Annotated in this window: 48 protein-coding genes and 5 pseudogenes (2 of these 53 only partly in view); 35 read left to right on the plus strand and 18 right to left on the minus strand. The window is 71.7% G+C overall.

Annotated features, from left to right (window positions below):
• Together KRR39_RS04530 and rlmN are read left to right on the plus strand one after the other, a co-directional pair.
• Nucleotides 1–595, plus strand: the 3' portion of a protein-coding gene (locus tag KRR39_RS04530) for a phosphatidate cytidylyltransferase (RefSeq protein WP_254185509.1). Its footprint begins 260 nt before the window's first position; 595 of the gene's 855 nt are visible here — the last part of the coding sequence; the start codon falls outside the window, past its left edge; it ends in the stop codon at nucleotides 593–595.
• 79 nt (nucleotides 596–674) lie between these two features.
• Nucleotides 675–1,802 carry a dual-specificity RNA methyltransferase RlmN gene (gene rlmN, locus KRR39_RS04535; RefSeq protein WP_216940935.1) on the plus strand — a complete coding sequence of 376 codons (1,128 nt, stop codon included), beginning with the start codon at nucleotides 675–677 and terminating at the stop codon, nucleotides 1,800–1,802.
• 13 nt (nucleotides 1,803–1,815) lie between these two features.
• Here the strand turns inward: rlmN and KRR39_RS04540 are convergent, their stop codons facing one another.
• From KRR39_RS04540 to KRR39_RS04550, 3 genes are read right to left on the minus strand one after another with little or no spacing between them, the layout of a single operon-like run.
• Nucleotides 1,816–2,292, minus strand: coding sequence for an SRPBCC family protein (locus tag KRR39_RS04540; protein ID WP_216940936.1), 477 nt, complete (start codon nucleotides 2,290–2,292; stop codon nucleotides 1,816–1,818).
• A gap of 31 nt (nucleotides 2,293–2,323) precedes the next feature.
• On the minus strand, nucleotides 2,324–3,421 hold the full coding sequence (locus KRR39_RS04545) for an LOG family protein (protein ID WP_216940937.1): 1,098 nt from the start codon (nucleotides 3,419–3,421) through the stop codon (nucleotides 2,324–2,326).
• 42 nt (nucleotides 3,422–3,463) lie between these two features.
• Nucleotides 3,464–4,324 carry a serine protein kinase RIO gene (locus KRR39_RS04550; RefSeq protein ID WP_216940938.1) on the minus strand — a complete coding sequence of 287 codons (861 nt, stop codon included), beginning with the start codon at nucleotides 4,322–4,324 and terminating at the stop codon, nucleotides 3,464–3,466.
• A gap of 625 nt (nucleotides 4,325–4,949) precedes the next feature.
• On the opposite strand from KRR39_RS04550, the gene KRR39_RS04555 reads away from it, so the two are divergent.
• Nucleotides 4,950–5,981, plus strand: coding sequence for a M1 family metallopeptidase (locus tag KRR39_RS04555; RefSeq protein WP_216940939.1), 1,032 nt, complete (start codon nucleotides 4,950–4,952; stop codon nucleotides 5,979–5,981).
• A gap of 43 nt (nucleotides 5,982–6,024) precedes the next feature.
• Complete coding sequence (locus KRR39_RS04560) at nucleotides 6,025–7,920, plus strand: propionyl-CoA synthetase (RefSeq protein ID WP_216940940.1); 1,896 nt, start codon at nucleotides 6,025–6,027, stop codon at nucleotides 7,918–7,920.
• Nucleotides 7,921–7,933: 13 nt separating this feature from the next.
• Here the strand turns inward: KRR39_RS04560 and KRR39_RS04565 are convergent, their stop codons facing one another.
• The gene (locus tag KRR39_RS04565) at nucleotides 7,934–9,448 is read right to left on the minus strand and encodes a putative bifunctional diguanylate cyclase/phosphodiesterase (protein WP_216940941.1); all 1,515 of its coding nucleotides are present in this window, start codon (nucleotides 9,446–9,448) and stop codon (nucleotides 7,934–7,936) included.
• 1 nt (nucleotide 9,449) lies between these two features.
• Nucleotides 9,450–9,755 (minus strand): annotated as a pseudogene (locus KRR39_RS25895) (PAS domain-containing protein); the annotation flags it as partial.
• Between KRR39_RS25895 and KRR39_RS24330 the strand changes: the two are divergent.
• On the plus strand, nucleotides 9,648–10,112 hold the full coding sequence (locus tag KRR39_RS24330; RefSeq protein ID WP_254185510.1) for a hypothetical protein: 465 nt from the start codon (nucleotides 9,648–9,650) through the stop codon (nucleotides 10,110–10,112). The pseudogene KRR39_RS25895 and the gene KRR39_RS24330 overlap by 108 nt on opposite strands.
• Nucleotides 10,113–10,253: 141 nt before the next feature.
• Here KRR39_RS24330 and KRR39_RS04575 read toward each other — a convergent pair whose 3' ends face one another.
• Together KRR39_RS04575 and KRR39_RS04580 are read right to left on the minus strand one after the other, a co-directional pair.
• Nucleotides 10,254–11,663, minus strand: a complete 1,410-nt coding sequence (locus KRR39_RS04575) for an NAD(P)/FAD-dependent oxidoreductase (protein WP_216942382.1) — start codon at nucleotides 11,661–11,663, stop codon at nucleotides 10,254–10,256.
• Nucleotides 11,648–12,094 carry an Lrp/AsnC family transcriptional regulator gene (locus KRR39_RS04580; RefSeq protein WP_216942379.1) on the minus strand — a complete coding sequence of 149 codons (447 nt, stop codon included), beginning with the start codon at nucleotides 12,092–12,094 and terminating at the stop codon, nucleotides 11,648–11,650. Before KRR39_RS04580 ends, KRR39_RS04575 begins: the two co-directional genes overlap by 16 nt.
• Before the next feature lie 288 nt (nucleotides 12,095–12,382).
• On the opposite strand from KRR39_RS04580, the gene KRR39_RS04585 reads away from it, so the two are divergent.
• Genes KRR39_RS04585 through KRR39_RS04605 form a run of 5 tightly spaced genes read left to right on the plus strand, consistent with a single transcriptional unit; the run spans nucleotide 12,383 to nucleotide 17,861 of the window.
• Nucleotides 12,383–13,561, plus strand: coding sequence for a polyamine ABC transporter substrate-binding protein (locus KRR39_RS04585; RefSeq protein ID WP_254185511.1), 1,179 nt, complete (start codon nucleotides 12,383–12,385; stop codon nucleotides 13,559–13,561).
• Nucleotides 13,562–13,566: 5 nt separating this feature from the next.
• Nucleotides 13,567–14,754 carry an ABC transporter ATP-binding protein gene (locus KRR39_RS04590; protein WP_216940942.1) on the plus strand — a complete coding sequence of 396 codons (1,188 nt, stop codon included), beginning with the start codon at nucleotides 13,567–13,569 and terminating at the stop codon, nucleotides 14,752–14,754.
• Nucleotides 14,751–15,662, plus strand: a complete 912-nt coding sequence (locus tag KRR39_RS04595) for an ABC transporter permease (RefSeq protein ID WP_254185512.1) — start codon at nucleotides 14,751–14,753, stop codon at nucleotides 15,660–15,662. The genes KRR39_RS04590 and KRR39_RS04595 overlap by 4 nt, the downstream gene beginning before the upstream one ends.
• Entirely contained in the window at nucleotides 15,659–16,462 is an 804-nt protein-coding gene (locus KRR39_RS04600) for an ABC transporter permease (protein WP_254185513.1), read from the plus strand. Before KRR39_RS04595 ends, KRR39_RS04600 begins: the two co-directional genes overlap by 4 nt.
• A 1-nt stretch (nucleotide 16,463) precedes the next feature.
• Nucleotides 16,464–17,861 carry an NAD(P)/FAD-dependent oxidoreductase gene (locus KRR39_RS04605; protein WP_216940943.1) on the plus strand — a complete coding sequence of 466 codons (1,398 nt, stop codon included), beginning with the start codon at nucleotides 16,464–16,466 and terminating at the stop codon, nucleotides 17,859–17,861.
• Here the strand turns inward: KRR39_RS04605 and KRR39_RS04610 are convergent.
• Nucleotides 17,747–18,232, minus strand: a complete 486-nt coding sequence (locus tag KRR39_RS04610; protein WP_216940944.1) for a hypothetical protein — start codon at nucleotides 18,230–18,232, stop codon at nucleotides 17,747–17,749. The genes KRR39_RS04605 and KRR39_RS04610 overlap by 115 nt on opposite strands.
• Nucleotides 18,233–18,329: 97 nt before the next feature.
• Entirely contained in the window at nucleotides 18,330–19,742 is a 1,413-nt protein-coding gene (locus KRR39_RS04615) for an aspartate aminotransferase family protein (RefSeq protein WP_216940945.1), read from the minus strand.
• 147 nt (nucleotides 19,743–19,889) lie between these two features.
• On the opposite strand from KRR39_RS04615, the gene KRR39_RS04620 reads away from it, so the two are divergent.
• The 7 genes from KRR39_RS04620 to KRR39_RS26495 all read left to right on the plus strand — a co-directional run bounded on the left by KRR39_RS04620 (nucleotide 19,890) and on the right by KRR39_RS26495 (nucleotide 29,021).
• Nucleotides 19,890–21,521 (plus strand): amidohydrolase, encoded by a 1,632-nt coding sequence (locus KRR39_RS04620; protein ID WP_254185514.1) that lies wholly within the window; start codon nucleotides 19,890–19,892, stop codon nucleotides 21,519–21,521.
• Nucleotides 21,522–21,653: 132 nt separating this feature from the next.
• Nucleotides 21,654–23,084, plus strand: a complete 1,431-nt coding sequence (locus KRR39_RS04625) for a gamma-aminobutyraldehyde dehydrogenase (RefSeq protein WP_216940946.1) — start codon at nucleotides 21,654–21,656, stop codon at nucleotides 23,082–23,084.
• A 3-nt stretch (nucleotides 23,085–23,087) separates the two neighbouring features.
• Nucleotides 23,088–24,284: a saccharopine dehydrogenase family protein gene (locus tag KRR39_RS04630; RefSeq protein ID WP_216940947.1), complete on the plus strand. Its 1,197-nt coding sequence runs from the start codon at nucleotides 23,088–23,090 to the stop codon at nucleotides 24,282–24,284.
• Nucleotides 24,285–24,466: 182 nt separating this feature from the next.
• A complete protein-coding gene (locus KRR39_RS04635) occupies nucleotides 24,467–25,636 on the plus strand; it encodes a DUF222 domain-containing protein (protein WP_216940948.1) in 1,170 nt (389 codons plus the stop codon).
• A 313-nt stretch (nucleotides 25,637–25,949) separates the two neighbouring features.
• Entirely contained in the window at nucleotides 25,950–27,227 is a 1,278-nt protein-coding gene (locus KRR39_RS26630) for an AAA family ATPase (protein WP_216940949.1), read from the plus strand.
• Nucleotides 27,224–27,886: an HNH endonuclease gene (locus KRR39_RS04645; protein WP_216940950.1), complete on the plus strand. Its 663-nt coding sequence runs from the start codon at nucleotides 27,224–27,226 to the stop codon at nucleotides 27,884–27,886. Before KRR39_RS26630 ends, KRR39_RS04645 begins: the two co-directional genes overlap by 4 nt.
• A gap of 382 nt (nucleotides 27,887–28,268) precedes the next feature.
• Nucleotides 28,269–29,021, plus strand: coding sequence for a rolling circle replication-associated protein (locus KRR39_RS26495; protein WP_436972028.1), 753 nt, complete (start codon nucleotides 28,269–28,271; stop codon nucleotides 29,019–29,021).
• Between the two features lie 224 nt (nucleotides 29,022–29,245).
• Here KRR39_RS26495 and KRR39_RS04655 read toward each other — a convergent pair whose 3' ends face one another.
• Nucleotides 29,246–30,646, minus strand: a complete 1,401-nt coding sequence (locus tag KRR39_RS04655; RefSeq protein ID WP_216940952.1) for a recombinase family protein — start codon at nucleotides 30,644–30,646, stop codon at nucleotides 29,246–29,248.
• A 59-nt stretch (nucleotides 30,647–30,705) separates the two neighbouring features.
• On the opposite strand from KRR39_RS04655, the gene KRR39_RS04660 reads away from it, so the two are divergent.
• Complete coding sequence (locus tag KRR39_RS04660; RefSeq protein WP_216940953.1) at nucleotides 30,706–30,882, plus strand: hypothetical protein; 177 nt, start codon at nucleotides 30,706–30,708, stop codon at nucleotides 30,880–30,882.
• A 25-nt stretch (nucleotides 30,883–30,907) separates the two neighbouring features.
• Nucleotides 30,908–33,148: a glycoside hydrolase family 3 C-terminal domain-containing protein gene (locus KRR39_RS04665; RefSeq protein ID WP_216940954.1), complete on the plus strand. Its 2,241-nt coding sequence runs from the start codon at nucleotides 30,908–30,910 to the stop codon at nucleotides 33,146–33,148.
• 389 nt (nucleotides 33,149–33,537) lie between these two features.
• Here the strand turns inward: KRR39_RS04665 and gabT are convergent, their stop codons facing one another.
• Nucleotides 33,538–34,905, minus strand: coding sequence for a 4-aminobutyrate--2-oxoglutarate transaminase (gene gabT, locus KRR39_RS04670; protein WP_216940955.1), 1,368 nt, complete (start codon nucleotides 34,903–34,905; stop codon nucleotides 33,538–33,540).
• Between the two features lie 141 nt (nucleotides 34,906–35,046).
• On the opposite strand from gabT, the gene dxr reads away from it, so the two are divergent.
• From dxr to KRR39_RS04690, 4 genes and pseudogenes are all read left to right on the plus strand, one after another.
• Nucleotides 35,047–36,153 (plus strand): 1-deoxy-D-xylulose-5-phosphate reductoisomerase, encoded by a 1,107-nt coding sequence (gene dxr, locus KRR39_RS04675; protein ID WP_216940956.1) that lies wholly within the window; start codon nucleotides 35,047–35,049, stop codon nucleotides 36,151–36,153.
• Nucleotides 36,150–37,466, plus strand: coding sequence for a M50 family metallopeptidase (locus KRR39_RS04680; protein WP_216940957.1), 1,317 nt, complete (start codon nucleotides 36,150–36,152; stop codon nucleotides 37,464–37,466). The genes dxr and KRR39_RS04680 overlap by 4 nt, the downstream gene beginning before the upstream one ends.
• Before the next feature lie 50 nt (nucleotides 37,467–37,516).
• A pseudogene (ispG, locus tag KRR39_RS04685) lies at nucleotides 37,517–38,675 on the plus strand (flavodoxin-dependent (E)-4-hydroxy-3-methylbut-2-enyl-diphosphate synthase).
• Nucleotides 38,676–38,679: 4 nt separating this feature from the next.
• Entirely contained in the window at nucleotides 38,680–39,393 is a 714-nt protein-coding gene (locus tag KRR39_RS04690; RefSeq protein WP_216940958.1) for an exonuclease/endonuclease/phosphatase family protein, read from the plus strand.
• Nucleotides 39,394–39,402: 9 nt separating this feature from the next.
• Here KRR39_RS04690 and KRR39_RS04695 read toward each other — a convergent pair whose 3' ends face one another.
• The 4 genes and pseudogenes from KRR39_RS04695 to KRR39_RS04705 form a co-directional block, all read right to left on the minus strand.
• Nucleotides 39,403–39,600, minus strand: coding sequence for a hypothetical protein (locus KRR39_RS04695; protein ID WP_216940959.1), 198 nt, complete (start codon nucleotides 39,598–39,600; stop codon nucleotides 39,403–39,405).
• 155 nt (nucleotides 39,601–39,755) lie between these two features.
• Nucleotides 39,756–40,124 (minus strand): annotated as a pseudogene (locus KRR39_RS25905) (GyrI-like domain-containing protein); the annotation flags it as partial.
• A 55-nt stretch (nucleotides 40,125–40,179) separates the two neighbouring features.
• A complete protein-coding gene (locus KRR39_RS04700; protein WP_216940960.1) occupies nucleotides 40,180–40,860 on the minus strand; it encodes a response regulator in 681 nt (226 codons plus the stop codon).
• A complete protein-coding gene (locus KRR39_RS04705) occupies nucleotides 40,857–42,452 on the minus strand; it encodes an ATP-binding protein (protein WP_254185516.1) in 1,596 nt (531 codons plus the stop codon). The genes KRR39_RS04700 and KRR39_RS04705 overlap by 4 nt, the downstream gene beginning before the upstream one ends.
• A gap of 117 nt (nucleotides 42,453–42,569) precedes the next feature.
• On the opposite strand from KRR39_RS04705, the gene KRR39_RS04710 reads away from it, so the two are divergent.
• From KRR39_RS04710 to KRR39_RS04735, 8 genes and pseudogenes are all read left to right on the plus strand, one after another.
• Nucleotides 42,570–43,946, plus strand: coding sequence for a cation:dicarboxylate symporter family transporter (locus KRR39_RS04710; protein WP_216940961.1), 1,377 nt, complete (start codon nucleotides 42,570–42,572; stop codon nucleotides 43,944–43,946).
• A gap of 63 nt (nucleotides 43,947–44,009) precedes the next feature.
• A pseudogene (locus KRR39_RS24340) lies at nucleotides 44,010–44,351 on the plus strand (DUF4081 domain-containing protein); the annotation flags it as partial.
• A gap of 202 nt (nucleotides 44,352–44,553) precedes the next feature.
• Nucleotides 44,554–44,802: a GNAT family N-acetyltransferase gene (locus KRR39_RS24345; protein WP_254185517.1), complete on the plus strand. Its 249-nt coding sequence runs from the start codon at nucleotides 44,554–44,556 to the stop codon at nucleotides 44,800–44,802.
• Between the two features lie 88 nt (nucleotides 44,803–44,890).
• On the plus strand, nucleotides 44,891–45,913 hold the full coding sequence (locus tag KRR39_RS04720; RefSeq protein ID WP_216940962.1) for an alkaline phosphatase family protein: 1,023 nt from the start codon (nucleotides 44,891–44,893) through the stop codon (nucleotides 45,911–45,913).
• Nucleotides 45,914–45,917: 4 nt separating this feature from the next.
• The gene (locus KRR39_RS24350) at nucleotides 45,918–46,529 is read left to right on the plus strand and encodes an alkaline phosphatase family protein (RefSeq protein ID WP_254185687.1); all 612 of its coding nucleotides are present in this window, start codon (nucleotides 45,918–45,920) and stop codon (nucleotides 46,527–46,529) included.
• A gap of 51 nt (nucleotides 46,530–46,580) precedes the next feature.
• Nucleotides 46,581–48,377 carry a proline--tRNA ligase gene (locus KRR39_RS04725; RefSeq protein ID WP_216940963.1) on the plus strand — a complete coding sequence of 599 codons (1,797 nt, stop codon included), beginning with the start codon at nucleotides 46,581–46,583 and terminating at the stop codon, nucleotides 48,375–48,377.
• A gap of 10 nt (nucleotides 48,378–48,387) precedes the next feature.
• Nucleotides 48,388–49,095, plus strand: a complete 708-nt coding sequence (locus tag KRR39_RS04730) for an HAD family hydrolase (RefSeq protein WP_216940964.1) — start codon at nucleotides 48,388–48,390, stop codon at nucleotides 49,093–49,095.
• Between the two features lie 145 nt (nucleotides 49,096–49,240).
• A complete protein-coding gene (locus KRR39_RS04735) occupies nucleotides 49,241–50,212 on the plus strand; it encodes a zinc metalloprotease (RefSeq protein WP_216940965.1) in 972 nt (323 codons plus the stop codon).
• Nucleotides 50,213–50,337: 125 nt separating this feature from the next.
• On the opposite strand, the gene KRR39_RS04740 is transcribed toward KRR39_RS04735, so the two are convergent.
• From KRR39_RS04740 to KRR39_RS04750, 3 genes are all read right to left on the minus strand, one after another.
• Nucleotides 50,338–50,763 carry a ferritin-like domain-containing protein gene (locus tag KRR39_RS04740; protein ID WP_216940966.1) on the minus strand — a complete coding sequence of 142 codons (426 nt, stop codon included), beginning with the start codon at nucleotides 50,761–50,763 and terminating at the stop codon, nucleotides 50,338–50,340.
• On the minus strand, nucleotides 50,760–51,278 hold the full coding sequence (locus KRR39_RS04745; RefSeq protein WP_216940967.1) for a hypothetical protein: 519 nt from the start codon (nucleotides 51,276–51,278) through the stop codon (nucleotides 50,760–50,762). Before KRR39_RS04745 ends, KRR39_RS04740 begins: the two co-directional genes overlap by 4 nt.
• 76 nt (nucleotides 51,279–51,354) lie before the next feature.
• Nucleotides 51,355–51,927 carry a hypothetical protein gene (locus KRR39_RS04750; protein WP_216940968.1) on the minus strand — a complete coding sequence of 191 codons (573 nt, stop codon included), beginning with the start codon at nucleotides 51,925–51,927 and terminating at the stop codon, nucleotides 51,355–51,357.
• Nucleotides 51,928–52,046: 119 nt separating this feature from the next.
• Here KRR39_RS04750 and rimP point away from each other — a divergent pair, with 119 nt between their 5' ends.
• The 4 genes and pseudogenes from rimP to infB all read left to right on the plus strand — a co-directional run.
• Nucleotides 52,047–52,520 carry a ribosome maturation factor RimP gene (gene rimP / locus KRR39_RS04755; RefSeq protein ID WP_216940969.1) on the plus strand — a complete coding sequence of 158 codons (474 nt, stop codon included), beginning with the start codon at nucleotides 52,047–52,049 and terminating at the stop codon, nucleotides 52,518–52,520.
• Between the two features lie 4 nt (nucleotides 52,521–52,524).
• Nucleotides 52,525–53,550: a transcription termination factor NusA gene (gene nusA, locus KRR39_RS04760; RefSeq protein ID WP_216940970.1), complete on the plus strand. Its 1,026-nt coding sequence runs from the start codon at nucleotides 52,525–52,527 to the stop codon at nucleotides 53,548–53,550.
• Between the two features lie 79 nt (nucleotides 53,551–53,629).
• A complete protein-coding gene (locus tag KRR39_RS04765) occupies nucleotides 53,630–53,911 on the plus strand; it encodes a YlxR family protein (protein WP_216940971.1) in 282 nt (93 codons plus the stop codon).
• Between the two features lie 142 nt (nucleotides 53,912–54,053).
• Nucleotides 54,054–56,718 (plus strand): annotated as a pseudogene (gene infB / locus KRR39_RS04770) (translation initiation factor IF-2) (it continues 270 nt past the right edge of the window).

The following is a 56,718-nucleotide window of genomic DNA, read 5'->3' on the forward strand; positions in this document are numbered from 1 at the left end:
GCTGGCGGCGTACTTCTTCGGCGCACCGGCGCTGGTCACGGCCACCGCGGTCACCGCACTGGTCAGCATGCTGTGGCGGCTGCGCGGCGGCGTGGCCGGCTACGTCATGGACGCCACCGCCTCGGTGTTCACGCTGGTCTACGTGCCGTTCCTCGGCGGGTTCGTCGCGCTGCTGCTGGCCGAGGACCGCGGCCAGCTCGCGATCGTCACGTTCATCCTGGTCACCATCGCCTCCGACATCGGGGGGTACGTCGTCGGGGTGATGATCGGCAAGCACCCGATGGCACCGGTCATCTCCCCGAAGAAGTCGTGGGAGGGGTTCGCCGGGTCGGCGTTCTCCTGCGTGGTCGTGGGCTGGCTGACCGTCGACTACCTGCTCGACGGCGACTGGTGGGTCGGGGTCCTGCTCGGCCTGACCGCCGTGGTGATGGCGACGCTGGGCGACCTGTGCGAGTCGGTGATGAAGCGGGACCTCGGCATCAAGGACATGTCCCAGATCATCCCGGGCCACGGCGGCCTGATGGACCGGCTCGACTCGCTGCTCGCCACGGCCGCGCCGACCTGGCTGCTGCTGCACTACCTCGTCTTCTCCTAGCGGGCCCCACCTGCGTGTGACCCGTCTCGCCCGCCGAGGATTCGGCCCGGGCGGGGCGGGGTGGGAGACTGGGACGATCATGCCCGACCAGCCGAAGAACCTGCCGCTCGTGTTCGACGAGCCGCGTGGCCGCAAGAAGCCGCCGCGCCACCTCGCCGACCTGTCCGCCGACGAGCGCAAGGCGCTCGTCACCGGGCTCGGGCTGCCCGGCTTCCGGGCCAAGCAGCTCTCCACGCACTACTTCTCCCGGCTGGTCGACGACCCCGCCGAGATGACCGACCTGCCGGCCGCCGACCGCGAGCAGGTCGTCGCCGCGCTGCTGCCCGAGCTGATGACGCCGCTGCGCACGCTCGAGGCCGACAAGGGCACCACCCGCAAGACGCTGTGGAAGCTGTTCGACGGCGCGCTCGTCGAGTCGGTGCTGATGCGCTACCCCGACCGCGCCACGATGTGCGTCTCCTCGCAGGCCGGCTGCGGGATGGCCTGCCCGTTCTGCGCCACCGGCCAGGGCGGCCTGCAGCGCAACATGTCCGCCGCCGAGATCGTCGAGCAGGTCGTCGCCGGCGCGCGGTCGATGGCCCGCGGCGAGGTGCCGGGCGGCCCCGGCCGGGTCTCCAACGTGGTGTTCATGGGCATGGGCGAGCCGATGGCGAACTACAAGGCGGTGATCGGTGCGATCCGGCGGCTCACCGACAAGACGCCCGACGGGCTCGGGCTGTCCGCCCGCGGCGTCACGCTGTCGACCGTCGGCCTGGTGCCGCGGATGTACCAGCTCGCCGACGAGGGCATCCCGGTGACGCTGGCGCTGTCCCTGCACGCGCCGGACGACGAGCTGCGCAACGAGCTGGTCCCGATCAACACCCGCTGGTCGGTGCACGAGGCCGTCGAGGCGGCCTGGAACTACGCGAGCCGCACCAAGCGCCGGGTGTCCATCGAGTACGCCATGATGTGCGACATCAACGACCAGGGCTGGCGCGCCGACCTGCTCGGCGACGTGCTCACGTCGTACGGCGACTGGGGCTGGGTGCACGTGAACCTGATCCCGCTCAACCCGACGCCGGGCTCCAAGTGGACCGCCTCGCGTCCCGAGGACGAGCGTGAGTTCGTCCGCCGGCTCGAGGCCAAGGGCGTGCCCACGACCGTCCGCGACACCCGCGGCAGCGAGATCGACGGCGCCTGCGGCCAGCTCGCCGCCGTCGACGTCTAGGTCCCGGCCGACCTCAGCGGGTCGCCGGCACCTGGAGGTGCGCGAGCAGGTTCGTCGCGAACCGCTCCCCGGTGCGCATCATCACGGCCTTCATCACCCGGGTGACCGCGGGCCGGGCTGCCCGGGCCAGCGGCAGGTCGACGTGCAGGGTCAGGCTGATCCGCAGCCGGGTGCCCCCGGTGACCTCGGTGAGCTCGTACCACCCGTCGGCGCCGGTGCGCTCGGTGCGCCCCGCGGGCGGGGCGTGGGTGTACTCGATGCGGTGCGGGGCGTCGAAGGTCATCTGCTCGGTGAAGCAGGGGCTCAGCGTCACGCCGAGGACCGAGACCCGGGACATCTCCCAGCGCCACCGGTCGCCGTCCGCCTCGATGCTGCGGAGCAGCGGGGTCAGCTTCGGCAGCAGGACGGGGTCGGTGAGCGCGGCCCAGATCGCCTCGCGGTCCGCCGGGACGACGGCCTCCGAGTCGGTGGTCGCCGAGAAGGTGGACATGACTCGCAGTCTTGCAGCCCGGGGCAAGGCCTCAGCCCGCCAGCAGGCCGGCGACCTCCTCGAGGTCGTCGACGAGGTGCAGCGCGCCGGCCATCTCCCGGCCGGCGGCGAGGCGCTCCAGCAGCGGCCAGACCGGGAGCTCCTCGGTCCAGTAGGCGCGTCCGACCAGCACCATCGGCGCCACCTCGCCGGGGAGGGCGTAGTAGTTCTCGCAGGCGTCCTGGAAGACCTCCTGCACGGTGCCGCCGCGTCCCGGCAGGAACACGATCCCGGCCGTGCAGAGGTGCAGCAGGACGTCCTCCCGGACCGCGTTCTTGACGTACTTCGCGACCCCGTCGGCGAACGCGTTGGGCGGCTCGTGCCCGTAGAACCAGGTCGGCACCCCCAGCGACGCGGTGCCGTCCGGGAACCGCGACCGTACGTCGATCGCCGACCGCGCCCAGTCGCCCACCGACGGCTCGAAGCCCGGCACCGCGGCGAGCAGCTCGAGCGCGTCGGGCAGCGCGGCGTCGTCGTGCCCCGACAGGTAGGCGCCGAGGTTCGCGGCCTCCATCGCGCCGGGGCCGCCGCCGGTCGCGACGGTCAGCCCGGCCCGGGCCAGCGCGCGGCCGAGCCGGGCCGCGTCGGCGTAGCCGTCGGTGCCGCGGGCCAGCGCGTGCCCGCCCATCACGCCGACCAGGCGCCGGCCGGAGACCCACTCGGCGAGCGCGTCGTCGATCGCGAGGTCGTGCAGCGCCTGGGCGAGCATCGCGTGCAGGTCGTGACCGGTCCGCCGGGTCCAGGCGTAGACCCGGGCGTCGAGGGTGTCGGCGTAGTCCCCGCTCGCGAGCCCGTCGTACAGCTCGTCGGGGGAGTAGAGGTGCGCCCGGTAGGGGTCCAGCGGCACGCCCGGCACCTCGGGGAACACCACCGCCCCGCCGGCGCGCAGCTGCTCCTCGAGTCCCGGGTCCAGCGTGCAGCCGAGCAGCAGCGCGCCCCGCGGGTCCAGCCCGCGCAGCACGTCCGCGTGCCCCCGCAGGTCGAGGTCCTGCAGCTGCCAGCCGGCCATCGACGTGGCGCCGGCGGCGACCAGCGCGTCGAGCTGGGCGAGCGTCTCCACCTCGACCGTGCGGCGGTGTCGCGGGCTCATGCGGAGGACCTCATGGGAGGACATCCTGCCGTGCCGCCGGACTCAGAGCGCGCAGGCCAGCAGCTCCGCGAACAGGTCGTGCTCGTCGACCTCGAGGCCGCGGGCGACGAACCACCGGCAGACGTTGTGGCAGTCCCGCATCAAGAAGTCCATGCCCGTCGGGTTGGCCACGAGGTCCACCGCCTGCGGCAGGTCGATGACCACCAGCCGGTCGCCCGCGGCCAGCACGTTGTACGGCGAGAGGTCGCCGTGCGCGACGCCGTGCCGGGCCAGCGCCGCCATCGCCTCGCGGAGCTGCTCGAAGTACGACGCCAGCAGGTCGCCCCGCGGACGGGTCTGCGCCAGCCGGGGAGCCGCCTCGCCGTCGTGGGTGACGAACTCCATGAGGATCTCGGTGCCGTCGATCTGCACCGGGTACGGGACCGGGACGCCGGCCAGCCAGAAGCGCTTGAGGGCCTCCCACTCCGCCCCCGCCCACTGGCCGGCGGCGACCGCGCGGCCGTGCGCGGACTTCTTGGCCAGCGCCCGGGCGTCGCGGGTGTTCCGGGTGCGGCGGCCCTCGGTGTAGGCGGTGCTGCGGTGGAAGGAGCGGTGCTCCTCGCCGCGGTAGCGCTTGGCGGCCATCACGACCCGCTGGGCGGGGTCGCCGGGGACCGCCCGCTCGACGAGGAAGACGTCGGCCTCCTTGCCGGTCTTCAGCACGCCGAGGTCGGTGTCCACGGCGGCCTGGCTGGTGACCACCCAGTCCGGGCGCGGCTCCGGGCCGCGGGACAAGGGCTCGACGTCGAGCCAGGTGGAGAAGCGCTGTCCGTCGCCGGGGTCGTCGGCGGGACGGAAATCGAAGACGAAACGGGGGTCGAGCTCAGCTGAGGTCGGCCCGGTGGGGCGGGTGTCGGATGACATCGGTGTCGGTGCTCCAGAGGTGAGGGGACGTGCTGGCACGGGACGTGCCGGGGACCGTGACGGACATCTCACGTCTCCTCTCTGACACCGACCGCGCGGACCGCAGTCGTCTGCGGACGAGGGTGGCGGGTCCGGCCCCGCGCCGCAACCGGTTATTTGCGTCCGGGGGTGCCTCGCCGTCTACGCTCGACGTCCGTGCACCCGTTGTCTGGAGACCCCCTTCCCGTGAAGTCCCTCGTCCGTCGTGCCGCCGCGGCCGTGTCCGCCGTCCTCGTCACCGGCCTGGTCGCCGTGCCTCCCGCGGGTGCCAGGGAGGCTCCCGCGGCCGTCGGGTCCGCCGGCATCGGCGACCCCTACTTCCCGCGGGACGGCAACGGCGGCTACGACGTCGCGCACTACGACATCCACGACTCCTACGTGCTGAGGAGCGGCGCGCTGCGCGGGCACACGGCGGTCTCGGCCGTCGCGACCGAGCACCTGAGGTCCTTCGACCTCGACCTGATGCTCACGCCGGACAGCGTGACCGTCGACGGCAAGCGGGCGAGGTTCGCGAAGTCCGGCCCGCACGAGCTGGTCGTGACCCCCCGCCTCGGCGATCCCCTCCGGCCGGCGGTTCGTGACCGAGGTGAGCTACCACGGGGTCCCGAAGCGGCTGTCCTACGGCGGCGAGAAGCCGTTCTTCGCGGAGAAGGACGAGGCGCTGGCGGTCAACCAGCCGCACATCGCGCCGTGGTGGTTCCCGGTCAACGACCACCCGCGCGACAAGGCGACCTACGACGTGACCGTGGCCGTCCCCCGCGGCAACCAGGTGATCGGCAACGGCACGCTGGTCTCCCGCCGTACGACGGGCGCCCGGACGTCGTACCACTGGCGGATGAGGCAGCCGATGTCCAGCTACCTCGCGTTCTTCGCCGCGGGGCGCTACCGCGTCGAGTCGGGGGTCAGCCACGGGCTGCCGTGGACCGTCGCGGTCTCCAAGTGGTTCGGCCCCACGGCGCAGGCCCAGCAGCTCAGGCTGATGAAGGCCTCGCCGGGCATCGTGCGCTGGCTCTCGACCCAGTTCGGCCGCTACCCGTTCGACTCCACCGGCGGTGTCGTCACGTCGCTGGACACCGGCTTCGCGCTGGAGAACCAGAGCCGCCCGACGTACCCGTTCCTCGGCAACGGCCACGAGGCGCACACCACCGTCGTGCACGAGCTCGCGCACCAGTGGTTCGGCGACGACGTGTCCGTCCGGCGGTGGAGCGACATCTGGCTCAACGAGGGCTTCGCGACCTGGGCCGAGTGGCGCTACGACGAGACCCACGGCCGCACCGGCGCGGCCGCCCGGCTCCGGCAGCAGTACTCCTCGCACCCGGCCTCCGACCCCTTCTGGCGGCTGCGGATCGCGGAGCCGGGACACAAGCGGCTCTTCGACGTGCCGGTCTACGACCGCGGCGCGATGACCCTGCAGGCGCTCCGCAACCGCATCGGTACGACGGACCTGCTGCGCGTGCTGCGCGCCTGGGCCGCCCAGCACTCCTACTCCACGGGCACCGTCGAGGAGTTCGAGGCGCTCGCCGCCCGGGTCAGCGGGCAGGACCTGGACGGGTTCTTCGACGCGTGGGTGCGCACCGGCCGGCGTCCCGCGCCGACCGCCGCCAACGGGCTGGCCTGACCAGGTCCTGGCCTGGAGCCGCCCCGGTCTGCAAGATGGGGCCATGGCCGACTACCGCACCGAGCACGCCAGGAGCATCGAGGACCCGGAGGGGTACTGGGCCGAGCAGGCCCGGCTCGTCGACTGGATCAAGAAGCCGCAGAAGGTCCTCGACGACGAGCACCCGCCGTTCTACCGGTGGTTCCCCGACGCGACCCTGAACACCTGCTACAACGCGCTGGACCGGCACGTCGTGCACGGCCACGGGGACCGCACGGCGCTGATCTACGACAGCGCGGTGACGGGCACGAAGAAGAGCTACAGCTACGCGCAGCTGCTGGAGCAGGTCGCCGCCTTCGCGGGCGCGCTGCGCGGGTTCGGCGTGGTCGCCGGCGACCGGGTGGTGATCTACATGCCGATGATCCCGGAGGCGGTCGTCGCGATGCTCGCCTGCGCGCGGCTCGGCGCCGTGCACTCGGTGGTCTTCGGCGGCTTCGCGCCACGCGAGCTGGCGGTGCGCATCGACGACGCGCAGCCCAAGGTGATCCTGGCGGCGTCCTGCGGCATCGAGCCGAGCCGGGTCGTGGAGTACAAGCCGATCATCGACCGCGCCCTCGAGCTCGCCGAGCACCAGCCCGACGCCGTGGTGGTCAAGCAGCGCCCGCAGGCCGAGGCGGTGCTGCGCGAGCCGCTGGACGTCGACTGGGACATGGCCCTGAAGGCGGGCCGCACCGACCCCGCCGAGTGCGTCGAGGTCGCTGCCACCGACCCGCTCTACGTGCTCTACACCTCCGGCACGACGGGCAAGCCGAAGGGCATCGTCCGCGACAACGGCGGGCACGCCGTGGCGATGGCGTGGTCCCTGCCGAACATCTACGACGTGCACGCCGGCCAGGTCTGGTGGACCGCCTCGGACGTCGGCTGGGTGGTGGGCCACTCCTACATCGTCTACGCGCCGCTGATCAACGGCGCGACGACGGTGCTCTACGAGGGCAAGCCGGTCGGCACCCCGGACGCCGGCGCGTTCTGGCGGGTGATCGAGGAGCACGGGGTCGAGGCGCTGTTCACCGCCCCCACCGCGATCCGCGCGATCAAGAAGGAGGACCCCGACGGCAGGCTGCTGGCCGGCCGCGACCTGAGCCGGTTCCGCACGCTGTTCCTGGCGGGGGAGCGGCTCGACCCGGAGACCTACCACTGGGCCACCGAGCGCCTCGGCGTCCCGGTCGTCGACCACTGGTGGCAGACCGAGACCGGCTGGCCGATCGCGGCGAACCTGCGCGGGCTCGCCCCGATGCCGATCAAGGCCGGCTCGCCCTCGGTGCCGGTGCCGGGCTTCCAGGTCGAGGTCCTCGCCGAGCTGGGCGTCGCGGTGCCGCCCGGGTCCGAGGGGGCGATCTGCCTCAAGCTGCCGCTGCCCCCGGGCACCCTGACGACGCTGTGGCGCGACGACGAGCGGTTCGTGTCGTCTTACCTCTCCGCCTTCGAGGGCTACTACCTCTCCGGCGACGGCGGGTACGTCGACGAGGACGGCTACCTGTTCGTGATGGGCCGCACCGACGACGTCATCAACGTGGCCGGGCACCGGCTCTCCACCGGGTCGATGGAGGCGGTCCTGGCCTCGCACGAGGCGGTCGCGGAGTGCGCCGTGATCGGCGTGGCCGACCCGTTGAAGGGCCAGGTCCCGCGCGGCTTCGTGGTGCTCAAGGCCGGCGTGGCCAGCGAGCCCGACGACCTCGACCGCGTGGCCCGCGAGCTCGTCGCCCTGGTCCGCTCGGAGATCGGCGCCGTCGCCGCGTTCAAGGACGTCGCGGTCGTCCCCGGGCTGCCGAAGACCCGCAGCGGCAAGATCCTGCGCAAGACGATGCGCGAGATCGCCGACGGCAAGGACGCGGTCGTGCCCTCCACCATCGAGGACGCCGGCGTCCTGGACACCCTGCGCCCGTCCCTGCGCCGCGACTGAGCGGCGGGCGTCGTCAGGGGGTGACGAGCAGGCCGTCGCCCTCACCGACGACGGCTGCGGGCCGGTGCGTGCCCCGGACGAGCAGCGCGCGGGCGGAGGGCAGGTCGACCGGCCGGGACCAGAGGTAGCCCTGGCCCAGCGAGCAGCGGGCGTCCTGCAGCCAGGCGGCCTGCTCGGAGTGCTCGACGCCCTCGGCGACGGTGGTGAGCCGCATGCTGTGGCTCATCGCGATGATCGCCTCGACGAGCGACGCGTCGGCGTACCCGTCGCCCACCTTGTCCACGAAGGACTTGTCGATCTTGAGCACGTCGACGGGCAGCTGCGCGAGGTAGGACAGCGAGCTGTAGCCGGTGCCGAAGTCGTCGATCGCCACCCGGACGCCCCGGTCCCGGAGCCGCGCCAGCGTGGTGATCGTGTTGGTCATGTCGTCGAGCAGCACGCTCTCGGTGATCTCCAGGACCAGCCGCTCGGCCGGCATGCCGGCGCAGCGCAGGGCCTCCACGACCTCGTCGACGAAGTCGGTCTTGGCGAGCTGCTGGGCGGAGATGTTGACCGCCATCGACGGCTGGTGCCGCTCGCTCTGCATGCCGGCGCCGGCCCGGCACGCCTCGAGGAGCACCCAGCTGCCGAGCGGCACGATGAGGCCGCTCTGCTCGGCGACCGGGATGAACTCGAGCGGGGGGAGCAGGCCGCGGGTGGGGTGGTTCCACCGGACCAGCGCCTCGAAGCCGGTGATCCGCTGCGTGGTCAGGTCGACGGTGGGCTGGTAGTGCAGCACCAGCTCGTTCTCGCGGATCGCCCGCTGGAGCTCGGAGCGCAGCGCCAGCTTGCCGAGGGCCTCGGCGTGCAGCCCGGCCTCGTAGACCGCGATGGTGCCCTTGCCGCGGTCCTTGGCCCAGTACATCGCGACGTCGGCGTTGCGGAGCGTGTCGTCGCCGGTGGCCTCGCCTGGCATCGCCTGCGCGAGACCGATGCTGGCCCGCACCGAGTGCTGGTGGTCGTCGACCTGGACTGGGACGGCGAGGGCCTGGAGCAGGCGCTCGGCGACCTCGCGGGCGGCCTCTGCGTCGGCGTTCTCCATCAGGACGGCGAACTCGTCGCCGCCGAGCCGTGCGGCCGTGTCGCCCTGGCGGATCGCGGCGCTGATCCGCTCGGCGACGGTGACCAGGAGCCGGTCGCCGATGCCGTGGCCGAGGCTGTCGTTGACGTGCTTGAAGTCGTCGAGGTCGAGGAACAGCACGCTGAGCGGCTCGGTGGCGCGGTCGCGGCTGCGCAGTGCGTGGGTGAGCCGGTCGCCGAAGAGCTGCCGGTTCGCGAGCCCGGTGAGCGCGTCGTGGAACGCCTGGTAGCTCAGCTCCTGCTGGAGCGCCTGGCGGTCGGTGACGTCGCGGACCGTGAGCACCCAGCCCTGCACGGCCGGGTCGGTCATCAGGTTGGTGAGCGTGCCCTCGAGGGCCAGGTCGCGGCCGTCGGCGTGCCGGGTGCGCAGCATCACCGGCTGGTCGCCCTCGCGGGACGCGGCGAGCATCCGCACGAACATGGGTACGTCGCGGGGGGAGCAGCTGGTCGACGAAGCGCGAGCCGATGAGCTGCTCGGGGGCGAGCCCGAGCACGGCCGCGGACGCGGGGCTGACGAAGGAGGTGGTGGAGTCCGCCTCGAGCACCGCGACCAGGTCGGTGCTGTTCTGGACGAGGGCGAGGAGCCGCCGCTCGCCGGCGTCGAGGACGTGCTTCTCGGTGAGCGCCCGCTGCACCTCGCGGTGCCGGCGGACCAGCTTGCGGAACCAGACCGCCCAGCCGAGGGAGACCAGCACGAGCAGGCTGCCGAGGATCATCCCGGCGCGCCGGTCGACGACGCCGTGCTGCACGTCGATGGCCCGGCCGATCGCGGCGTCGTCCGCGCGGAGGTCCTCGAGGTCGTCCGACGCGAGGCTCTCGGCCCAGGTCCGGGTGAGGGACTGGAGCCGGGCGGCACCGGGCACGTCGGTGGTCGCGAGGGAGCGGACGGCCTCCTCGACGGGCGAGGTGTCGGCACCGGGCTGCCAGGTGGAGAGGGCGCCGGTCAACCGCGCCTGGGCCGACGCCTGCACGTCGACGTGGTCGTCCATGTGGTAGACGGCCTGCAGGAACCCGAACTCCCCCAGCACGATCAAGAGCGTGAACAAGATCGTGAACGGCACCCGGGCACGTGACGACGTGCCTGGCCTCATTGGCTTCCTCCCTGAAACCGTAGAAACACACTTTCCCCCGGAACAGACGGTACAAGTGGAACGTGCCGGTCCGGGGCGTAATGACCGAATACCTGCTCGGCCCGTGACGGGCAGGCCGACCGGTCAGTGGCCGCCGACGAGGGGCGCGACGGCGCGCGCCACGACGCTCGGCCGCCCGGTCAGCCCCTCCTCGGTGTCCGCGAACGACATCGCCCGCAGGCCGGCGTTCACGCCGAGCCAGCGCAGCGGCTCCGGCTCCCAGCGGCGCGAGCGGTGCCCCACCCACGGCAGCCGGACCAGGTCGGTGTCCCGCCGCAGGATCAGGTCCCGCAGCGTCCGGCCGGCCAGGTTCGTCGTACCGACACCGTCGCCGACGTAGCCACCCGCCCACGCCGTGCCCGAGGCCCGGTCCAGGCCGACCGAGGCGACCCAGTCGCGGGGGATGCCCAGCGCGCCGCCCCAGGCGTGCGTGAACCGGGCGCCGGCGACCTGGGGGAGCATCTCGACGAGCGTCTCGCGCAGCATGTCGAAGACCTTCGGCTCCCGGTCGAAGCCCGGCCGGATCCTCGACCCGAAGTGGTACGGCGCCCCGCGACCGCCGAACACGATGCGGCCGTCGGCGGTGCGCTGGCCGTAGACGATCAGGTTGCGGTGGTCGGTGAACGTCTCGCGCTCGCGCAGCCCGATCCGCGCCCAGGTCTCGTCGGGCAGCGGCTCGGTGGCGACGATCAGCGAGTAGACCGGCACCACGTCGCGCGGGTGGCCGTCCAGGCTCACGGTGTAGCCCTCGGTGGCCCGGACCACGACGTCGGCGCGCACCACGCCGTGCTCGGTGACCGCCCGGCCCGGCTCGATCGCCCGGACCCGGGTGCGCTCGTGGATCCGGCCACCGCGCCGCTCGACCGCCCGGGCCAGGCCGCGGACCAGCCGCGCGGGGTGCACGGCGGCGCAGTCCGGGGTGAACGTCCCGCCCAGCGTGCCGGCGGCGTCCAGGTGCGCCCGGGCCTCCGCGGCGTCCAGCAGGCGTACGTCGTCCGGGCCGCGGCCCCACGTGCGGGCCTGCGCGACCTCGTCACGGGCCCGGCCGAGCTGGGCGCCGGTGCGGGCCAGCGAGACGGTGCCACCCTTGTGGGCCAGGGCGTCGATGTCCTCGGCGGCGACCACCGCGAGCACCTCGTCGACGGTCTCGCGCATCGCCCGGTGCAGCGCGAGGGCGGCGCCGCGGCTCGAGCCGGGCAGCGCGGCCATCGTGCCCAGGGACGCGGGGAACAGCGCCGAGCACCAGCCCCCGTTGCGCCCGGAGGCGCCGAAGCCGGCGGTCTCCGCCTCCAGCACCGCCACCCGCAGGGACGGGTCGGCGCTCAGGAGGTAGTAGGCGGTCCACAGGCCGGTGAACCCGGCCCCGACGATCGCGACGTCGACGTCGGTGTCGCCGGGCAGGGCGGGCCGGGGGGACCACGCGTCGTCGGCGGTCTCGTGCCACAGCGAGAGCCCGGCCCACGCCGGGGACGTAGGGCTCAGCGGACACCCCAGGAGTAGGTCTGCTTGCGCAGCTTGAGGTACATGAAGGTCTCGGTGGACTCGACCGCCTCGATCGTGCGGATCTTCGTCGACAGCACGGAGAGCAGCTCCTCGTCGCTCTCGCAGACCACCTCGACGAGCAGGTCGTAGGAGCCGGCGGTGATCACCACGTAGTCGACCTCGTCGAGCGCCGCGATCGCGTCCGCGACGGGCTCGAGCTCGCCGCGCACCCGGATCGCGATCATCGCCTGCCGGGCGAACCCGAGCTCGAGGGGATCGGTGACCGCGACGACCTGCATCACCCCGCTGTCGACCAGCCGCTGGACCCGTTGCCGGACCGCCGCCTCGGAGAGGCCCACGACCTTCCCGATCGCGGCGTACGAGCGCCGGCCGTCCTGCTGCAGCTCCTCGATGATCGACTTCGAGACGTCGTCGAGCACCACGCCTGAGCGCGAGCCGGAGGGGGGAGGGGGACCCGTTGCGGGTGGTGCGGCTGGTCACCCGGCTGATCGTGGCACGCCGCCGGGGGGCGCGTCAAAGAGCAAAGTCCGTTTTGGCAAGCGATTTCGTTGCGGGAATGTTTCCGTTCCACGGATTCCCTTGTTGATCGATTGATCCTCTGACAGGATCCACTGACCCTCCTGGAACCCCGCCGACGAGAGGACATGGTCGCGATGCCGCACCCTGCACCCGGACCCGATGCCATCCGGCGCCTGAGGGCGTCCACACCGATGGGGCGTCGTGCGTTCCTGCGGGGAGCCGGTCTTGCCGGCCTCGGCCTGGGCGCCCCCGCGCTGCTGTCGGCGTGCGGCACGCCCGCCGCCAAGCAGACCGCGGCCTCCTGCGTCAGCAAGGACCTGTCCTCCACGCAGAAGACGCTGCACTTCTCGAACTGGCCGCTCTACCTCGACGAGAAGAAGATCAAGCAAGCCGGCAAGAAGGTGACCGTCTATCCCTCGCTGGCGAAGTTCGAGCGGGAGAGCGGGATCAAGGTCGACTACGTCACCGACGTCAACGACAACGCCGAGTTCTTCGGCGTGGTCCGCAACCAGCTCGCCGACTGCCAGCCCACCGGCCGCGACATCATGACGCTGACCGACTGGATGGCCGCCCGGATGGTCAACCTGGGCTGGCTGCAGAAGCTCGACAAGACCAAGCTGCCGAACGTCGAGGCCAACCTCGTCTCCACGCTGAAGTCGCCGAGCTGGGACAAGGGCCGTGACTACTCGGTGCCGTGGCAGAGCGGTCTGACCGGCATCGCCTACAACGCCAAGCTGACCAAGGAGGTGCGCAGCTTCGACGAGCTGCTCACCCGTCCGGACCTGAAGGGGAAGGTCAGCCTGCTCTCGGAGATGCACGACACGATGCTGTTCATGCTGCTCCTCGAGGGCGCCGACCCCGAGGACTTCACCGACGCGGAGTTCGGCCAGGCCATCGACCGCCTGCAGAAGGCCACCGACGCCGGCCAGATCCGCGCGTTCACCGGCAACGAGTACGCCCAGGACCTCGTCAAGGGCAACGTCGTGGCCTGCGAGGCGTGGTCCGGCGACATCATCCAGCTGCAGTTCGACAACCCCGACATCAAGTTCGTCGCGCCGGAGGAGGGCCTGGCCCTCTGGAGCGACAACATGCTCGTCCCGAACAAGTCCGAGCACCGGGCCAACGCGGAAAAGCTGATGGACTTCTACTACGACCCGGTGAACGCCGCGACGCTGGCCGCCTGGGTCAACTACATCTGTCCGGTCGAGGGCGCGCAGCAGGCAATGGAGAAGATCGACTCCAGCCTCGTGGACAACCAGCTGATCTTCCCGAGCTCGGACACCCTGGCCAAGGCCAAGGACTTCATGGGCCTGGACGAGAAGACCGAGCAGAGCTACCAGAAGCAGTTCGCTGCGGTGATCGGAGCCTGATCCCGATGGTCGACACCACGCCCCAGGCCCGGTCGGGCGCCGACCGCCGCGACGACGCGGGAGCGGACCTGACGCTCAGCTCGGTCACCAAGAAGTTCGGGGCCTTCGTCGCGGTCGACGACCTCGACCTGGTCGTCGAGCAGGGCAAGTTCTTCGCGCTGCTCGGCCCGTCCGGGTGCGGCAAGACCACGACGCTGCGGATGGTCGCCGGCCTCGAGGAGCCCACCAGCGGGACGATCACGATCTCCGGGCAGGACATCAGCCGGCTCAAGCCCTACAAGCGCCCCGTGAACACCGTCTTCCAGAACTACGCGTTGTTCCCGCACCTGGACATCTTCGAGAACGTCGCGTTCGGCTTGCGCCGCCGCGGGGTCAAGGACGTCAAGACGAAGGTCGACGAGATGCTCGAGCTCGTCGAGCTGGGCGGCTTCGGCAAGCGCCGCCCGCCGCAGCTCTCCGGCGGCCAGCAGCAGCGCGTCGCCCTGGCCCGGGCGCTGATCAACCGGCCGCAGGTGCTGCTGCTCGACGAGCCGCTCGGCGCGCTGGACCTCAAGCTGCGGCGGCAGATGCAGATCGAGCTCAAGCGGATCCAGACCGAGGTCGGCATCACGTTCGTGCACGTGACCCACGACCAGGAGGAGGCCATGACGATGGCCGACACCATCGCGGTCATGAACAAGGGCGTCATCGAGCAGATGGGCGCGCCCGCGGAGCTGTACGACGCCCCCGCGACGACCTTCGTCTCCAACTTCCTGGGCCAGTCCAACCTGGTCAAGGCCGAGGTGGTCGGGCGGGACGGCGACACCGTCGTGGTCGACGCGCACGGCAGCAAGGTCGGTGCCCCGGCCTCGCGCGCCCGTCGTACGAGCGGGACCGTGTGGCTCGGTGTCCGTCCCGAGAAGGTGTTCCTGGCCCGGACCGGCTCGGAGTCCTCCGACGGCGGCAACCACCTCGGCGGCGGCACGGTCAGCGACGTCAGCTTCATCGGGGTCAGCACCCAGTACCTCGTCCGGATGCCCTGGGGCCAGGAGCTCACGGTCTTCGAGCAGAACAGCGGCGCCCGCGAGGCCTTCCGTCCGGGCGACCCGGTCGACCTGCACTGGATCCCGGCACACACGTTCCTGCTCGACGCCGACCAGGACGCGCACGCCGGTGACGAGTCCTACGCCGCGCTGACGGGAAGCGTGCGGTGAGCGTCTTCCAGGCGGCCGTGGAGGCGGAAGGCTCGCTCGGCCCCGAGCCCGCGCCGCCGAGCCGCCGGCGGCCGAGAGCAGGCTACTGGCTGCTGCTGCCCGGGATGCTCTGGCTGGTCATCTTCTTCGTGCTCCCCACGATCCAGCTGATCGCGACGTCGCTCTACGACCCCAACGGCTCGCTGGACACCGGCTACGCGATGACCTGGTCGTTCTCGAACTACTGGCACGCGCTCCAGCAGTTCCAGTCGCCCTTCCTGCGCTCCCTGCTGTACGCCGGCGTGGCCACCGGTCTCGCGGTGCTGCTGGCCTACCCGCTCGCGTACTCGATCGCGTTCAAGGCCGGACGCTGGAAGAACTTCATGCTGGTGCTGGTGATCGCGCCGTTCTTCACCAGCTTCCTGGTGCGCACGCTGGCCTGGAAGTCGATCCTGTCCGACAACGGCTTCGTGGTCTCGGCCCTGCAGGCCCTGCACATCCTCGGTCCGGACGGGCGGCTGCTGGCCACCTCGGTCGCGGTGGTCACCGGGCTGACCTACAACTTCCTGCCGTTCATGGTGCTGCCGCTGTACGCGAGCCTGGAGAAGATCGACCTGCGGCTGATCGAGGCCGGCAAGGACCTCTACGCCAACGGGTTCACCTCGTTCCGCAAGATCACCCTGCCGCTGTCGATGCCGGGCCTCGTCGCGGGCACCCTGCTGACGTTCATCCCGGCGGCCGGCGACTACATCAACGCCGAGCTGCTCGGCACCCCGCGGCAGTACATGATCGGCAACGTCATCGACAGCCTGTTCCTGGTGCAGCTGGACTACCCGGCCGCGGCGGCCTGCTCGGTGGTGCTGATGCTCGCGATCGTGGTGATGGTGCTGTTCTACGTGCGCCGGGCCGGCACCGAGGAGCTCTTGTGAGGGCCGGGCGCTGGCTGGCCGACCACGTGGTGATGGGCGCCGCGATGCTCGTGCTGCTCTACATGTTCCTGCCGATCTTCTTCGTCGTGCTGATGTCGTTCAACGACCCGACCAGCCGGCTGTCCTACGAGTTCGACGGCTTCACGATGGCGAACTGGACCGACCCGTGCGGCCCGAGCGGCATGTGCGGCTCGGTGGTCACCAGCTTGCAGATCGGCTTCCTGGCCACCGTCGGCGCGACCCTGCTGGGCACGCTGGTGGCCTTCGCCCTGGTGCGGCACCGGTTCCGCGGCCGGGCCGCGACCAGCCTGCTGATCTTCCTGCCGATGGCCACGCCCGAGGTGGTGATGGGCTCCTCGCTGCTGGCCCTGTTCACCAGCGCCGGGCTGTCCGGCAGCCTGGGCTTCTGGTCGATCCTGGTCGCCCACATCATGTTCTGCCTGTCGTTCGTGGTGGTGACCGTGAAGGCCCGGCTGGCCGGTCTCGACCAGTCCCTGGAGCAGGCCGCGATGGACCTGTACGCCAACGAGTGGCAGGCGTTCTGGCGGATCACCTTCCCGCTGGTGTTCCCCGGCATCATGGCCGCCGCGCTGCTGAGCTTCTCGCTGTCGTTCGACGACTTCATCGTCACGAACTTCAACCACGGCAACACGATCACGTTCCCGATGTTCGTCTGGGGGTCGGCGCAGCGGGGCATCCCGCCGCAGGTCAACGTGATCGGCACCGTGATGTTCATGATCGCCCTGCTCCTCGTGCTCGGCAGCGGGGTCGTGCGACGGCGTCGCCCCGCCGCCGCCTGACGTGCGGTCCGCAGCCGACCGGTCTCTGGTCGACGCCGCGCCGTCTGTCTACTGGCTGGAGGACCCCGCGCGGCCCGCGCCGCTGGCGGACCTGCACGGACCGGAGTCGGCCGACCTGCTGGTGGTCGGCGGCGGCTACACCGGGCTGTGGGCGGCGCTGCGCGCCAAGGAGCGCGACCCGTCGGTCGACGTGGTGCTCGTCGAGGCCGGGCACTGCGGCGACCAGGCCAGCGGCCGCAACGGCGGGTTCGCGTCGGCCAGCCTGACCCACGGCTTCGCCAACGGCCTCGAGCGCTGGCCCGACGAGCTCGGCGAGCTGGACCGGCTCGGTGCCACCAACCTCGCCGGGATCGCGGACACCGTGCGCCGGCACGGCATCGACTGCCACTGGGAGCGCACCGGCGAGCTCACGGTCGCCACCGCCCCGCACCAGGCCGACGAGCTCGCGGCCCACGCCGCGGAGCTGGCCGCGGCCGGCCACGACGTGCGGCTGCTGGACCGGGCCGAGGTGCAGGCGCAGGTCGCCTCCCCGACGTACGTCGCGGGGCTGTGGGACCGCGCGGGCACGGCGATGGTCGAGCCCGCCCGGCTGGCCTGGGGGCTGCGGCAGGCGGTCCTGGACGCCGGGGTGCGGGTCTACGAGGGCACCAAGGCGACCGCTCTGGAGCGCCGGGCCGGGGCGCTGCACGTGCGCACCCGGCAGGGCGAGGTCCGGGCACGGCAGGTGCTGCTCGGCACCAACGCGTTCCCCGCGCTGCTGCGCCGGCTGCGGCTGATGACGGTCCCGGTCTACGACTACGTGCTGATGACCGAGCCGCTCTCGGCCCAGCAGCGGGCCGCGATCGGCTGGCAGGGCCGGCAGGGCGTGGGCGACGCCTCGAACATGTTCCACTACTACCGGCTGACCCGCGACGACCGGATCCTGTGGGGCGGCTACGACGCGGTCTACCACTACGGCAGCCGGATCGACCGCGACCTGGAGCAGGGCCGCACGCACGAGCGGCTCGCCGGCCACTTCTTCGAGACCTTCCCGCAGCTCGAGGGCCTGCGGTTCACCCACCGGTGGGCCGGTGTCATCGACACCTGCACCCGGTTCACGGCCTTCTTCGGCACGGCGTACGACGGGCGGGTGGCCTACGCGCTCGGCTACACCGGCCTGGGGGTCGCGGCGACCCGCTTCGGCGCCGACGTCGCGCTCGACCTGCTGTCCGGCGAGGAGTCGGAGCGGACCCGGCTGCGGATGGTCCGCGAGCGGCCGCTGCCGTTCCCGCCGGAGCCGCTGCGCTACACCGGCGTGCAGCTGACCCGGTGGTCGCTGGGCCGGGCCGACCAGCGGGGCGGCCGCCGGAACCTGTGGCTGAAGGCCCTGGACCGGGCCGGGCTCGGCTTCGACTCCTGAGGCGCCCTCAGCCGGACAGGTCGACCTGCAGGTGCAGCCGGTCGGGCTCCCGGGGGGTCGTTGGCCCAGACGGTCACCGTGACCGTGCCGGGGCCCGCGCCGATCGCGTCGTACTCCCGGCCCCAGACGTCGCGCAGCGACAGCAGCCCCTCGGACTCGAGGGCGAAGCTCCCGAGCTCGCCGAGGGCCGCCGACCCGGGCGCGGGGGAGAGGCTCACCTCGGTCGGCCCGTCCGCGGCCGTGCGCACCCCGACGACGAGGCAGTCGTGGGTGGCGGCGCAGGTCCCGCCGGCGAACGTCGAGGGCACCGTGAAGTCCTCGCGGCCGACGAGGAGCAGCACGGAGCTCGGGGGCGCGACGACGTGGCTCACGGGAGCAGTCTGCCGCACGGTGGCCCGGACGGTCGGCTGACCTGCGGGAACGACGAGAGGGGCCGACCTGGTCAGGTCGGCCCCTCTCTCGCGTGGTCTACAGCTTCGTCCCGGCCACCTCGAGCACGGAGCGCAGCTTCTGCTCCATCTCGTCGAAGTGCTCCTGGCCGCAGATCAGCGGCGGCGACAGCTGGATGACCGGGTCACCGCGGTCGTCGGCGCGACAGTAGAGACCGGACTCGTAGAGCGCCTTGGACAGGAAGCCGCGCAGCAGCTTCTCCGACTCGGGCTCGTTGAAGGTCTCCTTGGTTGCCTTGTCCTTCACCAGCTCGATGCCGTAGAAGTACCCGTCGCCGCGGACGTCGCCGACGATCGGCAGGTCCTTGAGCTTCTCCAGCGTCGCGCGGAACGCGTCCTGGTTGTCGAGCACGTGCCGGTTGAGGCCCTCGCGCTCGAAGATGTCGAGGTTCGCGAGCGCGACCGCCGTGGACACCGGGTGGCCGCCGAACGTGTAGCCGTGGGCGAAGCTCGCCTGACCCTCGAGGAACGGCTCCATCAGCCGGTCGGAGGCGATCATCGCGCCGAGCGGGGCGTAGCCGGAGGTGATGCCCTTGGCGCAGGTGATCATGTCCGGCTGGTAGCCGTAGCGCTCGGCCGCGAACATGTGGCCCAGCCGCCCGAAGGCGCAGATCACCTCGTCGCTGACCAGCAGCACGTCGTACTCGTCGCAGATCTCCCGGACCCGCTGGAAGTAGCCGGGCGGCGGCGGGAAGCAGCCGCCGGCGTTCTGGACGGGCTCGAGGAAGACCGCGGCCACCGTCTCGGGGCCCTCGTTCTCGATGGCGACGGCGATCTCGTCGGCGGCCCAGCGGCCGAAGTCCTCGAGGTCCTGGTCGGTGCCGCCCTGGAAGCGCTCGGGCGCGCGGTAGAAGTTGGTGTTCGGGACCCGGAACGTGGAGGGCACCAGCGGCTCGAACTGCGCCTTGAGGGCGGGCAGACCGGTGATGGACAGCGCGCCCTGGGTGGTGCCGTGGTAGGCGACCGCCCGGCTGATCACCTTGTGCTTCATCGGCTTGCCGGTGAGCTTGAAGTAGTTCTTGGCCAGCTTCCAGGCGGTCTCGACGGCCTCGCCGCCGCCGCTGGTGAAGAAGACCCGGTTGAGGTCGCCGGGGGCGTAGTTCGCGACCCGCTCGGCGAGCTCGATGGCGCTGGGGTGCGCGTAGGACCAGAGCGGGAAGAACGCCAGCTCCTTGGCCTGCGCGGCGGCCGCCTCGGCCAGCTCGGTGCGGCCGTGGCCGACCTGGCTGACGAACAGCCCGGCGAGTGCGTCGAGGTACTTGCGGCCCTTCGCGTCCCAGATGTAGGCGCCGTCGCCCTTGACGATGATCGGGACGTCGCCGTGGTCGTAGCTCGACATCCGGGTGAAGTGCATCCACAGGTGCTCGCGGGCCGACTTCTGCAGTCCGGCGTAGGCCTCGTCGTCGAGCGGCAGGGAAGGCTGGTGCTTCATCGGTGGATCTCCTCCTAGGTGGGTGTCTCCATGGTGCCGGTCCGATGCGGCCGGTGCAAGTGATTCCGTCGTCACAAGCCGAGTTCGTCCACCGACTCCGGTGCTGTCGGCTGGCGTTCCTACGGATTCCGTAGGCAGGATGGGTCCGTGAACATCGCCGACCTGGTCTTCCGCAACGGGCACGTCTTCGACGGCCGCACCTACCTGCACGGGCACGGCCTCGCCGTCGCGGACGGCCGGGTGGTCGCCGTCGTGCCGGAGGCCGACCTCGGTGCGTACGCCGCGCCCGGCGCCGAGGTGGTCGACCTGGCCGGCGGCGTCGTGCAGCCCGGCTTCCAGGACGCGCACGTGCACCCGGTCCAGGGCGGGGTCGAGCGGCTGCGCTGCGACCTCACCGGGCTGTCCACACCGGGGGAGTACCTCGCGGCCGTCCGGGCGTACGTCGCGGCGCACCCGGACCGCGCGTGGGTGCTCGGCGGTGGCTGGGCGATGCCGGCCTTCGGGCCCATCGGGCCCCGCGCCGCCGACCTGGACGCGGTCGTCGGCGACCGGCCGGTGTTCCTGCCGAACCGCGACCACCACGGCGCCTGGGTGAGCTCCGCGGCGCTCCGGATCGCGGGCATCGACCGCGCCACCCCCGACCCCGCGGACGGCCGGATCGAGCGCGACGCCGCGGGCGCGCCCACCGGCACGCTGCACGAGGGCGCGATGGCGCTGGTGCAGGCGCACGTGCCGCCGACCAGCGACGAGGAGCACGACGCCGGGCTGCACGTGGCGCAGGCCTACCTGCACTCCCTGGGGGTCACCGCCTGGCAGGACGCGATCCTCGGCGTGTACGCGGGCAACGGCGACCCCGCGTCGGCGTACCTGCGGGCCGTGCACGCCGGCACCCTGACCGCCCGGGTGCGCGGCGCGCTGTGGTGGGAGCGGGACGCCGGCCTCGAGCAGGTCGAGCGGCTCGTCGAGCGGCGGGCGACGTACACCGTCGGCCGGCTGGACGCCGGGTCGGTCAAGGTCATGCAGGACGGGGTCGTCGAGAACTACACGGCCGGGCTGTCCGCGCCCTACAGGGACGGCTGCGGCGGGCACACCCACAACAGCGGGCTGTCGTTCGTGGACCCGCAGGTGCTCCTCGACGCGGTCACCCGGCTGGACGCCGAGGGCTTCCAGGTGCACGTCCACGCGATCGGGGACCGCGCCGTGCGGGAGGCGCTCGACGCCTTCGCCGCGGCCCGCGCGGCGAACGGTCGCTCCCGCGGTCGGCACCACGTCGCGCACCTCCAGGTGGTCGCCCCGGCGGACCGCAGGAGGTTCGCCGAGCTCGACGTCACCGCCAACCTGCAGGCGCTGTGGGCGGTCAACGACGAGGCGATGACCGAGATGACGCTGCCGTTCCTCGACGAGGAGCTGGCCGGCTGGCAATACCCGTTCGGGTCGCTGGCCCGCGCCGGCGTCCGGCTCGCGATGGGCAGCGACTGGCCGGTGAGCACGCCCGACCCGCTCGCGGCGCTGCACGTCGCGGTGAACCGGGTCGACCCCGACGAGCCCGGCGCGCCGTTCCTGCCGGGCGAGGCGCTCGGGGTCGAGCAGGCGTGGGCGGCCTACACGAGCGGCTCGGCGCACGTGAACCACCTCGACGACACCGGCGTGCTGGCACCCGGCCTGGCCGCCGACCTCGCGGTGCTCGACCGGGACCCGTTCGCGGGCGACCCGGCCGGCATCGGGTCGACGCGGGTGGTCGCGACGTACGTCGAGGGTGCGGCGGTCTACCGGGCCTGAGCAGCGGAATGCACGGGATCTCCGTCATTTCGGGAGCGATTTCGTCGCCATCACGGCTGAGGCGTATCGATTTCGTTGCGTGCTGGGTAGGCTCGCCCCACCGACCCACCCGGACGCAGGAGTGATCCCTCGATGGCCGACCTGAGATTCCACAACATCGTCAACGGCGAGTCCGTGGGCGCCGCCGACGGCGCGACGTACGACCTGATCAACCCGGCGACCGGCGAGGTGTACGCCGCCGCGCCCGCCTCCAAGGCCGAGGACGTGGACCGCGCGATGAAGGCGGCCGACGCGGCGTTCGAGGCGTGGGGCGACACCACCCCGGCCGAGCGGCAGCGGGCGCTGCTCAAGATCGCCGACGCCCTCGAGGCCCGGGCGGACGAGTTCGTCCGGGTCGAGTCGGAGAACACCGGCAAGCCGCTGGAGCTCACCGCGAGCGAGGAGCTGCCGCCGTGCGTCGACCAGCTGCGGTTCTTCGCCGGCGCCGCCCGGGTCCTCGAGGGCCGCGCGACCGGTGAGTACATGAAGGACCACACCTCCTCCGTGCGCCGCGAGCCGATCGGCGTGGTCGCCCAGGTGACGCCGTGGAACTACCCGCTGATGATGATGGTCTGGAAGATCGCCCCGGCGCTGGCCGCCGGCAACTGCGTGGTCCTCAAGCCGTCGGACACCACCCCCGCCTCGACCACGCTGTTCGCCGAGATGGCCCAGGAGTTCCTGCCGCCGGGCGTGTTCAACGTGGTCTGCGGCGACCGGGACACCGGTCGGGCGCTGGTCGAGCACCCGACGCCGCAGATGGTGTCCATCACCGGCTCCGTGCGCGCCGGCATGGAGGTCGCCGGGTCGGCGGCCGCCCAGCTGAAGCGGGCGCACCTCGAGCTCGGCGGCAAGGCGCCGGTCATCGTCTTCGACGACGCCGACGTCGAGGCGGCCGCCGAGGGCATCGCGATGGCGGGCTACTTCAACGCCGGCCAGGACTGCACCGCCGCGACCCGCGTGCTCGCCGGCCCTGGGGTGCACGCCGACTTCGTCGCCGCGCTCGCCGAGCAGGCCCGCAGCACCAAGACCGGAGCGCCCGACGAGGACGTGCTGTACGGCGCCCTGAACAACCAGAACCAGCTGGACCGGGTCTCCGGCATGGTGGGCCGGCTGCCCGACCACGCCAGCGTCGACGCCGGCGGCCACCGCCAGGGCGAGCGTGGCTACTTCTACGAGCCGACCGTGCTGTCCGGCCTGCGACAGGACGACGAGGTCATCCAGGAGGAGATCTTCGGCCCGGTCATCACCGTGCAGAAGTTCTCCGACGAGGGCGAGGCGCTGCGCTGGGCGAACGGCGTGAAGTACGGCCTCGCGTCCTCGGTGTGGACCAAGGACCACGGCCGCGCGATGCGGATGGCCAAGCGCCTGGACTTCGGGTGCGTGTGGATCAACACCCACATCCCGATCGTCGCGGAGATGCCGCACGGCGGCTTCAAGCAGAGCGGCTACGGCAAGGACCTGTCGATGTACGGCCTGGAGGACTACACGCGCATCAAGCACGTGATGTCCTACATCGGCGAGTAGAGGATGCGGATCCTCCTGGTCGGCGCCGGCGGCGTCGGCGCTGCGTTCGCTGCCATCGCCCAGCGGCGGGACTTCTACGAGGCGATCGTGATCGCCGACCACGACCTGGCCCGTGCCGAGCGGGCGGCCGTCGACCCGCGGTTCGTGGCCGCGCACGTCGACGCCTCCTCCTCGGAGTCCGTCGCCGCGCTCGCCCGCGAGCACCGGGTGACCCACGTGATGAACGCCGTCGACCCGCGGTTCGTCATGCCGATCTTCGAGGGCGCGTTCGCGGCCGGCGCCGACTACCTGGACATGGCGATGAGCCTGTCGAGGCCGCACCCCTCCGCGCCGTACTCGCACGTCGGGGTGAAGCTCGGCGACGAGCAGTTCGCGGTCACCGCCGAGTGGGAGGCCGCGGGGCGGCTGGCGCTGTGCGGCATCGGTGTCGAGCCCGGGCTCTCCGACGTGTTCGCGCGGTACGCCGCCGACCACCTGTTCAGCGAGATCGACGAGCTCGGCGTGCGCGACGGCGCCAACCTCACCGTGGAGGGGTACGACTTCGCGCCGTCGTTCTCGATCTGGACCACGATCGAGGAGTGCCTCAACCCGCCGGTCGTCTGGGAGAAGGACCGCGGCTGGTTCACGACCCCGCCGTTCAGCGAGCCCGAGGTGTTCGACTTCCCCGAGGGCATCGGGCCCGTCGAGTGCGTCAACGTGGAGCACGAGGAGGTGCTCCTGATGCCGCGCTGGGTCGACGCGAAGCGGGCCACCTTCAAGTACGGACTCGGGGACGAGTTCATCGGCGTCCTCAAGACGCTGCACAAGCTCGGCCTCGACAGGACCGACAAGGTGCGGGCCTCCGGCGTCGAGGTCAGCCCGCGCGACGTGGTCGCCGCCTGCCTGCCGGACCCGGCGACCCTGGGTGACCGGATGCGCGGCAAGACCTGCGCGGGGCTCCAGGTGACCGGCACCGGCAAGGATGGCCGACCACGGTCGACGTACCTCTACCACGTGGTCGACAACGAGTGGTCGATGCGGGAGTACGGCCACCAGTGCGTCGTGTGGCAGACCGCCGTCAACCCCGTGGTCGCACTCGAGCTGCTCGCGAAGGGCAGCTGGTCCGGCTCCGGCGTGCTCGGTCCGGAGGCCCTGGACGCGGTGCCGTTCCTCGACCTGCTGACCGAGTACGGCGCACCCTGGGGTCAGCGCGACGACTGAACGCTCCAACGGCGACTGGCACGACAGGGTTCGCGGGCACGCGTTCTCGGAGGCGTGGTCCCGGCTCAACGCCGCAGCGTCTGCGACCGACTGACGCAAGCTTGGGGATTCCCCTTGTGGACAAAGGGATTCTGTCTCATCGCGGCACAGAAACTGTCGGTGGTCGCGTCTAGGTTCGACCCATGACCACGACAGCCGATCCCGGGTTCGAGCCGGACACCGACGTGTCCGGGCTGCGGGACCTGGACCGGTCCGCGGTGCTGGACGCGGTGGTCACCGCGCGCCGCACCGCGGACCACCAGGAGGCCCGGCTGCTGGCCGCGGCGGTGGCCTGGGTGGACCTGCACCCGGTCACCGAGCAGACCCCGGCCGCGGTGTTCGGGGCCGGCACCCGGCCCGGGCCGCTCGGGCACGGGCTCGCCCTCCACGGCGAGGTCCCGCTGGCCGGGCCGGGCACCCCGGGCATCGCGCAGTACGCCGTGGAGGAGCTGGCCGCCGCGCTGGACCTGTCCTTCGCCGCCGGGCTGCGGCTGGTCGGTGAGGCCGTCGAGCTGTGCTTCCGGCTGCCCCGGCTGTGGGCGCTGGTCCAAGACGGCCGACTGCAGGCCTGGAAGGCCCGCCAGGTCGCCCGCGCCACCACCGGACTGGGCTCCGCGTCGGTGGCGTTCGTGGACCGGCACCTCGCGGTGGCCGGCCGACACAACCGGGTTCCTTCGCTGAACCCGGTGCTGCACGAGGCCCGGCTGCGTTGCGACCCGGACCAGGCCGCCGCCGTCGAGCAGCTCGCCCTGGAGCACCGCGGCGTCTGGTTCGAGCACCGCGACTCCACCGCGGTGACCACGATGACCGCCCGGCTCGACACCCTGGACGCCCTGGACCTCGACTCCACCCTGGCCGACCTCGCCTCCACCCTAGGCCGGCTCGGCGACCACCGCCCCCTCGACCTCCGGCGGGCCACCGCGCTCGGGATGCTCGCCCACCCGCAACGCACCCTCGCCCGGGCCCACGGCCCGCAGTCGGATCCCGAGACGTCGCCCGGCCCCGGCGCGCCGGGACTCAACGGGGCGCACGGCACCCGCTACCTGCACGTGGACGCCGCCGACCTGGCCGACCCCTCCCGGGAGGCGGGTCGGTGGAGCGGCTCGGCACCGCCACCCTGGCCCTGCTGCGGGACTGGCTGCAACGGCTGGCCGGGGTCACCGTGCGACCGGTCCTGGACCCGACCCGCACCGACGCGGTGGACGGCCACGACGCGCCGGGGTGGATGCGGGAGCTGGTGCGGCTGCGCGACCGGCACTGCGTGTTCCCCGGCTGCAGCACCGACGCCCGGTCCTGCGACCTGGACCACCTAGGCCCCTACCTCCCCCCCCGACCAGGGCGGACCACCCGGGCAGACCAGCCCGGCGAACCTCGCCAGTCGCTAGTCCATCCCGCTTATGGAGGTGTCAGCACGGTCGGCTTGCCCGTGTAGGTGCAGCGGCGGCACACGCTCGAGCAACCCAGCAATTCCTCAAGACACCCAGTTAGCAGCGATCACGCCGAGCAGACGGGCAAGGGCAGAAGGGCACCGGGACCAGGAACCACGCAAGTCGTTCATCCGCCCCCTGTTCGGTCGAGACGGCTTGGTTGCACGAGCAGCAGCTTGCTCCGTGGTAAACATCCCTCATGAATGACACGCGCGAAGGCTTCCGGCGACTTCACGTCGAGGACTGGCGCCAGTTCGAGTCCGTGGACTTGGAGATACATCCGCGACTGACTGTGTTGACAGGTGCCAATGCGAGCGGAAAAAGCACGCTCCTGGCCCTATTGGCCCGCCACTTTAATTGGGCGCGGGGGTACTCGTCGTCTCCAGTTCGGGTTAAGCGCGGCAACGCGTGGCATACCTTGGGGCGACGGAGAGCACGCAGAGTCTTGCAGCAGCCAGGCTTGTGGGACACGGTTGGAACCCTTGGCTATGCCAATGGAGCTGAGACCGTGATTTCAGTGCCGGCCGTAACAGATCCGAATAATCGAACTCAGTACGACATCACCTTGAACTCGCAGCAAGCTGTGCAGGGTTTGTTTATCTCTTCGCACCGCCTGGCCTCGGGAAATTACACCCACGTTCCAACCATTCCAACGTCATTCATGCCGCCAGATCAACTTTTTGAACAGTTCGCCAACGAGGCGCGCCAACGCTGGGCCGGCGGGTGGAGTGGGCGCCCTCCGCAGATGGCGATGAAAGAGGCCCTGATCTCAGCCGCCGTGTTCGGGACCAGGGGCAACGATTCGGTGGACTTCAATCAGGACGCCTTCGACATCTGGCATGGCTTTCAGCGAATAGCCCAAACCTTAATGCCGAAGTCGCTTGGGTTTGAGGCACTCCGGGTGCGGGCGCCGGACGTAATCCTGCAAACTTCAAGCGACGACTTCGTAATCGACGAGGCTAGCGGCGGAATATCCGCCATTCTTGAGATAGCTTGGCAATTATTCCTTAAGTCTCGCGTAAATCCCGCTATGACGGTGGTCATGGATGAGCCGGAGAACCACCTACACCCCAGTCTGCAGAGGGACTTGATGCCCAACTTGCTGCAGGCGTTCCCGCTTGCACAGTTTGTGGTCGCCACGCATAGCCCGTTTGTAGTAACGGCAGTTGAAGACTCGAATGTGTACGTCCTCGACTACAACAACGAGCGCCGGGTGGAAAGTCGAAAACTGGATTACATAAACAAGGCCGCAAGCGCAGATGAGACGCTACGGCGAGTGTTGGGTCTTGACAGCACGTACCCCTCGTGGGCGATTGAGGAGTTTGACGAGATTGTAAGCAAGTACCTCGCGGGATCGGTCTCCACGGAGCGGATGCGCGCACTACGCGCAGAGTTGAATAATGCCGGACTGGTTGGACAGTTCCCCGAAGCCGTGGAAAGAATTTCTGATTCAGTCGCCGAGGATAGTTTCGAGTGAAAGCACTGTCGAAGCAACCTGAGCCACAGGCTTTGGTCACGCACGGCCCCACCTGGACAGCGGACTATGTTGCGGCCTCGGGATTGAGTGCCAGGGAGAAGAAAAAGTTTGAACACTGGGGTCATCCAGAAATCCGGGAGGCTCTGACCCAGGAGACGAATGGGCGCTGCGCTTATTGTGAGGCCCACATCGGCCACGTCGCCTATCCCCACGTAGAGCACATTCTCCCTAAGGCGTTGCGTGCTGACCTTGCGCACGATTGGCATAATTTGACTTCAGCCTGCGAGGTCTGCAACAAGGCGAAGTCGGATTATTGGGATCCAACTCATGCAGTTCTCAACCCCTACACCGACAATGTTGAGTCCCGCGTCATCTTCTGGGGAGACCTTGTGGACTGGGTTGCTGGCGACGAACAGGCAGAAGTGACAATCAAGAAGTTGAAGTTGAATCGCTTTGACTTGGCTGACAGGCGACGAGCGCGACTGCTAGAAGTGCGGGAGATGCTTGAGCGCTGGGCGACATCCCAGGGCGCCAAGAGAACCGTGCTGGCGGAGTCCATCAGACTCGATGCTGCCGATGGCGACTTTACCCGTGCCGTGACGGCGTTCCTGTCCTCACAGGGGTTTCCACTGTCGGATGCCGATGAAGACGCCGCTTGATGGTTGTTCTTGACTTGAGTTAGCAACACAACTCGTTCGGACCAGCCCCAGGCGGCGGCGGCTTCTCGGGTCTGCAGGGGCCCCGCGCGGGACGCTTTTCCCCGCGTGGGGGGGGCGGATGCCGCTGGCCACCTGGGGCAGGGAGGTCAGCGGGCATTCTCGGCGTGTCGCTGGCACCTCGCGTCTTGGTCGGGCATCCTGTGCGTGGTTCGAAGAGTCCGGGGAAAACCCGTTCCAATAACAGAAGACATCAGCCAGGCCGGGCGATCTCCCCGGGCCACGGTGACCGGAGACGACTGCACGGTCATGAGAGGGCGGCACTAACTAGAGCGGGCAGTCGCACGGGACCAGTCCCTATGACTGCGCCCGAAAGTGCCCGCCGATGCTCGATGCTTCTTCTGTTGTCCGTGAACCCTCTGTCCGGTCTGGATGGTTGCTCACGCTGTGCCCTGCCGCTGCCGAGGGCGGGGGCTGCTTCGTCCCGTCGCGACGTCGCTCACCGTCTCGGGGCGGCCCTGCTGACCCGGAACGGTCACGAGCTGAGGCCGCGCGTCGGGCTCGGGGACGGCTGCGCCGCTACTGCGCGGCCAACAGGCTGAATCGTCTGGGCACGCTGACCTACCGGGGTGCGGGCTGTCATGACCCCGCCCAGGTGCGGGCGGACCTGGGGGTGTTCTTCCGTCGGCTGCGCACCGCGCTTGGCGGTGAGCCCTTTCCGTACGTGTGGGTGCCTGAGTGGCACCCCGGCGGCCATGGGCTGCATGCGCACTTCGCGGTGGGCAAGTTCGTCCGGCAGAGCCTGATCCGCGATGCCTGGGGCCACGGGTTCGTGAGCATCAAACTGCTCTCCGACCTGCCCGTGGGCTCGGGTCGGCTGGAAGAGGCACGCAAGGCTGCGGGTTACCTGTCGAAGTACGTCGGAAAGTCGTTCACCGACGAGCGGGTGCGCCACCTCAAGCGTTATGACGTGGCGGAAGGCTTTCAGCCGGAGCGGGTTCAGGTGTGGGGGGACTCGGTTGACGAGGTCATCGGTGGCGCGTCACGGATGCTCGGAGGCCTCGCCCCGTCGCAGCAGTGGTTCTCCTCGGAGCAAGAGGGTTGGCAAGGTCCCCCAGCGCTGTGGGTGCAGTGGTGAACGGCCCAGCCTCGCCCGCCGGCCGCGTCATAGGCACGGGGCTGAGTGGTCTGCCGGCCGAAGTGATCGCTGCGATGGTCGCTGACTCGTGTGCCGCGCAGGGTGTCCCGGTCAAGGTCACCGATCCGATCGTGGTCCGGCGGGTGGGGGTGCTGCTGGGCGCGCCGGTGCCGGGGCCGCGCGCGCACCCGCGCAGCGGGAGCACGCGGACCGGTGCCGGTCGCTCAGTGGCGCCACACGACGCTCACGCGGGCGGGGTCGAAGCGGGCGACTCCGGGGGTGCCGGGTCCGATCAGGACGTGGTCGACCAGGGCCTCGACGATCGCGTGCTGCCGGTCGAGGTTCAGAGCGCCCCAGGTGCGGCCTAGTTCCTCACCGTTGCCGACCAGCCCGATCAGCGCGGTGGAGTGGGTGACCTGGGCGAGTTGCCGCTGGGCGTTCTCGAGCCGCTGCTCGATCGGCTTCTTGGCGGTCATCCACTCGGTCATCTTGATGTCACGCATGCCGTAGGCCGCTGCGAGTTCCTGCAGCTGCTCGCTCGCCTGGTCCACCACCGCGCTCAACTCGCTGGTGCGGGCATCAGCGCTGGACTTGCCGCGCAGTGTGTCAGCCAACTCCGCGGAGTCGAGTCGGTAGAGCACGAAGTCGGCCACCAGACGCTCGACCGGGTCGGCGATCACCGTCGACTTCCCGCACCCGCCATGGTCCGGGCCGCTGCGGCACTCATAGCGTCGGGTATCGATGCGGGAGGCGGAGTACATGGTGTTGCCGCACTTGCCGCAGCGGGTCATGCCGCTCAGGAGATACCGCTGCGGTGCACGGCGTCCGCTGTTCATGCGCTGGGCGAACTTGGCCAGCACCCGGCGGTGGTCGTCCTCGCTGATGATCGGCTCCCACGTCCCGGCCCCCACCACATCGCCACTGTGCACCAGGAGTCCGGCGTAGCGGGGGTTGACCAGCATCCCCTTGAGGGTGGGTGTTCCCCAGGTCCCACCCTTGACGGTCGGGACCTCCTGGGCGTTGAGCCAGGACGCGATCGAGCGGGTCGACTCTCCGGCGAGGAACCGGGCGACGGCCTGCCGGTAGACCTCGGCCTCCTCGGCCCGGACGGTCAGGTGGTCCGACTCGTAGCCGAAGGGGCGCGTCGATCCCTTGTGGGGCTTGCCCGCTGCCGCGTTCTGCTCCTGCTTGCGACGCACCCGCCGGGACTTCGTCGCGGACTCCGAGGCCGCGACCGCTGAGAGCATCCGCGCGACCAGCAGGCCGTCGCCGGTGCTGATGTCGGCATCACCGGTCACGAACCGCACGTGCTTGACCTTGGCGGCGTCGACCGCCTGGACGAACTCCTCCAACTCGATCGGTCGCCGGGTCAGCCGGTCGATGTGGTAGACCAGCACGCCGTCGATGTGCCCGTCCGCCAGGTCACTGAGCATCCGCTCGTACTCCGGGCGACGCTTGCCCGAGTAGGCCGACACGTCGTTGTCGGAGTACACGTCGGCCACGCCCCAGCCCAGGGATGCGGCCAACTTCTCGCAGTCCTCGCGTTGGCGGGTCACGCCCAGGCCGAGACCCTCGACGTCGCTGGAGATTCGGGTGTAGATCGCTGCCGCGACCGGTGTTCTCATGCGGGTCACACTAGCGATGTGCGAACAACCTGGCCTGCCTGTGCCGGCGGCACCACCGGATGAAGACCCTCGCCGGCTGGGCCTACCGGCGGGTCCCCGAGGACCCGCTGAGCGATCCGCCCGGTGGCGAGACCACCTACGAGTGGACCAGCCCCCCTGCACCGGACCTACCGCGTCACTACGTGACCCGCGCCGACGTCCTCGTGAGACCGGCCGCGCTGACCCTCGACCGGTGACGCGGATCACCCTAGGGTCCTGCCCATGAGCGGACACCGTGACATCGAGAAGATCCTGGCCGAGCTGACCCTCGAGGAGAAGGCGTCGTTGTGCCTGGGCTCGGACTTCTGGCACACCGCCCCGGTGGAGCGTCTCGACATCCCCGCGCTGATGGTCACCGACGGTCCGCACGGCCTCCGCAAGCAGCCGGCCGAGGCGGACCACGCGGGCATCGGCGGCAGCAACCCGGCGACCTGCTACCCGACCGCGTCCGCGCTCGCCTCGTCGTGGAACGTGCCGCTGGCCCGCCGGGTCGGCGAGGCGCTGGGCGTCGAGACCCAGGCCGAGGAGGTCGCGGTGCTCCTCGGGCCCGGCGTCAACATCAAGCGGTCGCCGCTCTGCGGCCGCAACTTCGAGTACTTCTCCGAGGACCCGGCGCTGTCCGGAGCCCTGGGTACGGCGTTCGTGCAGGGCGTGCAGAGCCAGGGCGTCGGCACCTCGGTCAAGCACTTCGCCGCCAACAACCAGGAGACCGACCGGGTCCGGGTCAGCGCGGACGTGGACGAGCGCACGCTGCGCGAGATCTACCTGCCGGCGTTCGAGCAGATCGTGAAGGAGGCGCAGCCGTGGACGGTGATGTGCTCCTACAACCGGCTCAACGGCACGCACACCTCGCAGGACCCCTGGCTGCTGACCACCGTGCTGCGCGACGAGTGGGGCTTCGACGGCGTCGTGGTCTCCGACTGGGGCGCCGTGCACGACCGGGTCGCGGCCGTCGCCGCCGGGCTCGACCTGGAGATGCCGCCGCAGCTCGGGTGGAGCGACGTCGCGATCGTGGAGGCCGTGCGGTCCGGTGACCTCGACGAGGCGGTGCTCGACGTGGCCGTCGCCCGGATGCTGCGGCTGGTGGACAGCGCCACCACAGAGGCGCGGCCCGGCACGACCGTCGACTACGAGGCGCACCACGCCCTGGCCCGGGTGGCCGCCCGCGAGGGCGCGGTGCTGCTCAAGAACGACGGCGGCGTGCTGCCGCTGGCCCTGTCCTCGGGCCAGACCGTCGCGGTGCTCGGCGAGTTCGCCCGCACCCCGCGCTACCAGGGCGCCGGCAGCTCGCAGGTCAACCCGACCCGGCTCGACGTGCCGCTCGACGAGCTGCGGGCCGCCGTACCGGACGGGGTGGAGGTCACCTTCGACCCCGGCACCGGGGAGGAGGCCGTCGCCCTGGCCGGCGCCGCCGACGTGGTCGTGCTGTTCCTGGGGCTGGCGGCCGAGGACGAGTCCGAGGGCTTCGACCGCGCGCACATGGACCTGCCGGCCGAGCAGGTCGACCTGCTGCACCGGGTGGCTGCCGTCAACGACCGGGTGGTCGTGGTGCTCGCCAACGGCTCGGCCGTGCTGACGGCGGGCTGGGAGCAGGACGCCGGCGCGATCCTGGAGTGCTGGCTGTCCGGTCAGGCGGCCGGGGGAGCGGTCGCCGACCTGCTGCTCGGAGCGGCCAACCCGAGCGGCCGGCTCGCGGAGACCATCCCCGTGTCTCTGGAGGACACCACCGCCTACCTCAACTTCCCGGGCGACTCGGGCCACGTGCGCTACGGCGAAGGGATCTTCGTGGGCTACCGCGGCCACGACGCCAAGAAGCAGGTGGTGAGCTACCCGTTCGGGCACGGCCTGTCCTACACGACCTTCGCCTACGACGCCCCCACCGTGGACGTCGCCGGGAGCCACGCGGGAGGAGACCTCACGGTCACCGTCACCTGCCGGGTCACGAACACCGGGGACCGGGCCGGCCAGGAGGTCGTCCAGCTGTACGTCGAGGACGTGGACGCCTCGGTCGCCCGGCCGGTCCGGGAGCTGAAGGGGTTCACCAAGCTGGACCTGGCGCCGGGGGAGTCCGCGGACGCCGTGCTGGAGCTGGCCTCGCGGGACTTCTCGTTCTGGTCCGAGACGGTGCGCGACTGGGTGCTGGAGGCCGGCGAGTTCGTGCTGCACGTCGGGGCGTCGTCACGGGACCTCCGGGGCAGCGTCACCGTGCAGGTGGACGCGCCGCGGGTCGCGGCCCCGCTCGGGCCGATGTCCTCGCTGGAGGAGTGGCTGGCCGACCCGGACGGCCGGGCGGCCCTCGCCGAGGCCGTCGGCACCGACGAGGAGGGCCGCTTCACCGGCACCCTCGGCGACGCGCAGATGCTGACGATCATCGGCAACTTCCCGATGCAGGCGCTGGCCGGGTTCGGGAACGTCCCGATCGACCGGCCGCAGCTCGCCGCGATGGTCGAGCGCCTGGCGTGAGGCCTAGCCCGTGAAGGGGTTGGTCCACCAGCCGAGGCTGACCGCCTTCTCCTCGGGCCGGCTGGCGTCCGCGCACATCCAGTGCGGGGGAGACGCCGACCTCCCACGACAGCCGGTAGCTGCGCCAGTTGCCCTGGGCGTGCTCGTTGCACTGGCCGATGGCGGCGGTGCGCATCGCGGGGGCGAAGGCGGGTCCGTAGAGGTAGCCGAGCACCGCGCAGACCACGACCACCACGACGGACAGCCTGCGGACCGCGGTGAAGGTCACGCCCGACCCGCTCACGGAAACTCCCACGGCGCTGCTCCGTCACTCTCCCGGAGGGCCTCACCCAGGCCCTACGGGATCAGGGTAGGCACCCGGTCGGCCCTCCGGGCCGGAACGTCGCAACTCACGCGGTCGCGTCGAACGCGGCGGACACCACCCCGAACGCCTCGGTGAGCAGCGCGTCCGAGGTCACCAGCGGCGGCAGGAAGCGCAGCACGTTGCCGTAGGTGCCGCAGGTCAGCGTGACCACGCCCTGGGAGTGGCAGTACGCCGAGATGGCACCGGCGCGGGCGGCGTCAGGGACCTTGCCGCCCGCGCCGACGATCTCGACGGCCATCATCGCGCCGCGGCCTCGGATGTCGCCGACGCTCGCGTGCTTGTCGGCGATCGCGGTCAGGCTCGCGTGGATCAGGGTCCCGATCTCCCGGGCGCGCGACGCGAGGTCGAGCTCGCGCATCGTCTGGATCGAGCCGAGCGCCGCGGCGCACGCGACCGGGTTGCCGCCGTACGTCCCGCCCAGGCCGCCCACGTGCACGGAGTCCATGATCTCCGCGCGCCCGGTGACCGCGGCCAGGGGGAAGCCGCCGGCGATGCCCTTCGCGGTGGTGACCAGGTCGGGCACCACGCCCTCGTGCTCGCAGGCGAACCAGTCGCCGGTCCGGCAGAAGCCGGTCTGGATCTCGTCGGCCACGAACACGATGCCGTGCGCCTCGGTCCACGCCTTCAGCCGCGGCAGGAACCCCGGCGCCGGCACCACGAACCCGCCCTCGCCGAGGATCGGCTCGATCACCAGGCAGGAGAGGTTGGTGGCCCCCACCTGCTTCTCAAGCACGTCGATCGCCCGGTCGGCGGCCGCCTCGCCGCTGATCGGGCCGTCGGCCAGCACCGGCTCGCGGAACGGGTAGGACATCGGGGCGCGGTAGACCTCGCCGGCGAACGGGCCGAACCCGTGCTTGTAGGGCATCGACTTCGAGGTCATCGCCATCGTCAGGTTGGTGCGGCCGTGGTAGGCGTGGTCGACCACGGCCACCGCGTCCCGGCCGGTGTGCGCGCGGGCGATCTTCACGGCGTTCTCGACCGCCTCGGCGCCGCTGTTCAGCAGCGCGGACCGCTTCTCGTGGTCGCCGGGCGTGAGCTCGGCGAGCAACTCGCAGACGTCGACGTAGACGTCGTACGGCGTGACCATGAAGCAGGTGTGGGTGAACGCCTGCACCTGCTCGACGACCCGGTCCACGACGTGCGGGGCGGCGTTGCCGACGCTGGCCACCGCGATGCCGGAGGCCAGGTCGATCAGCGAGTTGCCGTCGGCGTCGACGAGCACGCCGCCTCCGGCCGCCTCGACGAACACCGGCAGCGTGGTGCCAACGCCGCGGGCGACGTGCCGGGCGCGCCGCTCGAGCTTCTCGCGGGAGCGGGGCCCCGGGACCTCGGTGACGAGTCGTCGTTCCTGGGGGAGGGTCGGGCCGCCGGGGCCGCTGGCTGTCTCGGTCACCCGGTCAGCGTAGTCAGTCCGCACGGCCCGGTGCCACGAATCCGCTCGGGTTTCTCACCGCGCACCCACCGGATCAGCGGTGGAAGTCGCACGGACCGGGTGAATCCGTCGTGCGCGGCCCCCGTCCGGCAGGATGGCCGGGTGAGCTCCCGTCGTGACGTCGTCCTGCTCGGCTCGACCGGGTCCATCGGCACCCAGGCCCTGGACATCGTCCGGGCGAACCCGGACCGGTTCCGGGTCGTCGCGCTGACCGCGGGCGGCTCGCAGCCCGACCTGTTCCGCGCGCAGGTCGAGGAGTTCTCCCCGGCGTTCGCCGAGCTCGGCGAGGAGGCCTCCTCGCGGGCAGCCGGCATGGAGTGCGACGTGGTGCTCAACGGCATCACCGGCGCAGTCGGGCTGCGGCCCACGCTCGCGGCGCTGGACGCCGGCAACACCCTGGCGCTGGCCAACAAGGAGTCGCTGATCATCGGCGGTCCGGTGGTCACCTCCCGTGCCCGGCCCGGGCAGATCGTGCCGGTCGACTCCGAGCACAGCGCGCTGGCCCAGTGCCTGCGCGGCGGCCGCGCCGACGAGGTGCGCCGGCTGGTGCTCACCGCCAGCGGTGGCCCGTTCCGCGGCCGCGGACGCGACGAGCTGCACGACGTGACCCCGGACCAGGCGCTGGCGCACCCGACCTGGTCGATGGGCCCGTTCGTGACGATCAACTCCGCGACCCTGGTGAACAAGGGCCTGGAGGTGATCGAGGCGCACCTGCTGTTCGGGATCCCGTTCGACCGGATCGACGTCGTCGTGCACCCCACCTCGGTGGTGCACTCGATGGTGGAGTTCACCGACGGCTCCACGCTCGCGCAGGCCTCCCCGCCCTCGATGATGATCCCGATCGCGCTCGGTCTCGGCTGGCCGGACCGCGTCCCGGACGCGGCCCCCGGCATGGACTGGAGCGTCCCGCAGACCTGGGACTTCTCGCCGCTCGACGACGAGGCGTTCCCGGCGGTCCGGCTGGCCCGCCGGGCCGGCACGCTCGGCGGCACCGCGCCGGCGGTCTACAACGCCGCCAACGAGGTGTGCGTGCAGGCCTTCCTCGACGGTGAGATGCGGTTCACCGACATCGTGCCCACCATCGAGCGTGTGCTGTCCGCCCACGACGTACCCTCGGAGCAGACGGATCTCACCGTCGACGACGTGCTCGCGGCCGATGCGTGGGCGCGCGGCCAGGCAGGACACAGCGTGAAGGGCCCCACTCGATGACCGTGCTGATGTACACCGTCGGCGTGCTGCTGTTCGTGTTCGGGGTGGCCGCCTCCATCGGGCTGCACGAGTGCGGGCACATGTACCCGGCCAAGAAGTTCGGGGTGAAGGTGACCCAGTACTTCATCGGGTTCGGACGCACGGTGTGGTCGCGCCGCCGCGGCGAGACGGAGTACGGCGTCAAGGCGGTGCCGCTGGGCGGCTACGTCAAGCTCGTCGGGATGCTGCCGCCCGGGCCGGACGACGACCCCGGCACGGTGCGCAAGTCCAACACCGGGATGTTCGCCCAGATCATCAGCGACGCCCGCTCCGCGGAGTACGAGCTGGTCGAGGAGGGCGACGAGGACCGGCTGTTCTACAAGCTGCCCTGGTGGAAGAAGGTCGTCGTGATGGCCGGCGGGCCGATGGTGAACATCGTGCTGGCCTTCCTGCTCTTCGCGGTGGTCTTCATGGGCCACGGCGTCCGCACCGCCACCACCACCGTCGACAGCGTCTCCCAGTGCGTCATCGCGGTCACCAAGGCCAACGCCACCGGTCCGGTGCGCGCCTGCACCCCGGCCGATCCGGTCGCCCCCGCCAAGGCCGCCGGCCTCAGGCCCGGCGACGAGATCGTCGGGTTCAACGGCAAGCCGGTCCCGGACTGGCAGGCCCTGCAGACCGCGATCCGCGGCAACGGCGACGGCGCCGCCGCCCTCGTCGTACGCCGGGACGGGCGCGACGTCACGCTCACCACCAAGACCACCGTCTCGCCCCGCGTCGACGTGAACGACCCGCAGCGGATCACCAAGGCCGGGTTCCTGGGCGTCAGCCCGACGGTCGTCCTCGAGCGCCAGGGCCCCGGGTTCGTGCTGAGCACGATGGCCAACGGCACCTGGGAGACCGCCAAGGCGCTCGGCACCATGCCGGTGAAGCTCTACCACGTCGGCCGCGCGGCGCTCGGGCTCGAGCAGCGCGACCAGAACGGCCCGATGAGCGTCGTCGGCGCCGGCCGGGTCGCCGGCGAGATGGCCTCGGCGCCCACGGTCCCGCTCTCCGAGCGGTTCTTCTCCCTGCTGCTCCTGCTCGCCGGCCTGAACCTGTTCCTGGGGATGTTCAACTTCGTCCCGCTGCTCCCGCTCGACGGCGGGCACATCGCCGGCGCGCTCTACGAAGGGGCCCGCCGCGGCGTCGCGAGGCTGCGCCGTCGCCCCGACCCCGGCTTCGTCGACGTGGCCCGGCTGCTGCCGGTCGCCTACGTGATGGCCGGGGTGATCCTGGTGATGAGCGTGGTGCTGATCTACGCCGACATCGTGGCCCCCGTCAGCTTCAGCTAGCCGGTCGCCACCCGACCGCCCGCACCACCACGACGAGAAGAAGGAAGTCCATGACCTCGGTCAACCTCGGGATGCCGGCCGCGCCGCCGCCGGTCCTCGCCCCGCGCCGCCCGACCCGCCAGATCAAGGTGGGCAAGGTGCTCGTCGGCGGTGACGCACCCGTGTCCGTGCAGTCGATGACGACCACGCTCACCTCGGACGTGAACACCACGCTCCAGCAGATCGCCGAGCTGACCGCGGCCGGCTGCGACATCGTCCGGGTCGCCTGCCCGAGCCAGGACGACGCCGACGCGCTGAAGGAGATCGCCGAGCACTCCCAGCTCCCGGTGATCGCCGACATCCACTTCCAGCCGAAGTACGTCTTCGCGGCGATCGACGCCGGCTGCGCCGCCGTCCGCGTCAACCCCGGCAACATCCGCAAGTTCGACGACCAGGTCAAGCAGATCGCGGACGCCGCACGCGACCGGGGTACGTCGATCCGGATCGGTGTCAACGCGGGCTCGCTCGACAAGCGGCTGCTGGAGAAGTACGGGAAGGCCACGCCGGAGGCGCTCGTCGAGTCGGCCGTCTGGGAGGCGTCGCTGTTCGAGGAGCACGGCTTCCACGACTTCAAGATCTCGGTCAAGCACAACGACCCGGTCGTGATGGTGCAGGCCTACGAGATGCTCTCCGAGCGCGGCGACTGGCCGCTGCACCTCGGCGTGACCGAGGCGGGCCCGGCGTTCCAGGGCACGATCAAGTCCGCGGTGGCCTTCGGGGCGCTGCTCTCGCGCGGCATCGGCGACACGATCCGGGTCTCGCTGTCCGCCCCTCCCGTCGATGAGGTCAAGGTCGGCATCCAGATCCTGCAGTCGCTCAACCTGCGCCCCCCGCAAGCTGGAGATCGTGTCCTGCCCGTCGTGCGGGCGCGCCCAGGTCGACGTCTACAAGCTGGCCGACGAGGTGACCGCCGGGCTCGAGGGCATGGAGGTCCCGCTGCGGGTCGCGGTGATGGGCTGCGTCGTGAACGGTCCCGGCGAGGCCCGCGAGGCCGACCTCGGGGTGGCCTCCGGCAACGGCAAGGGCCAGATCTTCGTCAAGGGCGAGGTGATCAAGACCGTGCCCGAGTCGAAGATCGTGGAGACCCTGATCGAGGAGGCGATGCGGATCGCCGAGTCGATGGAGCCGGTCGAGGGCGTCGAGGGCGGCGCGACGGTCAGCGTCTCCTGACGACGTGACCGGGGGCAGGACCGTGGTGGCCACCGCCAACATCCTCTGCTCCCTGCCGGCGGCTGCGGCCCGCGAGGCGCTGCACGTCGTCCTGGCCGCCGAGCCGGATCTCGTCGGCCTGCAGGAGTGGGGCCCGAAGCGCCGCCGGCTGCTCGCGGAGACCGCTGGGTACCTCTGGGCCGCGCCGCTCGTCGGCGGCTGCCCGGTCGGCGTGCGCGCGGACCGCTACGACGTCCTGACGGGCCGTGCCCGGTGGCTCGCGGGGCCGGGGTGGTGCGACCCGGGCGTCCGGCCGGTTCCCCTGCTGCCGGCCCGGATCGCGACCCTCGCGGTCCTGCGCGACCGGGAGACCGGCCGCACGGTCAGCCTGCTGAGCTTCCACCTCACCCCGGGCGTCCAGCGGCGCGGGAGCTACCGCGCCGACCGCCCACGGCTCGCCGCTCGGCACCGCCAGGAGGTCATCGCGCTGCGGCGGCTGGTGGCCGGGCAGCTCGCGCTCGGTCACGTGGTGCACGCCGTCGGGGACTCGAACTTCGACGGCCTCGCGCTGCCGCCGCTGACGTCGGCGTGGCTGGGCCGGGAGGACGGCCCCGGGACACTCGGCTCCGCCCGCAAGATCGACGACGTGCACGGGCCCGGCCGGGCGGCGTCCGTCGTCCTGCTGGAGACCCCGTCCGATCACAAGGCCGTGGTGGTCACCCGTCCCGACCCGGCCTGAGCTCCGCCCTCACTTGGACGGGTGTGGTGTCGTGCACCTGATCTTGGGGTTCGCGCCCAGGTAGTTCAGCGGCCCCGCCACCACGGTGACCGCGATCGTGCCGACCTTGGCGCAGTTGGCGGTGTCCCCGGAGAAGTAGCTCCGTTGCACGGCGGCGAGCAGCCCGATGACGAGCCAGATGACGAGGATGACCGATCCGATGCGCATGAGTGCACCTCCGAGCCCGCGGTACCCCGCCGGCGCGGTGAGAAACGGAGCCTCAGGCGTGCACCGGCCGGACCTGGTGGCAGGGCAGGAAGATCTCGGTGCGCGGGCGGGGCACCTCCGGACCGTCGAGGTAGCACTCCCACGGGTCCCCCCTGGGCGACGTACCCCTGCTCGACGAGCCAGCCCAGCACCGCTTCGTAGGCCCGGCCGACGTCGGCGTACTCCCCGACGTGCACCGTCCGGGCCATCCGGCCGCCGGGCAGCGTCACGGGCTCCACCCGGCCCTCGGCCGCCGCGACGCCGTGCACGGGGAACCCCGCCTCGACCTCCCAGGCCTCGCTGCTGGCGGAGCGGTAGCGCGCGAACGGCGGCCCGCTGACGTGCAGGTCCTGCCGGTCGACGGCGGCCATCACCTCGCCGAAGGCGCGTGCGAGGAACTCCCCGATCCCGTGGTGCGGCACCACGTCGCGGACCACCGCGGCCTGCTGCTGCTGGAGGTCGACCAGGTCGATGTCGTAGCTCATGGCACCACGGTCGCCCGGCGGCGGGTGGCCGCGAAGGGCCGAAGGTCACCAGGTCTCAGGCGCCGGTCCAGCGGTACTCCACCTCGGGACGGCCGCTGCCGCCGTACCGCACGGACCGCTCCACGACGTCCTCGGCGGCGAGGTACTCCAGGTAGCGGCGGGCGGTCACCCGGGAGGTGCCGATGGCCGCGGCCAGCTCCGAGGCCGAGCGGCCCACCCCGTCCCGCAGGGCGACGGTGACCTCCCGCAGGGTGTCCACGCTCATCCCCTTGGGCACCGTGGTGCGCTGCGGGGTGGTGCGCAGGACGCCGAGCATCTCGTCCACGTCCTGCTGCCCGACGTCGCTCTCCGCGGCGGTCAGCCGGGCCCGGTAGTCGGCGTACTGGTCGAGCTTGGTGCGGAACCCCGCGTAGGTGAACGGCTTGAGCAGGTAGAGCACCACGCCCTGCGACACCGCCCGCTTCACCACCTCCACGTCGCGCGCCGCGGTCACCGCGATCACGTCGCAGAGGAACCCCTCGGCGCGCATGCCCTGCAGCAGCGCCAGGCCGTGGCCGTCGGGCAGGTGCATGTCCAGCAGCACCAGGTCGACGGGCACGCTGCGCAGCACCCGGACCGCCTCGACCGACGAGCGCGCGACGCCGGCCAGCTCGAACCCCGCGGTACGACGGACGTAGGCGGCATGCGCCTGCGCGGAGAGCTCCTCGTCCTCGACCACCAGCACCCGGACCGTCATGCGGTCTCCCCGATCTCGACGAGGAACGACGCGCCGCCCAGGTCGGAGGTGGTCACGCCGATGCGCCCGTCGTACTTGCGGACGGCCTGGACCACCAGCGCCAGCCCGAGGCCGCGACCGACCGGGCCGTCGGAGGTCTTCGTCGACCAGCCGCGGCGGAACACCTGCTCGTCGAGCCCGGCGGGCACTCCGGCGCCCGAGTCGGAGACCCGCACGGTCAGCCCGGCCGCCGACCCCTGCAGCTGGACCACGACCACCCGGTCGGCCCGCTCGCTCACCGCGTCGAGCGCGTTGTCGACCAGGTTGCCGAGGATCGTGACCGCGTCGCGCTGCTCGATGGGTAGCGCGGAGAGGTCGGTGCGGTCGTCGATGCGCAGCTGCACCCCGCGCTCGGCGGCCTGCGCGGTCTTGCCCAGCAGCAGCGCGGACACCACCGGGTCCGACACCGACCCGACCACCCGGTCGGTGAGCAGCTGGGCGACCTCGAGCTCCTCGGTGGCGAAGTCCAGCGCCTCCTCGGTCCGGCCCATCTCGACCAGCGACACCACCGTGTGCAGCCGGTTGGCGGCCTCGTGGTTCTGCGAGCGCAGCGACTCGGCGAGCCCCCGGACGGTGTCGAGCTCGCCGGCGACCGCCTGGATCTCGGTGTGGTCGCGCAGCGTCACCACGGTGCCGACCTCGCGGCCCTGCCAGCGGGCCGGAGCGGTGTTCACCACCAGCACGGCGTCGTCGACCAGGTGGATCTCGTCGGGCCGCGAGTCGGTCGCCAGCACCGCGCGGGTCAGCGATTCGGGGAACCCCAGGTCCGCGACGGGCCGTCCGACCGCGCTGTCGTCGAGGTCGAGCAGCCGCTTGGCCTCGTCGTTGAGCAGCTGGACGCGGTCCTCGGTGTCGACGAGCAGGAGCCCCTCGCGCACGGCGTGCAGCACGGCGTCGTAGTACTCGTACATCCGGGTGATCTCACCCTCGCCGAGGCCGTGCGTCTGTCGTCTCAGCCGGCGGCTGATCAGCCAGGCGCCGAGCAGGCCGGTGCCCAGGACCAGCGCGGCCGCCAGCGCGATGGTGGGCAGCCGGTCGGCGAGCGCGTCCTGGATCCGCTGCATGGTGATGCCCACCGAGACCAGCGCGACCACCCGGCCCCCGGCCGCGCCCGAGCCGTCCGCGAACACCGGGACCACCGCCCGCATCGAGGGGCCGAGCGTGCCGGTGTACTCCTGGGTGAAGGCCCGGCCCGCCGGTGCGGTGCCCAGGTCCCCGATGAACGGCTTGCCGATCTGCGCGGGGTCCGGGTGCGAGTAGCGGGTGCGGTCCAGGGCCATCACCACCACGAAGTCGGTGTGCGAGTCGCGCCGTACGTCCTCGGCGAAGGGCTGGATGGTGTCCGACGGCGACCCGGTCCGCAACGCCTCGCGGACCTGCGGGGTGTCGGCCACCGACACCGCGACGGCGAGCGCCCGGTCGCGGGCACCCGCGATCTGGCTGCGCCGCGCGTCGTAGTAGGCCAGCGTCACCGCCCCCACGACGACCACCACGACGACGAGCACCTGCAGCACCAGGATCTGGCGGGCGACGGTGCTGCGGCGCGGGGACACGGCCGCATTCTCGCCCACCCGGGGCGGTCGTGCGTGAACACAACGAACACAAGAGTGACCGCAGTCACACAAGTGCGACATGCTCGGGCCCGTCACCCGACCCTTCCGGAGGAACCCATGACAGCCGCGCCCAGCACCGAGACCACCGCGACACCGCCACCGGGGCGACGTGACCGGTCGCACTACCTCTACATGGCGGTGATCGTCGCGGTGTTGCTCGGCATCGCGGTCGGGCTCCTCGCTCCGGACTTCGCGGTGCAGCTCAAGCCGATCGGCACCGCTTTCGTGGCGCTGATCAAGATGATGATCTCGCCGGTGATCTTCTGCACGATCGTGCTCGGCGTGGGCTCGGTCGCCAGCGCGGCGCACGTCGGCAAGGTCGGCGGCCTGGCCCTCGGCTACTTCGTGACGATGTCGACGGTCGCGCTGGCGATCGGCCTGGTCGTCGGCAACCTGATCCACCCCGGCTCGGGCCTGCACCTGACCGCCGACGTCGCCAAGGCCGGCGCGGAGCAGGCCGGCGAGTCCGGCAGCACCACGGACTTCATCCTCGGGGTCATCCCGACGACGCTGTTCTCCGCGCTGACCGAGGGCGAGGTGCTGCAGACCCTGCTGGTCGCGCTGCTGGTCGGCTTCGCCGTGCAGGCGATGGGCCGCAGCGGCCAGCCGGTGCTGCGTGGCGTCGAGCACCTGCAGCGCGTCGTCTTCCGGGTGCTCGCGATGATCATGTGGGCCGCCCCGGTCGGCGCGTTCGGCGCCATCGCCGGGGTGGTGGGCGAGACCGGGGTGGACGCGCTGAAGAGCCTCGCGATCCTGATGCTCGCCTTCTACATCACCTGCGCGCTGTTCGTGTTCGTGATGCTCGGCGCCATCCTCAAGCTGGCCACCGGGGTGAACATCTTCCGGCTGCTGCGCTACCTGGGCCGCGAGTTCCTGCTGATCCTCTCGACGTCGTCCTCGGAGTCGGCGCTGCCGCGGCTGATGGCCAAGATGGAGCACGCCGGCGTCGACAAGACCACGGTCGGGGTCGTCGTACCGACGGGGTACTCGTTCAACCTCGACGGCACCGCCATCTACCTGACGATGGCCTCGCTGTTCATCGCCGAGGCGCTCGGCAAGCCGCTGGCCATCGGCGAGCAGATCTCGCTGCTGGTCTTCATGGTCATCGCGTCCAAGGGCGCCGCGGGCGTCACGGGCGCGGGCCTGGCCACGCTGGCCGGCGGGCTCTCCTCGCACCGCCCCGAGCTGCTCGACGGCGTCGGCCTGATCGTCGGCATCGACCGGTTCATGTCGGAGGCCCGGGCGCTGACGAACTTCGCGGGCAACGCCGTGGCCACCGTGCTGATCGGCACCTGGACCGGGGGAGTGGACCGCGAGCAGCTCGACGCGGTGCTCGCCGGGACGCGCCCGTTCGACGAGACCACGATGCTCGACGCCGACGAGGCGGAGGAGCCCCTCGCGGACAGGGCGGTGGAGGCACCCGCGGCGCGTTAGGCTCCGGCTGTGCTGCGCACACAGACCGGCCTGCGCCTCCTCGGCCCCTCCGACCTCCCCGCGATGTTGGAGCTGGCGGCCTGCGACCCGGTGGTCAACGTCTTCGTCGACTACCGGGCCCGGCTGACCCAGCTCGACCCGCGCTGGCTCGGCGGCGAGGTGTGGGGCTACCACGAGGAGGGCCGGCTGGTCTCGGCCTGCCACGCCGCCGCCAACCTGGTGCCGGTCCAGGCCACCCCGCAGGCCCTGGTCGCGTTCGCCGAGCGGGCCGCCGCCCAGCAGCGCCGGTGCGCGACGATCGTCGGCCCGAGCGAGGCGGTCGAGCCGCTGTGGCAGCACCTCTCCGCGCACTGGCCGGCGCCCCGCGACGCGCGCTGGCACCAGCCGCACCTGCAGATCGCGCGGGAGTCGCCGATCACCCCCGACCCGCTGGTACGACGGACCGAGCGGGCCGACCTCGAGGCGCTCTACCCGGCCTGCGTGGCGATGTACACCGAGGAGGTCGGCGTCTCCCCCGGAGATCGGCGGCGGCGCGGACCTCTACCGGGCCCGGGTCGCCCAGCTCGTCGCCAAGGGCTGGTCGTTCGCCCGCATCGAGGACGGCCGCGTGGTGTTCAAGGCCGAGGTGGCGGCCGCGTCGCCGTTCGCCTGCCAGGTCCAGGGCGTCTACGTCGACCCGTCCCGGCGGGGCGAGGGCCTCGCGGCCGCCGGGATGGCCGCGGTGGTGCGCCACGCGCTGCGCGCCATCGCGCCGGTGGTCTCGCTCTACGTCAACGAGCACAACGTGTCCGCCCGCAAGGCCTACGCCCGGGCCGGCTTCGAGGATGCCGGGACCTTCTCCACGATCATGTTCTGAAGCGGTATTGCCAACCCCGGCCGGAGTGACCAAGGTGGGGGACGGGTGCTCCCACCGGGAGGAACACCACTTCTCGGAGGAGTCGGCCATGTTCAAGCTCGCCAGTGCGGCCGCCGTGTGCGCGGCCCTCGTCGTCGCAGGAGCGCCGCTCGCCGGCGCCCCGGCCACCGCCCGCCCCGTCGCCACCACGAAGGGCGTGCAGGGCACGCTGACGAAGCCACCGGGCCTCCCGGGCGGCTTCAAGCACCTCGTCGTGATCTACGAGGAGAACCACTCCTTCGACAACCTGTACGGCGGGTGGGGCGCCGTCAACGGCCAGCGCGTCGACGGACGCTCGCGCGCCACGGCGGCCCGCACCGCCCAGGTGGCCCAGAACGGGACGAGGTACTCCTGCCTGCTGCAGGACGACGTGAACCTCACGAGCCCGCCGCAGCCGGGCGACTGCACCGACAGCGCCCACGGCGTCATCAGCCACTTCGCCAACAAGCCGTTCGCGATCGACCGCTTCATCAAGCCGACCGACACCACCTGCCCCGCGCCCGGCGTCTTCGCCGCCAACGGCGTGCCGAAGGGGAGCGGCCAGCCGGGCGGCTGCACGCGGGACATCGTGCACCGCTTCTACCAGGAGCAGTACCAGCTCAACGGCGGACGGCAGAACCGCTACACCACCGGCTCCGACGCGGTCGGGCTCACCCAGGGGTACTACAAGACGCGCGACCTCCCGATCTACAAGTACCTGCACCGCACGGGTGCCCCGAAGTACGTGCTGGCCGACCGCTTCTTCCAGGCCGCGTTCGGCGGCTCGTTCCTCAACCACCAGTGGTTGATCGCCGCCCGGACCCCCCCTCGACACCAGCCACGGCGCGAGCACCGCGGCCAACTCCGTGCTCGACAGCAACGGGATGGTCACCGCCTACCCGCTCTACACACCGACCGGGCCGGTCAAGGACGGCCAGCTCACCCGCAAGTGCAACGACCCGCTGGAGATGAAGTACACGAAGGCCTGCGGCGACTTCGCGGTCAACACCGTCCAGCCGTCCAGCCCGCCCGCCGCGGCCACGGGTGCGAAGATCCCGCTGATCGACGACGCGAAGTACCCCAACATCGGTGACCGGATGACCAAGGCCGGGATCTCCTGGAAGTGGTACTCCGGCGGCTGGCGCGACGCCACGTCCGGCAAGCCCGGCCCGCTGTTCCAGTACCACCACCAGCCGTTCAACTACTTCGCCGCCTACGCCCCCGGGAAGCCGGGCCGCGCGCACCTCAAGGACGAGTCGCGATTCATCACGGCCGCGAAGAACGGCCACCTGCCGATGGTCAGCTTCGTGAAGCCGTACGGCGCCGAGAACGAGCACCCGGGCTACGCCAGCCAGTCGAAGGGCAGCGACCACCTCGTCCGGCTGCTCAAGACGATCACCAACGGCCCGCAGGGCAAGGACACGCTGGTCGTGGTGACCTACGACGAGTTCGGCGGTCAGTGGGACCACGTGTCGCCCCCCGCCGCGGGAGCCCGGAAGGGCACCCACGACGTCTGGGGGCCGGGCACCCGCATCCCGGCCCTGGTGGTCGGCCGTTCCCTGAAGCGCTCGGGCGTCGACCACACGTCGTACGACACGACGTCGATCCTGGCGACCATCGAGCGCAGCTACGGGCTGGCGCCGTTGTCGAGTCGTGACCGGGCCGTCAACGACCTCTCGCACGCCGTGGCGCGGGGTGGCCGCCGCTGACGCGGGAAACCTGTGTGCGGGCGCCGCGCGGGGACCGTTAGCCTTCACCCCATGATCTTGCGGATGTCGAGCCTGTTCGTGCGCACGCTGAGGGACGACCCGGCGGACGCGGAGGTGCCGAGCCACCGGCTGCTGGTCCGCGCGGGGTACATCCGCCGCGCGGCCCCCGGCATCTACTCCTGGCTGCCGCTGGGCCTGCGGGTGCTGCGCAACATCGAGGGCGTCGTCCGCGAGGAGATGGACGCGATCGGCGCCCAGGAGCTGCAGTTCCCCGCGCTGCTGCCGCGCGAGCCCTACGAGGCGACCGGCCGGTGGACGGAGTACGGCGACGGGATCTTCCGCCTCAAGGACCGCAAGGGCGCCGACTACCTGCTCGGCCCCACGCACGAGGAGCTGTTCACCCTCGTCGTGAAGGACCTGTACTCCTCCTACAAGGACCTGCCGGTCTGGCTCTACCAGATCCAGACGAAGTACCGCGACGAGGCGCGTCCCCGTGCCGGCGTGCTGCGCGGCCGCGAGTTCGTGATGAAGGACTCCTACTCCTTCGACGTCACCGACGAGGGCCTCGACCGGTCCTACGAGGCGCACCGCGCCGCCTACGTGAAGACCTTCGACCGGCTCGGCTTCGACTACGTCGTGGTCAAGGCCACCTCCGGGGCGATGGGCGGCTCGAAGTCCGAGGAGTTCCTGGCCACCGCGGAGAACGGCGAGGACACCTACGTCAGCTGCACCGGCTGCGACTACGCCGCCAACGTCGAGGCCGTGCAGGTGCGCGCCCCCCAGCCGGTGGCCTACGACGACGCGCCCGCCGCGCACGCGGAGCAGACGCCGGACACCCCCACGATCGAGACCCTCGTCGACCACCTCAACGAGAAGTTCCCCCGCGAGGACCGGCCCTGGCACGCCGGCGACACGCTCAAGAACGTGATCATCGTGCTCAAGCACCCCGACGGCACCCGCGAGCCGATCGCCATCGGTCTCCCCGGCGACCGCGAGGTCGACGTGAAGCGCCTCGAGGGGCAGCTCGAGCCCACCGAGGTCGAGGCGTTCGACGAGAAGGACTTCGCGAAGCACCCGTCGCTGGCGAAGGGCTACATCGGGCCCGGCGTGCTCGGCGAGAAGAACGAGTCGGGCATCCGCTACCTCGTCGACCCCCGGATCGTCGAGGGCACCCGCTGGGTCACCGGCGCCGACGTGGCCGGCTCGCACGTCATCGACCTGGTGGCCGGCCGCGACTTCACCCCGGACGGCACGATCGAGGCCGCCGAGGTCCGGGACGGCGACCCGTGCCCGAACTGCGACGGCACGCTGCACACCGCGCGCGGCATCGAGATGGGCCACATCTTCGCGCTGGGCCGCAAGTACGCCGACGCCCTCGGCCTGCAGGTGCTCGACGAGAACGGCAAGCTGGTCACGGTCACCATGGGCTCGTACGGGATCGGCGTCTCCCGGGCCGTCGGCGCGATCGCGGAGAACACCCACGACGAGCTCGGCCTGGTCTGGCCCCGCGAGGTCTCCCCGGCCGACGTGCACCTCGTCGCCACCGGCAAGGACACCGCGGTGTACGACGCGGCCGCCAAGCTCGCGGTGGACCTCACCGCCCGCGGCCTGACCGTCCTGTACGACGACCGCCCGAAGGTCTCGCCCGGCGTGAAGTTCAAGGACGCCGAGCTGATCGGCGTCCCCACGATCGTCGTGGTCGGCAAGGGCCTGGTCGACGGGGTCGTCGAGGTCAAGGACCGCGCGTCCGGCGAGCGCGAGGACGTCGCGCTGGACGCGGCCGTCGAGCACGTCGTGCGGGTGGTCACCGTGCCGCTCGAGGCCGTGACGGGGAACCTCAAGGGGTGAGCCGGAGACGATGAGCCCGGACATCGAGGCGGTGCTGTTCGACTGGGGCGGCACGCTGACGCCCTGGCACACGGTCGACTTCGCCGAGGAGGCGCGGGTGCTGGCCGCCGCGGCGCTCGACGCCGACGAGGCCGCCCACGAGCGGCTGGCCCGGGCCGGTGACGCGGTCTGGGGGCGCTCGCGCGACCACCACACCAGCGCGACGGTCGCCGACCTCTTCCTGGAGGCCGGGCTGTCCCACGACCCGTCGCTGCTGGGCGGCTACCGGGACTTCTGGGAGCCGCACACCTACACCGACCCCGACGTGCTGCCGCTGCTCAGCCGGCTGAGGGTCGACGGCCTCAAGGTCGGGGTGCTCTCGAACACCGTGTGGCCGCGGGAGTGGCACGAGGACTTTTTCCGCCGCGACGGCGTCCTGGAGCTGCTCGACGGGGCGGTCTACACCAGCGAGATCGCGTGGACGAAGCCCGCACCGCAGGCGTTCCACGCCGCGATGGAGGCGGTCGGCGTCGCGGACCCGGCGGCCTGCGTCTTCGTGGGGGACCGGCTCTTCGACGACATCTGGGGCGCGGCGAACGCCGGGATGCGGACCATCCACGTCCCGCACAGCGACATCCCGCGCACGCAGGTCGGGCACACCGAGGGGGAGCCGGACGCGGTCGCCGAGCAGCTGCGGCACGTGTACGACGTGGTGTCGGCCTGGCGCTCGGCCGGCTGAGCGTCGCACGCTGCACGATCCGGAACCTGCGCAAACCTGCACAAGATCCTCCGGCCGCAGGGTTCTCCGGCCGCGGATCTGCAGGCAGGATCGAGTCACCGGGACACGAGTCCCGGCTCTCGACGCCGAAGGATGTCGCACCCACATGACTGCACTCCGTCACCGGACCGCGGCGCTGGCTGGGCTCACCGCCCTGGTCGGCAGCCTCTCGTTCGCCGGGGCCCTCGCCCCGGCGCAGGCCGCCGAGCCCGCCTCCAGCCGGGCCGCCTCGTGCTTCGACCCCACCGCGGTGGGAGCCGGCACCGGCGGCGCCGCCGCGGCACGGGGCGGACGCTCCGGCCTCGACCACCGCGACCTGACCCCGGCGCAGCAGGCGTCGATCGAGAAGCGCACCAGGACCATCCTGGCCGACCGGCGCGGCAAGCCCGGTGGCGGCGGCACCGGGGGCACCGTCGCGGCCGGGCCGGTGCCGGTCTACATCCACGTGATGGCCGACGCGAACGGCAACGGCGACGTCACCGACGCGCAGATCACCGCGCAGATCGCCGAGCTCAACCAGGACTTCGCCGGCGGCGAGTCGACCTCGTCGGCCAACACCGGCTTCTCGTTCACCCTGGCCGGGACCGACCGCTACTACAACACGCAGTGGCACCAGGACAAGAGCAGCACGACGTACCGCTCGCAGACCCGGCGCGGCGGCGCCAACGCGCTGAACATCTGGCTGGTGGACTTCGCCTACCTCGGCGTCGCGACATTCCCGTGGGACTACGCGAAGAACCCGTCCATCGACGGGATCCGGGTGGAGTACTCCTCGCTGCCGGGCGGCTCGGCCACGAACTACAACGAGGGCAAGACCGCCTCGCACGAGGCCGGTCACTGGTTCGGGCTCTACCACACGTTCCAGGGCGGCTGCACGAGCACCAACGACGAGGTGGCCGACACCCCGGCGCAGTCCAGCGCCACCAGCGGCTGCCCCGAAGGACGCGACTCGTGCGCGCTGCCGGGCCTCGACCCGATCCACAACTACATGGACTACAGCTACGACCCCTGCTACAACCAGTTCACCCCGAACCAGGCCACGCGGACGCAGCAGATGTTCTCCGCCTACCGCTCCTAGCCCGAGCGGTACGCGACGCGGGAAGGCCGGTTCTCGGGGGCCTTCCCGTCGGGCGGACCCTCCTCGTCCCAGGCACGTCCTGGGGTGGGGAGGGTCTTCTCGTTCCGCCGGGCGGGGCCCGCGGCTCAGAGCTCGGGGACGCCGGGGAACGGGTCCGGGGCGCCGCCGAAGCCCAGCTGCCGGACTGCCGAGTCGGTCAGCGCGTCGATCGCCCACTGCCGGTCGACCCGCGCCGTGCTGCCCACCATCGTCGCGTAGACGTCCGAGCAGCGCTGCTCGGTGACCAGCGCACCGGACCGGAGCTGCGCCGGCGTACGGCTCGGGTTGGGCAGCTGGTAGCTCACGTCCGCCGCGACCGGGTCGCCGGACGCGGCCCGGACCATCGTGACCAGCTGGTCGCGGCGCCCCCGGTGCAGGGCGTACGCCGCCGCGAGACCGTTCGCCAGGTCCGGGTCGGCGGACGTCGACACCCGGCCGGCCAGGGCCCGGAAGACGTAGACCGCGGCGTGCTCGCCGGCGAGCGTCTGCTGCAGCGCCTCGAGCGGGGTCACCGGGCACCGCCCGCGGCGTCGGTGAGCGCTCGCGCCTGCTGGGCCGAGGCGGCGGCCATGCTGGCCAGCACGCGGGCGAACGCACCGCTCTCGGCGGCGAACGCGCCGCGCCGCCCGAGCAGGCTGAGCCGGTCCTCCTCGCGGGCCAGCACGGCCAGCGCGGCCGACGCCCGGGCCGGGACACGGGTCGTGACGGGAGCCGGTGCCGCCGTCGCCGAGGGGGTGGCGGCGGAGGAGGCCTGCTGCGGGACGGCCTCGGTCAGCAGGTCGACGTGCGCGGTGTGCGCGGTCCGGGCGGCCGCCAGGGTGGTCCCCAGCCGGGGGTGCCGGCGCACGGTGGCCAGCACCCGGTCGAGCATGCCCTGCTCGTCGGCGAGCACCGTCGCGGCGAGGGCCACGTCGGGGTCGGTGTCGGTGGACCGTCGCACCGCCGGGGTCGGGCCGGGGCGGGCGTCGATCCCGCGCGGCGTGCAGCCCGTCAGGGTCAGGGCCCCCAGCGCCGCGAACCCGCCCACCGTCGTACGCCGGGACAGGTGCGCGGCACGGCGAGGGGGGAGGGGTGGTCGGCACGCGGGGAGCCTACCGAGGCGCTCAGGACACGGAGAAGGAGACCAGCCGGTAGGCCCGGCCGGTGAAGCGCATCCGCACCACGAACGAGGCTCCCGCGTGCGCCGGGCTGGTGTTGCGGAACGTGCCGTCGTCGTGGAACGAGTCGCTGGCGGGGATGTCCACGACCGCCCGGGCGACGGCGGCCCGCGGCGGACCGCTCACCCGCAGCCGTCGTACGTCGACCCCGCGGAAGTCCACCGCCCACTTCTGGGCGCGGCGCCGCGCGAGCTCCGAGCGGAGCGCCGCGCAGCCGCCGCAGGGCCGCGCGGCGGTGCCCAGCGACACCAGCGGCCGGACGTCGTCGGTGCGCAGCGCGAAGCCCCACAGGTCCATCACGTGCCGGGCGAACGCGCGCTCGCCCGCCGCGCCGGGCCGTGCCGGCGGGGCGGCCGGGGGCTGCTCCGGCGCGCTCGACGCGGCCGGGGTCCGACCCGTCCCCGCGGCGCCCGCCGGGGTCCCGGGAGCCCCGTCGTCGGAGGGGGCGGAGCTGCAGCCGCCGACCAGGAGGGTCGCCCCGAGGAGGGCGGGCAGGAGGAGTCGGGTGCGGCGAGGCATGGCAGAGGCTACCAACGGATGGGGCCGCGACCCGGCCACCAGGGGCGGTCGGGAGGCCGGTGCGACGGCCTCTCGCGACCCGCTAGGGTTGCCGCACCACAACAGCAGAGCAAGGAAGGATGCCCGTGAGCACCGATCAGACCCGGGACCGACTTGCAGGGGTGTTGACCGAGCCCCTCGCTGCTAGCGGCCTCGACGTGGAGGCCATCGACCTCACCCCCGCCGGCAAGCGACGGCTGCTGCGCGTCGCCGTCGACAAGGACGGCGGGGTCACCCTCGACGACATCGCCGAGGCCACCAGGGAGGTCTCCCGGATCCTCGACGAGACCGACGTGATGGGCGAGCAGCCCTACACCCTCGAGGTCTCCTCACGGGGCGCCGACCGGCCGCTGACCGAGCCGCGGCACTGGCGGCGCAACGTCGGCCGCCTGGTCACCGTCACCCTGGCCGACAAGGCCTCGGTCACCGGGCGGATCATCGAGAGCGACGACACCCGCGCCGTCCTCGACGTCGACGGCACCTCGACCGAGGTCGGCTACGGCGACGTGAAGAAGGCCAAGATCCAGATCGAGTTCAACCGGAAGGAGTCCTGACGTCATGGACATCGACATGACCATCCTGCGATCGCTGGAGCGCGAGAAGGAGATCTCCTTCGAGATCCTGGTCGAGGCCATCGAGCAGGCGCTGCTGACGGCGTACCACAAGTCGCCGGGCGCCCGCCCCCAGGCGCGGGTCGAGCTCGACCGCAAGACCGGGCACGTGACGGTCTTCGCGACGGAGACCGACGAGGAGGGCAACAAGCTCTCCGAGTTCGAGGACACCCCCGACGGCTTCGGCCGGATCGCGGCGACGACCGCGAAGCAGATCATGCTCCAGCGGCTGCGCGACGCCGAGGACGACATCAAGTTCGGGGAGTTCGCCGGCAAGGAGGGCGACATCATCTCCGGCGTCATCCAGCAGGGCCGCGACCCGCAGGACGTGCTGGTCGACCTCGGCCGCCTCGAGGCGGTGCTGCCCTCGGGCGAGCGGGTGCCGGGGGAGAAGTACTCGCACGGCACCCGGATCAAGTGCCTGGTGATCTCGGTCCGCAAGGGCATGCGCGGCCCGCAGGTGATGCTGTCGCGCTCGCACCCGAACCTGGTGAAGAAGCTGTTCGCGATGGAGGTCCCCGAGATCGCCGACGGCACCGTGGAGATCTGCGGCATCGCCCGCGAGGCCGGCCACCGCACGAAGATCGCGGTGCGCTCGACGGTCCCCGGCGTGAACGCCAAGGGCTCGTGCATCGGGCCGATGGGCCAGCGGGTCCGCGCGGTGATGAACGAGCTGCACGGCGAGAAGATCGACATCGTCGACTTCTCCGAGGACCCCGCCGAGATGGTCGGGCACGCCCTCTCGCCGGCCCGGGTGAGCAGCGTCGAGGTGGTGGACCTCGCGGCCCGCTCCGCGCGGGTGGTCGTCCCCGACTACCAGCTGTCGCTGGCCATCGGCAAGGAGGGCCAGAACGCCCGCCTTGCCGCGCGGCTCACCGGCTGGCGCATCGACATCCGCTCCGACGAGGCCCCGGCCGAGCCGGCGATCGCGCCCGTCGTACCCGTGGCGCCGCCGCTGGAGGGCCAGGACTGACGCCGGTTCGGCTCCCGGGCCGCCAGACGCTAGACTGGTCGGCGGTTCGCCACTGCAACCCGAAGGCCCGTGCACCTGCATGTCCACCGACTCGATCTCTGGACCTGCTCGCACGTGCGTGGGGTGTCGGCAGCGGGCCGCGAAGCACGATCTGCTGCGAGTCGTGGCCGGCGAGCGGGGACAGGGCCTGGAGGTCGTCCCCGATCCGTCCGGTCGGGCACCCGGTCGAGGGGCGCACCTGCACCCCACCCCCGAGTGCCTGGAGCTCGCCCTCCGGCGTCGAGCGTTTCCCCGGGCCCTCAAGGTCCAGGGTCGGCTCGCCACGACGGCGGTCGAGGACCATCTCCACCAGCACCACTGACCAGTGAGACCGACAGAAATTGGAGCAGCAGCTCATGAGCACTCGATGAGTACTTTCCGATGAGCATGCACACCAGCTAACGGTCCGACCAGCCCCCCCTTCGACCATCGAGGGTCCCGGGACTCGGACCAGAAGGAGAAGCGTGGCTAAGGTCCGAGTCCACGAGCTCGCCAAAGAGCTCGGAGTCGAGAGCAAGGTCGTCCTGACCAAGCTCAAAGAAATGGGAGAGTTCGTCAAGTCGGCGTCGTCGACGGTCGAGGCCCCCCGTGGTGAAGCGGTTCACCGACCAGTTCGGTGCCGAGCTGAAGGCGAGCCCCGGCGACGGTGCGGCCAAGAAGGCCGCCCCCGCCAAGCCGGGCCCCAAGGCCCCGGCCCCGAAGCAGCCTGCCGAGACCCCGGCCCCGGCCGCGCCGGCAGCTGTCGAGGCGCCCGCCGCGGCCGCCCCCGAGGCGCCTGCCGCCCCGGTCGAGACCCCGGCTGCCGCCACCCCGTCCGGTCCCCGTCCGGGACCGCGCCAGGCCCCGACGCCGGCCCCCGCCGAGCCGGTCGCCGAGCCGGTCGTCGAGGCTCCGGCCGCATCGGCCCCGGCCGAGACGACCGAGGACGTCACGCCCCCGGCCGGAGACGCTCCGGCCGAGTCGACGTCCCGTCGCCCCGGCCCGCCCCCGGCACGTCCCTCGGGCCGTCCCGGCTCGCCGCGTCCCGGCAACAACCCGTTCGCGCCGTCCCAGGGCATGGGGCGCCGCCCCGCCCCGCGTCCCGCGGCCGACACCCCGCCGACCGACCGTCCGGCCCCGGCCGGCGACCGGCCGCCGCGTCCCCCCGCCAGCCGTGACGGTGGCGCTCCGGGTCGTCCCAGCGCCCCCGCCGGCGGCGCTCCCGGCCGTCCGGGCATGCCCCGGCCGAACCCGGCGATGATGCCGAAGTCCCCGGCCGCCTTCGGTGGCGGCCCCGGCGGCCGTCCGGCCCCCGGCGGTCGTGGCGGTGCGCCCGGCCGCGGTGGTCCCGGTGGCGGCACCGGCGGCCCCGGCGGCGGTCGCGCCGGCGCCCCGGCCCGTGGCGGCGCCCCGGGTGGTGCGCCCGGCGGCTTCGCCGGTCGTCCCGGTGGCGGTGGCCGCCCCGGTGGCGGTCGTCCCGGCCAGCGCGGTCAGACCCAGGGTGCGTTCGGTCGCCCCGGCGGTCCCTCGCGTCGTGGTCGCAAGTCGAAGCGCGCGCGTCGTCAAGAGTTCGAGCAGATGCAGGCCCCGACGATCGGTGGCGTGCGCGTCCGCAAGGGCGACGGCGAGACCATCCGCCTGGCGCGTGGCTCGTCGCTGACCGACTTCGCCGAGAAGATCGGCGTCGACGCGGCAGCACTCGTGCAGATGCTGTTCAGCCTGGGCGAGATGGTCACCGCGACCGAGTCCGTCAACGACGAGACGCTGGAGCTGCTCGGTGACGAGCTGAACTACGTCATCCAGGTGGTCTCGCCCGAGGACGAGGACCGCGAGCTGCTCGAGTCCTTCGACCTCGAGTTCGGTGAGGACGAGGGCGACGAGGACGACCTCGCGGCCCGCCCGCCGGTCGTCACGGTCATGGGTCACGTCGACCACGGAAAGACCAAGCTGCTCGACGCGCTGCGCAACGCCAACGTGGTCGCCAAGGAGGCCGGTGGCATCACGCAGCACATCGGTGCCTACCAGGTGGCCACCGAGGTCGACGGCAACGAGCGTCGGATCACCTTCATCGACACCCCGGGTCACGAGGCGTTCACCGCCATGCGTGCTCGTGGTGCGCAGGCGACCGACATCGCGGTCCTGGTGGTCGCGGCCGACGACGGCGTGATGCCGCAGACGGTCGAGGCGCTCAACCACGCCAAGGCCGCCGGCGTCCCGATCGTGGTCGCGGTCAACAAGATCGACGTCGAGGCTGCCGACCCGACCAAGGTGCGCGGCCAGCTCAGCGAGTACGGCCTGGTGCCCGAGGAGTACGGCGGCGACACGATGTTCGTCGACGTCTCGGCGAAGGCCGGGCTCAACCTCGACAAGCTGCTCGAGGCCATCGTGCTCACCGCGGACGCCTCGCTCGACCTGCGGGCCAACCCCGACCAGGACGCGCAGGGCCTCGTCATCGAGGCGCACCTCGACCGGGGCCGCGGTCCCGTCGCGACGGTGCTCGTCCAGCGCGGAACGCTCAAGGTCGGTCAGTCGATCGTCGCGGGCCCGGCCTACGGCCGCGTGCGCGCCATGATCGACGAGTACGGCGACAACATCGAGGAAGCGGACCCGTCGCGCCCCGCGATGGTGCTCGGCCTGACCGCCGTACCCGGCGCCGGGCAGAACTTCATCGTGGTCGAGGACGACCGCATGGCCCGGCAGATCGCCGAGCGGCGCGAGTCGCGTGAGCGGGCGGCCATGCAGGCCAAGCGTCGCGTGCGTCGCACCCTGGAGGACTTCATGTCCTCGATGGAGAAGGGCAAGAGCCAGGAGCTCAACCTGATCCTGAAGGGCGACGTGTCCGGCTCGGTCGAGGCGCTCGAGGACTCGCTCGCCAAGATCGACGTCGGCGACGAGGTCAACCTGCGGGTCATCGACCGCGGTGTCGGTGCGATCACCGAGACCAACGTCGACCTGGCTGCCGCCTCCGACGCCATCATCATCGGCTTCAACGTCCGCCCGCAGGGCAAGGCGACGGAGATGGCCGACAAGGAGGGCGTGGAGATCCGGTACTACTCGGTCATCTACCAGGCGATCGAGGAGATCGAGGCAGCCCTCAAGGGCCTGCTCAAGCCGGAGTACGAAGAGGTCACCCTCGGCCAGGCCGAGATC

Origin of the sequence: Nocardioides panacis (genome assembly GCF_019039255.1) — a bacterium.
Lineage (GTDB): Bacteria > Actinomycetota > Actinomycetes > Propionibacteriales > Nocardioidaceae > Nocardioides_B > Nocardioides_B panacis.

What these genes read in the sequence shown, in the direction of transcription:
- KRR39_RS04585 (WP_254185511.1), top strand. Translation starts at nt 12,383, where the DNA reads ATGGGGCGTCGTGCGTTCCTGCGGGGAGCCGGTCTTGCCGGCCTCGGC.
- KRR39_RS04625 (WP_216940946.1), top strand. Translation starts at nt 21,654, where the DNA reads ATGGCCGACCTGAGATTCCACAACATCGTCAACGGCGAGTCCGTGGGC.
- KRR39_RS26630 (WP_216940949.1), top strand. Translation starts at nt 25,950, where the DNA reads ATGAATGACACGCGCGAAGGCTTCCGGCGACTTCACGTCGAGGACTGG.
- KRR39_RS04735 (WP_216940965.1), top strand. Translation starts at nt 49,241, where the DNA reads ATGACTGCACTCCGTCACCGGACCGCGGCGCTGGCTGGGCTCACCGCC.
- KRR39_RS04635 (WP_216940948.1), top strand. Translation starts at nt 24,467, where the DNA reads ATGACCACGACAGCCGATCCCGGGTTCGAGCCGGACACCGACGTGTCC.
- KRR39_RS04730 (WP_216940964.1), top strand. Translation starts at nt 48,388, where the DNA reads ATGAGCCCGGACATCGAGGCGGTGCTGTTCGACTGGGGCGGCACGCTG.
- rlmN (WP_216940935.1), top strand. Translation starts at nt 675, where the DNA reads ATGCCCGACCAGCCGAAGAACCTGCCGCTCGTGTTCGACGAGCCGCGT.
- KRR39_RS04695 (WP_216940959.1), bottom strand. Translation starts at nt 39,600, where the DNA reads ATGCGCATCGGATCGGTCATCCTCGTCATCTGGCTCGTCATCGGGCTG.
- rimP (WP_216940969.1), top strand. Translation starts at nt 52,047, where the DNA reads ATGCCCGTGAGCACCGATCAGACCCGGGACCGACTTGCAGGGGTGTTG.
- KRR39_RS24350 (WP_254185687.1), top strand. Translation starts at nt 45,918, where the DNA reads ATGACCAAGGCCGGGATCTCCTGGAAGTGGTACTCCGGCGGCTGGCGC.
- KRR39_RS04680 (WP_216940957.1), top strand. Translation starts at nt 36,150, where the DNA reads ATGACCGTGCTGATGTACACCGTCGGCGTGCTGCTGTTCGTGTTCGGG.
- nusA (WP_216940970.1), top strand. Translation starts at nt 52,525, where the DNA reads ATGGACATCGACATGACCATCCTGCGATCGCTGGAGCGCGAGAAGGAG.
- KRR39_RS04540 (WP_216940936.1), bottom strand. Translation starts at nt 2,292, where the DNA reads ATGTCCACCTTCTCGGCGACCACCGACTCGGAGGCCGTCGTCCCGGCG.
- KRR39_RS26495 (WP_436972028.1), top strand. Translation starts at nt 28,269, where the DNA reads ATGCTCGATGCTTCTTCTGTTGTCCGTGAACCCTCTGTCCGGTCTGGA.
- KRR39_RS04590 (WP_216940942.1), top strand. Translation starts at nt 13,567, where the DNA reads ATGGTCGACACCACGCCCCAGGCCCGGTCGGGCGCCGACCGCCGCGAC.
- KRR39_RS04665 (WP_216940954.1), top strand. Translation starts at nt 30,908, where the DNA reads ATGAGCGGACACCGTGACATCGAGAAGATCCTGGCCGAGCTGACCCTC.
- KRR39_RS04560 (WP_216940940.1), top strand. Translation starts at nt 6,025, where the DNA reads ATGGCCGACTACCGCACCGAGCACGCCAGGAGCATCGAGGACCCGGAG.
- KRR39_RS04660 (WP_216940953.1), top strand. Translation starts at nt 30,706, where the DNA reads ATGAAGACCCTCGCCGGCTGGGCCTACCGGCGGGTCCCCGAGGACCCG.
- KRR39_RS04750 (WP_216940968.1), bottom strand. Translation starts at nt 51,927, where the DNA reads ATGCCTCGCCGCACCCGACTCCTCCTGCCCGCCCTCCTCGGGGCGACC.
- KRR39_RS04630 (WP_216940947.1), top strand. Translation starts at nt 23,088, where the DNA reads ATGCGGATCCTCCTGGTCGGCGCCGGCGGCGTCGGCGCTGCGTTCGCT.
- KRR39_RS04550 (WP_216940938.1), bottom strand. Translation starts at nt 4,324, where the DNA reads ATGTCATCCGACACCCGCCCCACCGGGCCGACCTCAGCTGAGCTCGAC.
- KRR39_RS04765 (WP_216940971.1), top strand. Translation starts at nt 53,630, where the DNA reads ATGTCCACCGACTCGATCTCTGGACCTGCTCGCACGTGCGTGGGGTGT.
- KRR39_RS04565 (WP_216940941.1), bottom strand. Translation starts at nt 9,448, where the DNA reads ATGCTCGCCGCGTCCCGCGAGGGCGACCAGCCGGTGATGCTGCGCACC.
- KRR39_RS04655 (WP_216940952.1), bottom strand. Translation starts at nt 30,646, where the DNA reads ATGAGAACACCGGTCGCGGCAGCGATCTACACCCGAATCTCCAGCGAC.
- KRR39_RS04700 (WP_216940960.1), bottom strand. Translation starts at nt 40,860, where the DNA reads ATGACGGTCCGGGTGCTGGTGGTCGAGGACGAGGAGCTCTCCGCGCAG.
- KRR39_RS04710 (WP_216940961.1), top strand. Translation starts at nt 42,570, where the DNA reads ATGACAGCCGCGCCCAGCACCGAGACCACCGCGACACCGCCACCGGGG.
- KRR39_RS04720 (WP_216940962.1), top strand. Translation starts at nt 44,891, where the DNA reads ATGTTCAAGCTCGCCAGTGCGGCCGCCGTGTGCGCGGCCCTCGTCGTC.
- KRR39_RS04545 (WP_216940937.1), bottom strand. Translation starts at nt 3,421, where the DNA reads ATGAGCCCGCGACACCGCCGCACGGTCGAGGTGGAGACGCTCGCCCAG.
- KRR39_RS04615 (WP_216940945.1), bottom strand. Translation starts at nt 19,742, where the DNA reads ATGAAGCACCAGCCTTCCCTGCCGCTCGACGACGAGGCCTACGCCGGA.
- KRR39_RS04725 (WP_216940963.1), top strand. Translation starts at nt 46,581, where the DNA reads ATGATCTTGCGGATGTCGAGCCTGTTCGTGCGCACGCTGAGGGACGAC.